This is a genomic window from Pseudomonas sp. CC11G (assembly GCF_056174845.1).
On the sequence record NZ_JBWBZC010000022.1, the window covers coordinates 57,672 to 101,783 of the forward strand.

A 44,112-nucleotide genomic window follows, 5' to 3' on the forward strand; every position below is an offset into this window, starting at 1 on the left:
CCACAGGTCCCCAGGCAGGGTGCGGTGCAGGTAATGGCATTGCGGTGGAGCTCACGTTCTTGAAGCTATCTGTCGACAATGTGCCGGCCGGGTAGGCCGCTTAGCTGACAGGTTGTTTCTCGCTGTTTTCATCGGCCACGGCGCAACCGGGTTTGCCGGCGGCGTATTTGAGGCTGGGGTCAACCAGGGCGTCGAAGCGTTTCAGCGCTTCGGAACCAATCAAAAGTGGGTATTGGAAGGCGCTGCGATCGGTGAGGTTCACTTCGATGGTGCGCAGGGCTTTGCCCATGCACACCTGAAGCTCGATGACCGGGCGGGCGGTGTAGGTTTTCTCTTCGTCCGGGTCGTAATCACCGGCACGCCGTTTGATTTTGCTGATGCGCGCCAGCGGGCGCTCGATCGGGTGGGCGTGGGCATCGTCGATGGCCAGGTAGAAGCGCACCCAGGTTTCGCCATCGCGTTTGAAACGTTTGATATCGCGCGCACTCAACGACGCTGTCTTGGCGCCGGTGTCGAGCTTGGCGGCTACCTGCAGGTCGATGTCGGTGAGTTGGGCGTATTCATTAAGACCGTACACGCCCTTGTCCGCCGCCTGGCCAAGGGCCGGCAACAGAAAAAGAGATAACAGCAGGGCTAAGGGCTTGAGTGTCATAAGTCCTAAAACGGATCGTGGTAATTGCAGCGGGTCTCGTAGGTAGAGTCCCCGTATCAAGTCACTTAGTGTTAACAGCAAGGGCTTAGTTTCACCTAACGCCTGGCGAGTGAGTCTAGCAGCCCGCGCGGTGTGCTCCGCGGGCCCAGGCGCGGCGCATTCTATCATGCAGATTTTCTGCGGCGACAGGCGGTTACGTTGCTTTCTATGCTCGGGAAAGATCAACAGCATCGAGGCTAACCGGAGCGCCGGACCGGCCTCTCCCACAAGGGGCTGTTCTGTTGTAGGAGAGGCTTCGGCCTCGATTCCTGCAAAAGACGATCTAAAAATACTGTCGACAATGTCTACAGATTGTTTGACGAAAAGGTCTTTGAGGGGTAGTTTCCGTCGAAATATTTAGCGATGTGTCGACACTATGCAAGACGCCCTCGAATCCCCGGTTGATTCTCCTCTCGACTCAGAGACGCTCTCCGAGCACGTGTTCCGCCGTATCCAGGCGGCTATCGTGCAGGGCGATATCGCTCCGGGCAGCAAGATCTCCGAGCCGGAGCTGGCGCGCACCTACGGCATCAGCCGCGGCCCGCTGCGTGAGGCGATCCACCGTCTGGAAGGGCAGAAGCTGCTGGTGCGGGTTCCCCATGTGGGGGCGAGGGTGGTGTCGCTCAGCCATGCCGAGCTGATCGAACTCTACGAAATTCGCGAATCGCTGGAAGGCATGGCCTGTCGCCTGGCTGCCGAGCGCATGAGCCAGACCGAGATCGACGAGCTGCGCAACGTGCTCGAACTGCACGAGCGCGATGCGGCATTCCAGGCCGGCGTCGGCTACTACCAGCAGGAAGGCGACTTCGACTTCCACTACCGCATCATTCAAGGCAGCGGCAACAAAACCCTGGCGCAGATGCTCTGCGGCGAGCTGTACCAACTGGTGCGCATGTATCGCCTGCAGTTCTCCGCTACGCCGAACCGCCCACGGCATGCCTTTGCCGAACACCACCGCATTCTTGACGCGATTTCCGAACGGGATGGCGAACTGGCTGAGCTTTTGATGCGCCGCCATATCGCTGCCTCTAAACGCAACATTGAACGCCATTACACCGGCCAAGCCGGGCAGGCGGTTTCCAAATCCCCAACGAGAGGTGAAGCATGAGTTCGAACACCCCAGGCCAACGTTTCCGCGCTGCCATCGCTGCCGAGTCGCCGTTGCAGGTTATCGGCGCTATCAACGCCAACCACGCGCTGCTGGCCAAGCGTGCTGGCTACAAAGCTATTTATCTCTCGGGTGGCGGGGTGGCTGCCGGCTCCCTGGGCTTGCCGGACCTGGGCATCAACACCCTGGACGACGTGCTCACCGATGTGCGCCGCATCACCGACGTCTGCGACCTGCCGCTGCTGGTCGACATCGACACCGGTTTTGGTCCGAGCGCGTTCAACATTGAGCGCACCATCAAAAACCTGATCAAGGCCGGCGCTGCTGCCGCGCATATTGAAGACCAGGTAGGCGCCAAGCGTTGTGGCCACCGTCCGGGCAAAGAAATCGTCTCCACCGAAGAAATGGCCGACCGCGTAAAAGCCGCAGCAGACGCCAAGACGGACGCCGACTTCTTCCTCATCGCCCGCACCGATGCCATCCAGGCCGAAGGCGTAGACGCTGCAATTGAACGTTGCCTGCGTTACGTCGAGGCCGGCGCCGACGGCATCTTCGCCGAAGCCGCCTACGACCTGCCGACCTACAAGCGTTTTGTCGACGCCCTGGGCGTACCGGTACTGGCCAACATCACCGAGTTCGGCGCTACGCCGCTGTTTACCCGCGACGAGCTGGCTTCGGTCGGTGTCGCCATTCAGCTCTATCCGCTCTCGGCCTTCCGCGCGTCCAACAAGGCGGCGGAAAGTGTCTACACCTCGATTCGTCAGAACGGCCATCAGAAGGACGTCATCGAACTGATGCAAACCCGTGCTGAACTGTATGACCGCATCAACTATCACGCTTTCGAGCAGAAGCTCGACGCGTTGTTTGCTGCCAAGAAGTGATCGACCTCACGCCGCACGACTGAAGGTGCGGCGTGTAGCAACAGAACAAGAAATCCAACCGGATCAGATGAGGAGATACCCGCGATGAGCGCAACCCCAGAGACGACCACGCCGGGCTTCAAACCCAAAAAATCGGTAGCCCTGAGCGGCACCGCTGCTGGCAACACCGCCCTGTGCACCGTCGGCCGTACCGGTAACGACCTGCACTACCGTGGCTACGACGTACTCGACTTCGCCAACCGCTGCGACTTCGAAGAAATCGCCCACCTGCTGGTGCACGGCAAGCTGCCGAACGTGTCGGAGCTCGCCGCGTACAAGGCCAAGCTCAAAGCCCTGCGCGGGATTCCTGCCGCACTGAAAACCTCGCTGGAACAACTGCCGCCGTCGGCTCACCCGATGGATGTGATGCGTACCGCTGTGTCGGTATTGGGCTGCGTGTCGCCGGAAAAAGACGACCACAACCACCCCGGCGCCCGCGATATTGCCGACAAGCTGATGGCCTCCCTGGGCTCGGCCTTGCTGTACTGGTACCACTTCAGCCACAACGGCAAACGCATCGACGTGGAAACCGACGATGACTCCATCGGCGGCCATTTCCTGCACCTGCTGCACGGCGAAAAACCCCGTGAGTCGTGGGTGCGTGCCATGCACACCTCGCTCAATCTGTACGCCGAGCACGAGTTCAACGCCTCTACCTTTACCTCGCGCGTTATCGCCGGTACCGGTTCCGATATGCACTCGTGCATCGCCGGCGCCATTGGTGCGCTGCGCGGCCCGAAACACGGCGGCGCCAACGAAGTGGCCTTCGAGATCCAGAAGCGCTACGACAACCCGGACGAAGCCGAGGCTGACATCCGCGCCCGCGTCGAGAAGAAAGAAGTGGTGATTGGTTTCGGCCACCCGGTGTACACCGTGGCCGACCCGCGCAACAAGGTGATCAAGGACGTCGCTCGTGAGCTGTCTGCCGAGCAGAGCAACACCAAGATGTACGACATTGCCGAGCGCCTGGAAACCATCATGTGGGACATCAAGAAAATGTTCCCGAACCTCGATTGGTTCAGCGCCGTCAGCTACCACATGATGGGTGTGCCGACTGCCATGTTCACTCCGCTGTTCGTGATTGCCCGTACCTCTGGCTGGTCGTCCCACGTGATCGAACAACGTATCGACGGCAAAATCATTCGTCCGAGCGCCAACTACACAGGCCCTGAAGACCTGAAGTTCGTGCCGCTCAAGGATCGCCCATAACATGAGCATCCAGATGAACAGCCAATACCGTAAAAACCTGCCAGGCAGCGTGCTCGACTACTTCGACACCCGCGAAGCGGTCGATGCCATCGAGCCCGGCGCCTACGCCAAGCTGCCGTACACCTCCCGTGTGCTGGCCGAGCAACTGGTGCGCCGCTGCGACCCAGCGGTGCTTACCGATTCGCTCAAGCAGCTGATCGAGCGCAAGCGCGACCTGGACTTCCCTTGGTACCCGGCGCGCGTGGTGTGCCACGACATTCTCGGCCAGACCGCACTGGTGGACCTCGCCGGCCTGCGTGATGCCATTGCCGATATGGGCGGCGACCCGGCCAAGGTCAACCCGGTAGTGCCGACGCAATTGATCGTCGACCACTCGCTGGCCGTGGAATTCGCCGGCTTCGACCCGGACGCGTTCGAGAAGAACCGCGCCATCGAAGACCGTCGTAACGAAGACCGCTTCCACTTTATTGAGTGGACCAAGACCGCGTTCAAGAACGTCGACGTGATCCCGGCCGGCAACGGCATCATGCATCAGATCAACCTGGAGAAAATGAGCCCGGTGATCATGGCGCGTGACGGCGTGGCCTACCCGGACACCTGCGTCGGCACTGACAGCCACACCCCGCACGTGGATGCCCTGGGCGTCATCGCCATCGGCGTTGGCGGCCTGGAAGCGGAAACCGTGATGCTCGGCCGCGCTTCGATGATGCGTCTGCCGGATATCGTCGGCGTGGAGCTGACCGGTAAGCGTCAGCCCGGCATTACCGCGACCGATATCGTGTTGGCAATCACCGAGTTTCTGCGCAAGGAGCGCGTGGTGGGCGCTTACGTCGAGTTCTTCGGCGCAGGCGCAGACAGCCTGTCCATCGGCGACCGCGCAACCATCTCCAACATGTGCCCGGAATACGGCGCCACCGCTTCGATGTTCTACATCGACCAGCAAACCATCGACTACCTCAAGCTCACCGGCCGCGAGCCGGAGCAAGTGGCGTTGGTGGAGCAGTACGCCAAGCTCACCGGTCTGTGGGCCGATGCGTTGGTCACCGCCGAATACGAGCGCGTGCTGAGCTTTGATCTGTCGACCGTCGTGCGCAACATGGCCGGCCCGAGCAACCCGCATAAACGCCTGCCGACCTCGGCACTGCAAGAGCGCGGGATTGCCGGTGAAGCGATGTTGGCGGCGAGCAAGGTTGAAGAAGCCGACGGCCTGCTGCCCGATGGTGCGGTGATCATCGCGGCCATCACCAGTTGCACCAACACCTCCAACCCGCGCAACGTGGTTGCCGCTGGCTTGGTGGCGAAAAAGGCCAACGCCTTGGGCCTGGTACGCAAACCGTGGGTGAAAACCTCGTTTGCTCCGGGTTCGAAAGTGGCGAAGTTGTATCTGGAAGAGGCCGGCTTGCTGACCGAACTGGAACAGCTTGGTTTCGGCATCGTGGCGTATGCGTGCACCACCTGTAACGGGATGTCCGGCGCGCTGGACCCGGTGATTCAGCAAGAAATCATCGACCGCGATCTGTACGCCACCGCTGTGTTGTCGGGCAACCGCAACTTCGACGGCCGTATCCACCCCTACGCCAAGCAGGCCTTTCTGGCCTCGCCGCCGCTGGTGGTCGCCTACGCCATTGCCGGTACCGTGCGTTTCGATATCGAGCAGGACGTGCTGGGCCATGACCAGGCCGGCAATCCGATTACCCTCAAAGACCTGTGGCCGAGCGACGAAGAAATCGACGCCTTGGTAGCTACGTCGGTGAAGCCGGAGCAGTTCAAGCAGATCTACATTCCGATGTTCGACCTGGGCACCTTCGCCGAAGCGGAAAGCCCGCTGTACGACTGGCGCCCGCAGTCCACCTATATTCGCCGTCCGCCGTACTGGGAAGGTGCATTGGCCGGTGAACGTACCCTGACCGGCATGCGCCCGTTGGCGGTGCTGCCGGACAACATCACCACCGATCACCTGTCGCCCTCCAATGCCATTCTGTTGGACAGCGCCGCCGGTGAGTACCTGGCGAAAATGGGCCTGCCGGAAGAAGACTTCAACTCCTACGCCACCCACCGCGGCGACCACCTGACCGCGCAGCGCGCCACCTTCGCCAACCCGCAGCTGGTGAACGAAATGGCCGTGGTCGATGGCCAGGTGAAAAAGGGATCGCTGACGCGCCTGGAGCCGGAAGGCAAGGTGACGCGGATGTGGGAAGCCATCGAAACCTATATGGAGCGCAAGCAGCCGCTGATTATCGTGGCCGGCGCCGACTACGGTCAGGGCTCGTCCCGCGACTGGGCGGCCAAAGGTGTGCGCTTGGCGGGTGTGGAAGCGATTGCGGCTGAAGGCTTCGAGCGTATTCACCGCACCAACCTGGTGGGCATGGGCGTGTTGCCGCTGGAGTTCAAAGCCGGCACCAACCGCCTGACCCTGGGCCTGGACGGTACCGAGTTGTACGACGTGGTCGGCGAGCGTACCCCGCGCGCCACCCTGACGCTGGTGATCACCCGCAAGAACGGTGAACGCCTGGAAGTGCCGATGACCTGCCGGTTGGACACGGCCGAGGAAGTGTCGGTGTATGAGGCCGGCGGTGTGCTGCAGCGCTTTGCCAAGGACTTCCTGGAAGCGACGGTGGCGTGAGGTAAACGCAAGCTCCCTCTCCCTCTGGGAGAGGGTTGGGGTGAGGGTAGGGCAGACGCCGCCCCTCATCCGCCCTTCGGGCACCTTCTCCCTGAGAGAAGGGAGGCTCCAACGAATTCGAGACGCGACCCATGGCTAACGCACCGCAAATCAAAATCCCCGCCACCTACCTGCGTGGCGGCACCAGTAAAGGCGTGTTCTTCCGCCTGCACGACTTGCCGGAAAGCTGCCAGGTACCGGGCGCGGCCCGTGACCGCCTGTTTATGCGGGTAATCGGCAGCCCCGATCCGTACTCGGCACAAATCGACGGCATGGGCGGCGCGACGTCCAGTACCAGCAAATGCGTGATTCTGAGCAAGAGCACGCAGCCGGACCACGACGTCGACTATCTATATGGCCAGGTTTCCATCGACAAAGCGTTTGTCGACTGGAGCGGCAACTGCGGCAACCTTTCGACCGGCGCGGGCGCGTTTGCGCTGCATGCCGGGTTGGTCGACCCGGCGCGGATTCCCGATAACGGTGTCTGTGTAGTGCGCATCTGGCAGGCCAATATCCAGAAAACCATCATTGCCCATGTGCCGGTCACCAATGGCCAGGTGCAGGAAACCGGTGACTTCGAGCTGGACGGCGTGACCTTCCCGGCGGCCGAGATCGTGCTGGAGTTTCTCGACCCGTCGGATGACGGTGAAGAGGGCGGCTCGATGTTCCCCACCGGCAATCTGGTGGATGACCTGGAAGTGCCCGGCGTCGGCACCTTCAAGGCCACGATGATTACGGCGGGCATTCCCACGGTATTCGTCAATGCCGAAGACATCGGCTACCAAGGCACCGAACTGCGTGAAGACATCAACAGCGATGCCAAGGCATTGGCCCGTTTCGAGGCCATTCGCGTGGCCGGCGCGTTGCGCATGGGGCTGATCAAAACCGCCGATGAAGCGCTGACCCGCCAGCACACGCCGAAGGTCGCGTTTGTGGCCAAGGCCAAGGACTACAAAGCCTCGAGTGGCAAAACCGTGCAGGCCGGCGATGTGGATTTGCTGGTGCGCGCCTTGTCGATGGGCAAGCTGCACCACGCCATGATGGGCACGGCGGCGGTGGCGATTGGTACGGCGGCGGCTATTCCCGGCACCTTGGTGAACATCGCAGCGGGCGGCGGTGAGCGCACGGCGGTGCGGTTCGGGCATCCGTCCGGCAGTTTGCGGGTGGGGGCTGAGGCGGTGCAGGTGGACGGCGAGTGGGTCGTTAAAAAGGCGATTATGAGCCGCAGTGCGCGGATTTTGATGGAAGGCGTGGTGCGGGTGCCTGGGGATAGTTTTTAAGGTGGGGCTGAGAACGCTGCCCTCTCCCCCAGCCCCTCTCCCGTGAACGGGCGAGGGGAGCTCTAACGCGGTTTGCTTTTAGTCCCCTCGCCCCTCGGGGAGAGGGTTAGGGAGAGGGGGCGCTGCAAGCACGACTTAATGGTGGGTGGTACTGAGCAAAACCCCACCGGCGCCGATGAAAAACGCGCCCGTGGTCTTGTTCAACCGCCGCGCCCCGGTAGGCGTCTTGATCAATCGACGAATCTGCCGGCCGAACAGGCCGTAGACCATCGAGGCGAAGAATTCTGCCAAGAGGTACGTGCCGCCCAGGTACACAAACTGTTCGGTGGTGGGCAATTCGGGTTTGATGAACTGCGGGAAAATGGCCGCAAACAGCAAAATGGCTTTCGGGTTGCTGATGCCCACAAGGAACTCTTGAAGCATCAGTTTGGTCACACTCGTGATCGCGGGCGCAGCGTCTGCTACGCTGCTTTCAGCCAGATCGAGGCCGCTGAATTGGTGGCTGCGCCAGGTGCGAATACCGAGGTAGAGCAGGTAAGCAGCACCGATCCATTTCAATGCGGTAAACGCGGTTTCTGAAGCCAGCAGCATGGCGCCCAAACCGACGGCCGAAATGGTCAGGAAGATGGCGTAGGAAATAGCTCGACCCACGGTGGCGGCAACGGCTGTGCCGACACCATGACGGATGCCGTTGTTCAGCGCACAAAAGTTGTTTGGTCCTGGCGTCAGGGCAATAAACACAGCAATTGGTGTGAACAACAAGCAGTCCATCAGGGTCATGTAGGCGTACCTGGTAAGGGCGGGGTTATTTCAGGCGCCGCTCAACGCCTTTTTCCACCAGGATCTTGGCGGAGATTTCTTCCACCGAGAAATGCGTGGAATTGATGTACGGAATGTTTTCCCGACGCAGCAGTTGTTCGACTTCACGCACTTCGAACTCGCACTGGGCAAAACTGGCGTAACGGCTGTTGGGCTTGCGTTCGTTGCGAATGGCAGTCAAACGGTCGGGGTCGATGGTCAGGCCGAACAGTTTGTCTTTGTATGGCTTGAGCGCGTTGGGCAGTTGCAGGCGCTCCATGTCTTCTTCGGTCAACGGGTAGTTGGCCGCACGAATGCCATATTGCAGTGCCATATAGAGGCAGGTGGGGGTTTTACCGCACCGCGATACACCGACCAGAATCAGGTCGGCCTTGTCGTAGTAGTGGGTGCGGGCGCCATCGTCGTTGTCGAGGGCGAAGTTAACGGCCTCGATACGCTCCATGTAGTTGGAGTTGTGACTGATGGAATGGGACTTGCCTACTGAATAGGAGGAGTGCGATGTCAGCTCCTGTTCGAGTGGTGCAAGAAAGGTCGAGAAGATGTCGATCATGAAGCCATCGGACTTGGCCAGAATGTCACGGATATCCTGGTTGACGATGGTGTCGAAAATGATCGGCCGCACACCGTCTTTCTCGGCCGCATTGTTGATTTGCTGTACCATCGCCCGCGCTTTTTCCACGGTGTCGATGTACGGGCGCGTGAGCTTGTGGAACGTGATGTTCTCGAACTGCGCCAGCAGGCTTTGGCCAAGCGTTTCGGCCGTGATGCCGGTGCCGTCGGAGATGAAGAAAGCGGTTCGTTTCATTTGCACCGAGGGCCTTAAGCTAAGGATGATTCTTGGCTATGATAGGCCCCCTTTTGATCGAAGCCATGCCGGTTGGCATTGTTACTTATTTTCCAGGGCCAGGCCACCGTCACACTTGAGCGGCAACGTGTGAGAGTAAATAGGGTCTGAGCTAGTCCAACACCGTTAGTGGAGAGATCACCTTGGCTGAATACGTAGTTTCCCTCGATAAGCTCGGCGTCCATGATGTGGAGCACGTGGGGGGCAAGAACGCATCCCTCGGCGAAATGATCAGTAACCTCGCAGGCGCTGGCGTCTCGGTCCCCGGTGGTTTTGCAACCACCGCCCAAGCCTACCGTGACTTTCTTGAACTGAGCGGCCTCAACGCGCAGATCCACGCCGCACTCGATGCGCTGGATGTCGATGACGTCAATGCTCTGGCCAAGACCGGTGCGCAGATCCGTCAATGGATCATGGAAGCCGAGTTCCCTGAACGCCTCAACACTGAAATCCGCACCGCCTTCGCCGCCATGGCCAATGGCAACGAGAACATGGCCGTTGCGGTCCGTTCCTCGGCGACCGCCGAAGACCTTCCAGACGCCTCCTTCGCTGGCCAGCAAGAAACCTTCCTGAACATCCGCGGCGTGGAAAACGTCATTCGTGCGGCCAAGGAAGTATTCGCCTCGCTGTTCAACGATCGCGCCATTTCCTACCGCGTGCACCAGGGTTTCGACCACAAACTGGTTGCTCTGTCGGCTGGCGTGCAGCGCATGGTGCGTTCGGAAACCGGCACCGCCGGCGTGCTGTTCACCCTGGACACCGAATCGGGCTTCCGTGATGTGGTGTTTATCACCGGCGCGTACGGCCTGGGCGAAACCGTGGTGCAAGGCGCGGTCAACCCGGACGAATTCTACGTTCACAAGAAAACCCTGGAAGAAGGCCGCCCGGCGATTCTGCGTCGCAACCTGGGCAGCAAAGCCATCAAGATGATCTACGGCGACGAAGCCAAGGCCGGCAAATCGGTGAAAACCGTAGACGTCGACCGCGCCGATCGCGCCCGTTTCTGCCTGAGCGATGCCGAAGTAACCGAGCTCGCCAAGCAAGCGCTGATCATTGAAAAACACTACGGCCGCCCGATGGACATCGAGTGGGCCAAAGACGGTGACGACGGCCAGCTGTACATCGTGCAGGCCCGTCCGGAAACCGTTAAGAGCCGCGTCAGCGCCAACGTGATGGAACGCTACCTGTTGAAAGAAACCAGCAAAGTGCTGGTGGAAGGTCGCGCCATTGGCCAGAAGATCGGCGCCGGTAAAGTGCGCGTGATCAACGACGTGTCCGAGATGGACAAGGTTCAGCCAGGCGACGTGTTGGTTTCCGACATGACCGACCCGGACTGGGAGCCGGTGATGAAGCGCGCCAGCGCCATTGTCACCAACCGCGGCGGCCGTACCTGCCACGCGGCGATCATCGCCCGTGAACTGGGTATTCCCGCTGTTGTGGGTTGCGGCGACGCGACTCAGGTGCTGGTCGATGGCCAGGGTGTGACTGTTTCCTGCGCCGAAGGCGACACCGGTTTTATCTTCGAAGGCGAGCTGGGCTTTGATGTTCGCACCAACTCCGTTGATGCCATGCCCGAGCTGCCGTTCAAGATCATGATGAACGTCGGCAATCCTGATCGTGCGTTCGACTTCGCCCAGCTGCCCAACGCCGGTATCGGCCTGGCGCGTCTGGAGTTCATCATCAACCGTATGATCGGCGTGCACCCCAAGGCGCTGCTGAACTACGCCGGGCTGCCGCCTGAGATCAAAGACAGCGTCGACAAGCGCATCGCCGGTTACGACGATCCGGTTGGCTTCTATGTCGAGAAGCTGGTTGAAGGTATCAGCACCCTGGCCGCGGCGTTCTGGCCGAAGAAGGTCATCGTGCGTCTGTCGGACTTCAAGTCCAACGAATACGCCAACCTCATCGGCGGCAAGCTGTACGAGCCGGAAGAAGAGAACCCGATGCTGGGCTTCCGTGGCGCTTCGCGTTACATCAGCGAGTCGTTCCGTGACTGCTTCGAACTTGAATGCCGTGCACTGAAGAAAGTGCGCAACGAAATGGGCCTGACCAACGTTGAAATCATGGTGCCGTTCGTACGCACCCTGGGCGAAGCCAGCCAGGTGATTGACCTGTTGGCGGCCAACGGCCTGTCGCGTGGCAAAGACGGTCTGCGCATCATCATGATGTGCGAGCTGCCGTCCAACGCCATTCTGGCGGACGAGTTCCTTGAGTTCTTCGACGGCTTCTCCATCGGCTCCAACGACCTGACTCAGCTCACCCTGGGCCTGGACCGTGACTCCGGGATCATCGCGCATCTGTTCGATGAGCGTAATCCGGCAGTCAAGAAGCTGCTGTCCAATGCCATTCAGGCCTGTAACAAGGCCGGCAAGTACATCGGCATCTGTGGTCAGGGTCCTTCGGACCACCCGGACCTGGCTAAATGGCTGATGGAACAGGGCATCGAAAGCGTGTCGTTGAACCCGGACTCCGTATTGGAAACCTGGTTGTTCCTGGCTGAAGGCCAGCAGGCCTGAGGTCCGTTGGGCTTCGCGTTGCTCAACCCAACCTACGGTCAATGTAGGTTGGGTTGAGCGCAGCGAAGCCCAACAAAAACACCAAAGAAGGGCGGGTCCATTCCCGCCCTTTTTTCTGCAAGTTTTTTCTGCCAGTCGATCCGCATGCAAAGTAGCAGTGAACTGTTTCCCGTAGCCTTGATGAGTGCCGAGTTTCGTGGCGACCTCAGCGAGGACGTTTATCGCCTCAAACCCTCCAACAGCCCCGACTTCAGCGTGGAGTTGGCCCTGACCCGTTTGGGCATGGCTAACCATGGTGAGGACCGCGGCGTGCCGGTGATTTTGATCCCTGGCAGTTTTTCCAACCGGCGCTTCTGGTATTCGCCCAAGTGCATTGGCCTGGGGCCGTACCTGGCGCGCGCCGGTTTCGATGTGTGGATCGCGGAAATGCGCGGCCACGGCTTGTCGCCACGCAACCTCGAATACCGCAACAACACCGTGGCCGATTACGCCCGCTATGACTTGCCGGCAATTGCCGCCTTTGTTCGCGAGCAGAGTGGGCAGGCGCCGCACTGGATTGGCCATTCGCTGGGCGGCATTACGCTGGCCGGCGCACTCGGTGGCCATTACCTCAACGAGGACGACGTGGCCTCGGTCGCGCTGTTCGGTAGTCAGATCAGTCGCGTGTACTGGCCGCTGAAAATGCCGCCGGTGGAGTGGGGCGCACGCCTGTTGCTCAAGGGCGTTTCCGTGATTTCCGGCTCGCGCCTCAAGCGTGGTCCGGAAGATGAGCCGATTGGCCTGATGCGCGAAAGCCTGCGTTGGCACGGCTTGTTCGGCAGGTTTGGCGAGGGCAAGAAGAACAATTGGTGGAAAGGCCTGGCCGAAGTGAACGTGCCGGTGCTGGCGGTGGGCGCCGATGGTGACCTGCAAGACCCGGCCTGGGGCTGTCGCAAGCTGCTCGAGCAGTTTGGCTCGGAGCACCGTCGTTTTCTTTGCCTGGGCAAGAAGCAGGGTTTTAGCGATGACTTCGGCCATGTCGAGATGCTGGTCAGCAAACAAGCGCAAGAAGAAGTCTGGCCGCTGGCCGAGCACTGGTTGCGCCACCTGAGCCTGCCGGCCGGGTTGGAACCGGCGGCGCAGACCGTGGCGGACGTTTCATCAGCGCAGTGACACGGCTAAGATGTCGCCGTATCGAGCTTTGAACGAGCGGTTTCCATAACCTTTCAAGGAGATTTGCCATGCAATACGTCACTCCCGATTTGTGCGACGCCTACCCGGAACTGGTGCAGGTAGTGGAGCCGATGTTCAGCAACTTCGGCGGCCGCGATTCGTTTGGCGGTGAAATCGTCACCATCAAATGCTTCGAAGACAACTCTCTGGTCAAAGACCAAGTCGACCTGCCGGGCAAAGGCAAAGTGCTGGTAGTCGACGCCGGCGGTTCACTGCGCCGCGCCGTACTCGGGGACATGCTCGCCGAGAAAGCCGCGAAGAATGGTTGGGAAGGCTTGGTGATCTACGGCTGCATTCGTGACGTTGACGTCATCGCGCAAACCGAGCTGGGCGTACAGGCCCTGGCCAGCCACCCGATGAAGACCGAAAAACGCGGCATCGGCGACCTCAACGTCGCCGTGACTTTCGGCGGCGTAACCTTCCGCCCGGGCGAGTTCGTGTATGCCGACAACAACGGCATCATCATCTCGCCGCAAGCGCTGAAGATGCCGGCGTAAACTGAAAACCCGGTGAACCAGGCCGCGTGAAAACGTAACGAGCGAAGGTTAAGCAAGGCAAAAACAGGCGAAAAAGCGGAGTTGACACGTAGTCAACGAGCATTTTTCGCCTGTTTTTAACGCGGCTAAACCGAGCGCAGTAGTTTTCACGGGGCCTGGAAGCCGGGCTTTTGTATTAAGGGTAGGGAATGCACGAAGAAGACAACGCGCAATGGGGGCTGGTGCATGCCTATGTGCTGGACGGCGAGGGCGGTGCCCGCTCCATTGCCCGTCAGCAAATCGATGGGTTAGCGCTGCAACCGCAGGAAAGCCTGTGGCTGCATTGGGATCGTGGTCATCCGCAAACCCACGCCTGGTTGCGCGATGGCAGCGGCCTGAATGAATTCAGCTGCGACCTGCTGCTGGAAGAGAACACCCGTCCGCGCTTGTTGCCGCTACCCAATGAAGAGCTGCTGTTGTTTCTGCGTGGCGTAAACCTCAACCCGGGCGCCGAGCCGGAAGACATGGTGTCGGTGCGCATCTTTGCGGCGGCGCAACGGGTGATTTCTCTGCGCTTGCGGCCGTTGCACGCGACCGAGGACCTTATTGCCGAGCTCGAGGCGGGGAAGGGGCCGAAAACCTCGTCTGAACTGATGCTGTATCTGGCTCAGCATATGACCGGCAAAGTCGACGCGCTGGTGAGCGACTTGTCCGACCTGGTCGATAGCCAGGAAGAGCAGGCCGACGCCGATGAGCGTTTTACCCCGGAACATGGGCAGATGCTGCATATCCGCCGCCGCGCGGCCGGTTTGCGCCGGTTTCTGGCGCCGCAGCGGGATATTTTTGGTCAGCTCACGCGCAGCAGGCTGTCGTGGTTTGCCGACGATGATGCGGACTACTGGAACGAACTGAATAACCGTCTGACCCGTTATCTGGAAGAACTCGAGCTGATTCGCGAGCGGGTCGGGCTGGTACTGGAAACTGAAAGCCGGCGCATGAGTGAACGGATGAACCGGACCATGTATCGCTTCGGTATCGTCACTGGAATTTTCCTGCCGATGAGCTTTTTGACCGGGCTGCTGGGCATCAATGTCGGCGGTATTCCGGGCTCTGAAAGCCCGTATGGGTTCTTGGTGGCGTGTCTGCTTATGGCCGGCGTCGCGCTGGGACAATGGTGGCTTTTTCGTCGATTGCGTTGGGTTTGATGTGACTTGGCAAAAATAGCCCGCGTCTAGCCCTGAGATATCCTGAGGTGCGCATGCACGATCCATTCGAACAATCCTTGCGAGACTTGCTCAAGTCGTCGGCCTCCAGCCACGACGATGACGCAACGCTCGGCCGCGTACTGAAAACCGCCAACCGCCAAGTCGGTGCCGGCGATCTCTTCGGTCTGATGGGCCGGTGCCTTGAAGCGCTACTGATCGCTATCAGCAAAGGCTCCGACCACATCGCGCCGGTATCGCGCCGCACTTCCTCCGCTCGTACTCCCAATAAGGCTGACTGAACATGGAACTCGATCTCTGGACCCAAAGCCTGAAAGAGGCAATGGCTGCGCTGTGGACCAAAGTTGCAGTGTTCATTCCCAACCTGTTCGTTGCCCTGATTCTGGTTCTGCTCGGTTTTGTCGTGGCCAAGCTGCTCGACACCCTGCTGTCGAAGCTGCTCGGCAAGGTGGGCCTGGATCGCCTGATGGCGGGCACTGGCCTGACCAAACTGATTGCTCGTGCTGGCATTCAGGTGCCGGTTTCGGCGCTGATCGGCAAGATCGTCTATTGGTTCGTGCTGCTGGTGTTTCTGGTCTCGGCGGCTGAGTCGCTCGGCCTGCAGCGTGTTTCTGCGACCTTGGATGTGCTGGCCCTGTACCTGCCGAAAGTATTCGGTGCGGCACTGGTGCTGGTGATCGGCATTCTGCTGGCGCAATTGGTTAGCGGTCTGGTGCGCAGCGCTGCCGATGGCGTAGGTCTGGATTATGCCAATGGCCTGGGCCGTATCGCGCAAGGCCTGGTGATTATTCTGAGTATCTCGGTTGCCATCGGCCAGTTGGAAGTCAAAACCGACTTGCTTAATAACGTGATCGCCATCGTGCTGATCTCCGTTGGCCTGGCGGTTGCGTTGGCGCTGGGCTTGGGCAGCCGTGATATCGCTGCGCAGATTCTCGCCGGCATCTACGTGCGCGAGCTGTATGAGGTGGGCCAGCAGCTGAAAGTGGGTGACGTGGAAGGGCAGATTGAGGAGATCGGCACCGTGAAAACTACCTTGCTGACCGATGACGGCGAGCTGGTTTCGCTGTCCAATCGCGAGATCCTCGAGCAACGGGTGAGCAGCCGCTAATTCGCCAATCCCTGCTAATGTATGCCGCCATCTTGGACTGCCTGAGGTTCAGGGCTGTGGCGGCTATTCACCAGACTGCCGGCCCGACTCGTTTTGAATAAAGCTCAATCACTATCTTCCCGTTATGATCCCCGCGAGCTCTCGGATGAAGAGCTGGTGGCGCGTGCGCATGTGGAGTTGTTCCACATAACGCGGGCATATGAAGAGCTAATGCGCCGTTACCAGCGAACCTTATTTAACGTATGTGCGCGTTATTTGGGAAACGACAGGGACGCCGACGACGTCTGTCAAGAAGTAATGTTGAAAGTTTTATATGGGCTGAAGAATTTTGAAGGCAAGTCAAAGTTCAAGACTTGGCTTTACAGCATTACCTACAACGAGTGCATTACCCAATACCGCAAAGAGCGTCGAAAAAGACGCCTCTTGGATGCGCTTAGTTTGGATCCTTTGGAGGAGGCTTCCGAAGAGAAGACCCCTGTAGCCCAAGAGCCTGGCGGTCTTGACCTTTGGCTTGTGCATGTGAATCCGATTGATCGGGAGATTCTGGTGCTGCGATTTGTCGCAGAACTGGAGTTTCAGGAGATCGCCGACATCATGCATATGGGGTTGAGCGCAACCAAGATGCGATATAAACGGGCCTTGGATCGTTTGCGGGAAAAATTTTCGGGAGTTACCGAAACTTAGTTGGGTGAAATACCTCTAACCGACCAGGTGATTCCTGATAGAATCGCCGCCTGAGTTGTCTTGCGTTTGTCAGACAACTTACTGACCACCAAGATAGGGATTTACGGATGAAATTTAAAAACACCTTAGGCGTTGTTATCGGCTCGCTGATCGCTGCTTCCTCTCTTCAGGCGTTGGCCCAAGGCCAAGGTGCAGTAGAAGTTGAAGGCTTCGCCAAGAAAGAAATGTTCGACAGCGCTCGTGACTTCAAAAACAACGGCAACCTCTTCGGCGGTTCGGTTGGTTACTTCCTGACCGACGACGTTGAACTGCGCCTGGGTTACGACGAAGTCCACAACGCTCGTAGCGACGACGGCCGTAACATCAAAGGCTCGAACACCGCTCTGGACGCGCTGTACCACTTCAACGCTCCAGGCGACGTAGTTCGTCCGTACGTTTCTGCCGGTTTCTCGGATCAGAGCATTGGCCAGAATGGCAGCGGCGGCCGTAACGGCTCCACTTTCGCCAACGTTGGCGGCGGTGCCAAGGTTTACTTCACCGAGAACTTCTACGCCCGTGCCGGCGTTGAAGCTCAGTACAACATCGACCAAGGCGACACCGAGTGGGCGCCAAGCGTTGGTATCGGCGTTAACTTCGGCGGCGGCAAAAAAGCTGCTGAGCCAGTAGCTGCAGCTGCTGCTCCAGAAGTTTGCTCCGACAGCGACAACGACGGCGTGTGCGACAACGTCGACAAGTGCCCAGGCACCGCTGCCAACGTAACTGTTGACGCTGATGGCTGCCCGGCTGTTGCTGAAGTTGTTCGCGTTGAGCTGGACGTGAAATTCGACTTCGACAAAGCGAAAGTCAAAGAAGAAAGCTATGGCGATATCAAAAACCTGGCTGACTTCATGAAGCAATACCCAGCAACCTCCACCACTGTTGAAGGTCACACCGACTCCGTTGGTACTGACGCTTACAACCAAAAACTGTCCGAGCGTCGTGCTAACGCCGTTCGTGAAGTTCTGGTTAACCAGTACGGTGTAGGTGGCGCTCGTGTTAACGCTGTTGGCTACGGCGAGTCCAAGCCGGTTGCGGATAACGCTACCGAAGCTGGCCGCGCTGTAAACCGTCGCGTAGAAGCTGAAGTAGAAGCCCAAGCTAAGTAATTAGCGCGGTGTTTCAGAAGAGCCCGGCTTAGGTCGGGCTTTTCTTTGCCTGGAATAAAGTTTGGCTCGAGTTGCCCATGTATGATTCGGGCCTTTCTTGGACTAATCGGGAGCATGCGCAGGTGTCGAAACTTCGATCGTTACTGCTGGTTGGCGGTGTGTTTCTGCTTGTGGCTGCTTGTTCCTCGCAGGTAGTCGTGGCGCCAGAAGTGCGCGCGCTTCCAGAGCGTGTTGAGTTGAACGGCGTACCTTTCTTTGCCGAGACAGCTTTCGAGGGGGCCCCGGGAGCGGTGGCCGTAATGTTGTCTCAGCAAGATGTAGTGACGACTCCTGGGCTGGTAGCCAAAAAAATGCGCCTGCCGGGCCAGGAAACTGTGATTGAGAAAAACCTAACTCGCGTGGTTAACGAGCATGGTTTGCTGGTATACCCGTTGCCCGCGCGTTTGGCTGACGTTTTAGAGCAGGTGTCCGCGGGCTATCCGGTGTTGGTGCGTCTGGACGATGGCAGACTGGTTTCGTCACCGCATTACGCGATAGTTGTGGGTTACGATCGGGTGAAGCAGCGTTTGCTGCTGCGTTCCGGGATGAGCCGTCGCCTGGTGGTGACCTTCAAAGACTTCCAGTCGGCCTGGGATAAGCTTGGCAATTGGGCTGTTCTGATTCAGGCCCCGGCGCAGTTGCCGGTGAATGTTGAGCGCCAGCGCTGGCTGATTGCTGCTACGCAACTTGAGCAGGCCGGCCAGAAATTGGCTGCCGGCAATGCCCGTGAAGCGCTAGAGCACGGTGCGCATTAATAGCTACAAATAAAAACGGCGCCTCCAGGGCGCCGTTTTTATTTGTGATAGGAGTTAAAAACCAAGCTTGTCGCGCAGGCTGTAATACCAGGCGCCCATGGCGGTGAACGGTACGCGCATCAGATGGCCACCCGGGAACGGGTAGTGCGGCAGGCCGGCAAAGGCGTCGAAGCGTTCTGCCTGCCCGCGCAGGGATTCGGCGAGAATCTTGCCTGCCAAGTGGGTATAGGTAACGCCGTGGCCACTGCAACCTTGGGAGTAATAGATGTTGTCGCCGAGGCGACCCACCTGCGGCAAGCGCGATAGAGTGAGCAGGAAGTTGCCTGTCCACGCGTAGTCGATCTTCACGTTTTTCAGCTGCGGGAAAGTTTGCACCAGCTTGGGACGAATGATGGCCTCGATGTTGGCCGGATCGCGAGCGCCGTAAACCACGCCGCCGCCGAAGATCAGGCGCTTGTCGCCACTGAGACGGTAGTAATCAAGCAGGTAGTTGCAGTCTTCTACGCAGTAATCCTGCGGCAGTAAGCTGGCGGCAACTTCGTCGCTCAGGGGTTCGGTGGTGATCACTTGCGTGCCGCAAGGCATCGATTTGGCGGCCAGTTCAGGGATCAGGTTACCCAGATAGGCGTTGCCAGCAACCACCACGAACTTGGCTTTTACGCGGCCCTGTGGCGTGTGTACCACTGGGTTGGCGCCGCGCTCGATGCGAGTGGCTGGGGTCTGTTCGTAAATAACACCACCCAACGATTCAACGGCGGCAGCTTCGCCCAATGCCAAGTTCAAGGGATGAATATGGCCGCCGCTCATGTCGAGCATGCCGCCAATGTAGTTCTCGGTATTGACCACTTCACGGATACGCTTGCTATCCATCAGCTCAAGCTGGGTGTGGCCGTAGCGCTCCCACAGCTTCTTTTGCGATTCCAGGTGGCCCATCTGCTTTTTGGTGATGGCTGCGAAAACACCGCCGTCTTTCAGGTCGCACTGAATGTTATAGGTGGCGATGCGCTCACGAATGATGCGGCCGCCCTCAAACGCCATCTGACCAAGGAGTTGCGCCTGCCTTGGGCCGACGGTGCGCTCAATGACGTCGATATCGCGACTGTAGCTGTTCACGATCTGGCCACCATTGCGGCCTGAGGCGCCGAAACCTACTTTTGCCGCTTCCACGATGGTGACCTTGAAGCCGTTTTCCAGCAGGAAGAGGGCGGTGGAAAGACCGGTGTAACCAGCACCCACCACACAGACATCGGTTTCTACGTCGCCGACCAATTCGGGTCTGGCGGGAACGGCATTGGCCGACGCGGCGTAGTAAGACTGCGGATAAGGAGTGTGTGCCATCTTGCAACCTCTGTTTTATATTTTTTACGAATTGGCCGATGCTACCTGAGTTAAAAATGCCCGGCTAGCCTCCGTGCAAAATATAAAACGCCTCGCTGAACAGTAAAAAATACGTTTATTCAGGTAGTTAGCGAGAAAAGGGTTGACTCTTTTAGCTGCCTCCGTAGAATGCGCCTCCATTGCAGGCACGTAGCTCAGTTGGTTAGAGCACCACCTTGACATGGTGGGGGTCGTTGGTTCGAGTCCAATCGTGCCTACCAAATTTAAAGGGTCACTTCGGTGACCCTTTTTTATTGGGCGCTTGTCAGGGCTTCGGCTTTCTGAAAGCATCCAAAGTCCTAAAAAATCCCCAGTGACTGCGGTTCGGTTCAGGTTGGCCCTCGGGCTCCTGCCACTGTGAGGCGGGTACACCGCCGAATCGCGTACTGGCTCATCCCAACCCATGTGACCTTTGGTAGGGGTCACCACTAGGAGAGGAAGCGCCATGCCTGTTATTACTCTTCCCGACGGCAGTCAGCGTTCGTTCGATCATCCGGTTTCCGTAGCCGAGGTGGCTCAATCCATTGGCGCCGGTTTGGCGAAAGCCACCGTGGCCGGCAAGGTCAACGGCACGTTGGTAGATGCCTGCGATCTCATCAGCAGCGACGCGACTCTGCAGATCATTACGCCTAAGGACCAAGAGGGGCTGGAGATCATTCGTCACTCCTGCGCTCATCTCGTGGGTCATGCGGTCAAGCAGCTGTACCCGACTGCGCGCATGGTGATTGGTCCGGTCATCGAAGAAGGCTTCTATTACGACATCGCCTACGAGCGCCCCTTCACGCTGGACGACTTGTCGGCGATTGAAGCGCGCATGCATCAGCTGATCGAAACTGAGTACGACGTGGTCAAGAAGATGACTCCGCGTGCCGAAGTCATCGCTGAGTTTTCCGCTCGTGGCGAGGAGTACAAGCTGCGTCTGGTCGAGGACATGCCTGATACCCAAGAGATGGGTCTCTACTATCACCAGGAATACCTCGACATGTGCCGCGGTCCCCACGTGCCGAATACTCGTTTCCTCAAAGCCTTCAAGCTGACCAAGCTTTCCGGTGCCTACTGGCGTGGCGATGCCAAGAACGAGCAATTGCAGCGTGTGTACGGCACTGCATGGGCAGATAAAAAGCAACTGGCCGCTTATGTGCAACGCATCGAAGAAGCCGAGAAGCGCGATCACCGTAAAATCGGCAAGCGCCTGAACTTGTTCCATACCCAGGAAGAAGCTCCGGGTATGGTGTTCTGGCATCCGAATGGTTGGACTTTGTACCAAGTGCTCGAGCAGTACATGCGTAAGGTTCAGCGTGAGAACGGCTACCTTGAAATCAAGACGCCGCAAGTGGTTGACCGTAGCCTGTGGGAGAAATCCGGGCACTGGGCCAACTACGCCGAAAATATGTTTACCACTGAGTCGGAAAGTCGCGATTACGCGATCAAGCCGATGAACTGCCCATGCCATGTTCAGGTGTTCAACCAGGGGCTGAAGAGCTACCGCGAGCTGCCGATGCGTCTGGCTGAGTTCGGTGCTTGCCACCGTAACGAGCCGTCGGGCGCGCTGCACGGCATCATGCGGGTCCGCGCGTTCACTCAGGACGACGCCCACATTTTCTGCACCGAAGAGCAAATGCAGGCGGAGTCGGCGGCGTTTATCAAACTGACGCTGGATGTGTACTCGGATTTCGGCTTCACCGATATTCAGCTCAAACTGTCGACTCGTCCTGAAAAGCGCGTGGGATCTGATGAATTGTGGGATCGCGCCGAGGCTGCCTTGGCTTCCGCTCTCGATAGTGCTGGGCTGCCGTACGACCTGCAGCCGGGTGAAGGTGCTTTCTATGGTCCGAAGATCGAGTTCTCGTTGAAGGATTGCCTGGGTCGTGTGTGGCAGTGTGGTACCCTGCAGCTCGATTTCAACCTGCCAGTGCGTCTGGGGGCTGAATTCGTCAGTGAAGATAACAGCCGCAAACACCCCGTTATGTTGCATCGCGCAATCCTGGGGTCGTTTGAGCGCTTTATCGGCATGCTGATCGAGCACTACGAAGGTGCATTCCCGGCTTGGCTGTCGCCTACTCAGGCGGTGATTTTGAATATCACCGACAAACAGGCTGATTTTGCGCTTGAGGTTGAAAAAAGCCTCAATCAAAGCGGGTTCCGTGCCAAGTCTGACTTGAGAAACGAAAAAATCGGCTTTAAAATCCGCGAGCATACTTTGCTCAAGGTTCCGTATCTCTTGGTTATCGGGGATCGGGAAGTTGAAACGCAAACTGTCGCTGTGCGTACGCGAGAAGGTGCTGACCTTGGCTCCATGCCTGTCGCCCAATTCGCAGAATTCCTTACGCAAGCGGTTTCCCGGCGTGGTCGCCAAGATTCGGAGTAATTATTATTAAGCGTGAAATGAGACAAGATAAACGAGCTGCACCGAAAGCCCCGATCAACGAGAATATCTCGGCACGCGAGGTTCGGTTAATTGGCGCTGACGGCGAGCAAATTGGCATCGTCTCGATTGATGAAGCGCTTAGAATCGCTGAAGAATCCAAGCTGGACCTGGTAGAGATTTCCGCTGATGCGGTTCCACCGGTCTGCCGCGTAATGGATTATGGCAAGTCGATCTTCGAAAAGAAGAAACAGGTTGCCGCAGCGAAAAAGAACCAAAAACAGGTTCAGGTTAAAGAAATCAAGTTTCGTCCAGGGACGGAGGAAGGGGATTACCAGGTAAAACTACGCAACCTGGTACGTTTCCTTAGTGATGGGGACAGGGCCAAGGTTTCCTTGCGATTCCGCGGCCGTGAGATGGCGCATCAGGAGCTGGGCATGGAGTTGTTGAAGCGGGTTGAAGGTGACCTTGCTGATACGGCACCGTTGAGCAGCACCCGAAGATGGAAGGACGCCAACTTATCATGGTCATCGCCCCCAAAAAGAAGAAATAACCACCAGGGCACGGCAGGCCTTGCGGTTATGTTTATCAACTGAATGCGGAGTATCCGAACATGCCAAAAATGAAAACCAAAAGCGGTGCAGCTAAACGTTTCTTGAAAACCGCTAATGGTTTCAAGCACAAGCACGCTTTCAAGAGCCACATCCTGACCAAAATGTCGACCAAGCGTAAGCGTCATCTGCGCGGCAGCACCATGGTGCATCCGTCTGACGTGGCAAAGGTCGCGCGCATGCTGCGCGTTCGTTAATTTCGGTCAAGAATTAGAGGAAGTTACTCATGGCTCGTGTAAAGCGTGGCGTTGTTGCTCGCCGTCGTCACAAAAAAATTCTGAAACTCGCTAAAGGCTACTATGGTGCACGTTCACGCGTGTTCCGCGTTGCCAAACAAGCGGTAATCAAGGCAGGCCAATACGCCTACCGCGACCGTCGTCAGAAAAAACGTCAATTCCGTGCTCTGTGGATCGCCGTATCAACGCTGGCGCCCGCATCAACGGTTTGTCCTACAGCCGTTTCATCGCTGGCTTGAAAAAGGCAGCGATCGAGATCGACCGTAAGGTTCTGGCTGATCTGGCAGTGAACGAAAAAGCGGCGTTTGCTGCGATTGTCGAGAAAGCGAAAGCCGTTCTGGCTTAAGTCCCCGACAATCACCGGGCTCGCCCGGTGCTAAACGTCACCAATAGGGGAAGAGCCTTCGAGCTCTTCCCCTATTTCGTATCTGGAGTCTGTAAATGGAAAACCTGGATGCGCTGGTCTCTCAAGCACTAGAGGCCGTTCAGCGCGCAGAAGACGTCAATGCCCTGGAGCAAATCCGGGTTCTGTATCTCGGCAAGAAAGGCGAACTGACTCAGGTAATGAAGAGCCTGGGCAACATGTCTGCTGAAGATCGTCCCAAGGTCGGTGCGCTGATCAATGCAGCCAAGGACCGTGTGCAAGACTCGCTCAACAGCCGTAAGGAGTTGCTCGAGCAAGCAGCTTTGAGCACCAAGCTCGCTGCCGAATTTATCGACGTCACCCTGCCAGGCCGTGGTCAATCTTCCGGTGGTCTGCACCCGGTTACTCGTACGCTAGAACGTATCGAGCAGTTCTTCACTCATATCGGGTTCGGCATCGCCGAAGGTCCTGAAGTCGAAGACGACTATCACAACTTTGAGGCGCTCAACATTCCTGGCCACCACCCGGCGCGGGCAATGCATGACACCTTCTATTTCAATGCCAACATGTTGCTACGTACCCATACTTCGCCGGTACAGGTCCGTACCATGGAGTCCCAGCAGCCTCCGATTCGTATCGTCTGCCCGGGCCGAGTCTACCGCTGCGACTCTGATATCACTCACTCGCCGATGTTCCATCAGGTTGAAGGCCTGCTGGTCGATCAGGACATCAGCTTCGCTGACCTGAAAGGCACCATCGAAGAGTTCTTGCGTGTGTTCTTCGAGAAAGATCTGGGCGTGCGTTTCCGTCCTTCTTTCTTCCCGTTCACCGAGCCGTCTGCTGAAGTCGATATGCAATGCGTGATGTGCAGCGGTAAAGGCTGCCGGGTTTGCAAACAAACCGGCTGGCTCGAAGTTATGGCTGCGGCATGGTGCATCCGAATGTGTTGCGGATGTCCGGTATCGATCCTGAAAAGTACCAGGGGTTTGCCTTCGGTATGGGGGTAGAGCGTCTGGCCATGCTGCGTTATGGCGTTAATGACTTGCGTCTGTTCTTCGACAACGACCTGCGATTCCTTGCGCAATTTCGCTAGATCGCTCGTCCGTTAACGTTTTCTAGGAGAAGAACAGAATGAAATTCAGCGAACAGTGGCTGCGTAGTTGGGTAAACCCACAGGTTTCCCGTGATGAATTGGTAGCTCGTTTGTCCATGGCCGGGCTTGAGGTCGACAGCGTTGCGTTGGTCGCCGGCGTGTTCAGCGGTGTGGTAGTTGGTGAGGTGCTGAGCACCGAGCAGCATCCGGATGCAGACAAGCTCCGCGTTTGCCAAGTCAGCAATGGCGCTGAAACATTTCAGGTCGTATGTGGTGCGCCGAATGTACGTCCAGGCCTGAAAGTGCCGTTTGCCATGATTGGCGCCGAGCTATCGGACGATTTCAAAATCAAGAAAGCCAAGCTTCGTGGCGTTGAGTCCAATGGCATGCTGTGCTCGGCTTCCGAGCTGCAGATCAGTGACGAGAATAGCGGTTTGATGGAGTTGGCCGGCGACGCGCCGGTCGGCCAAGACCTGCGCACCTATCTTGGTCTGGATGACGCCAGCATTGAAGTCGACCTCACGCCTAACCGTGGTGACTGTCTGTCTTTAGCTGGTTTGGCGCGTGAGGTCGGAGCGCTTTATGCGGCGCCGGTCAGCCGTCCGTCAGTTGCCGTGGTTCCTGCTGTTCATGATCAGGTTATTTCCGTTGAAGTACCTGCTTCGAAGGCCTGCCCTCGCTACTTGGGCCGCATTGTTCGCAACGTCGACCTGAGCAAGCCAACACCTCTATGGATGGTCGAGCGTTTGCGTCGTTCCGACGTGCGCAGCATCGATGCTGCAGTAGACATTACAAACTACGTGATGCTGGAACTTGGTCAGCCGATGCACGCATTTGATCTCAATGAGATCAATGGCGGTATTCGTGTGCGTATGGCGGAAGAGGGCGAGAAGCTCGTTCTGCTAGATGGTCAGGAAGTATCGCTGCGTGCGGACACATTGGTGATCGCAGACCATCAGCGCGCTCTGGCTATTGCAGGTGTGATGGGGGGCGAACACAGCGGCGTTGCAGTTGGTACTCGGGACTTGTTCCTGGAAAGTGCTTTTTTCGACACCATCGCCGTCGCCGGTAAGGCACGCTCTTATGGTCTGCATACAGACGCGTCTCACCGTTTCGAGCGGGGCGTGGATTGGAATCTCGCCCGTGAAGCGATGGAGCGGGCAACGGGTTTGCTGCTGGAAATCGTTGGCGGTGAGGCTGGTCCGATTATTGAGGTCGCCAGCGCTGCGGACTTACCCGCGACACCTACCGTCACCTTGCGTGCTGAGCGCATCAATCAAATGCTCGGCATGGAAATGGAGGCGAGCGAGATTGAGCGCTTGCTTACCGCTCTCGGTTTGCAGGTGAGTGCTGCCGCCCAGGGGCAATGGCAGATCGTGGTGCCGAGTCACCGGTTCGATATAAGTCTTGAAGTCGACCTGATTGAAGAGCTTGGTCGTCTTTACGGTTACAACCGCCTGCCGGTTCGCTATCCGCAAGCGCGCCTTGCGCCGCAGGCTAAAGCCGAGGCTCGTGCTGAGTTGCCGGCCTTGCGCCGCCTGTTGGTGGCTCGTGGTTACCAGGAAGCGATCACCTACAGCTTCATCGATCCTCAGCTGTTCGCCCTGTTCACTCCAGGCGTTGAACCGCTGATGTTAGCCAATCCTATTTCTTCCGATATGGCTGCCATGCGTTCGTCATTGTGGCCTGGCTTGGTCAAAGCGGTTCAACATAACTTGAACCGTCAGCAAACTCGTGTGCGACTGTTTGAAAGTGCCTGCGTTTTGTTGGCCAGCTTGAAGGCTTGAAGCAGGAGGCGATGCTCGCAGGCGTAATGTGCGGCTCGCGGATGGCCGAAGGTTGGGCGCATGGTCGTGAAACTGTCGATTTCTACGATATGAAAGCCGACGTCGAAGCGCTGTTGGGTTTCTCTGGTGCACAGAGCGCGTTCAGCTTTGTGCCTGGCGAGCATCCGGCGCTGCACCCTGGTCAGACTGCACGGGTTGAGCGTGCGGGTCTGTTAGTGGGTTATGTTGGTGCGATCCATCCGGAGTTGGCCAAAAACCTCGGAATTGATCAGCCGCTTTTCCTTTTCGAACTCGTGCTGGCGGAAGTGGCTCTTGGGCTTTTGCCGAAGTTCCACGAGCTTTCGCGCTTCCCGGAAGTGCGTCGAGACTTGGCTTTACTCGTGGATCAGGGCATTGCCGCTGATGCAGTGTTGGGAGCTATTCGCGAGGCGGCAGGCGAGTATCTGACGGACCTCAAGCTATTTGATGTGTATCACGGTAAAGGTATTGATCCGCATAGAAAAAGCTTGGCCGTTGGCTTGACCTGGCAACATCCATCGCGCACTCTTAATGACGAAGAGGTGAGCACTACAACGCAGAATATCCTCGCCTCGCTTGAAGAAAGGTTCAACGCCACGTTAAGGAAGTAGCGTATGGGGGCTCTGACGAAAGCTGAAATGGCCGAACGTCTGTACGAAGAGCTAGGCCTGAATAAACGGGAAGCCAAGGAATTGGTGGAGCTGTTCTTTGAGGAAATCCGTCAGGCGCTGGAGCTTAACGAGCAGGTAAAGTTGTCCGGTTTCGGCAATTTTGATTTGCGCGACAAGCGTCAGCGTCCTGGTAGAAATCCCAAGACAGGGGAAGAAATTCCAATCACGGCAAGACGCGTGGTCACCTTTCGCCCAGGGCAAAAATTGAAAGCCAGAGTTGAGGCTTATGCTGGAACCAAGTCATAACGACGAGTTACCGCCCATACCTGGTAAGCGTTACTTCACCATCGGTGAGGTTAGCGAGCTGTGTGCGGTGAAGCCGCATGTGCTGCGTTATTGGGAGCAGGAATTCACTCAACTGAATCCTGTGAAGCGACGCGGCAATCGGCGGTACTACCAGCGCCAGGATGTGCTGATGATTCGGCAGATCCGAGCCCTTCTTTACGATCAAGGCTTCACCATTGGCGGAGCGCGTCAGCGACTGTCCGGCGATGAGGCCAAAGACGACACCACGCAGTACAAGCAGCTCATTCGGCAAATGATTGCTGAGCTTGAAGAGGTTTTGCTGGTATTGCGTAAGTAATAACGTGCTTTCGAAAACCTTCCACTTTTCAAAAGCTTAATGTATAGTCCGATCCGCTTTCGGGTTGTTGGAAAGCGGATTAGATGTACAGTCGGGGCGTAGCGCAGTCCGGTAGCGCACTAGCATGGGGTGCTAGGGGTCGAGTGTTCGAATCACTCCGTCCCGACCATATTTTAAAAAAGCCAATCACTGCTGTGGTTGGTTTTTTTTTGCCTTCTGTTTTTAGGCGGTAGCCGAGCGAGTGGCTTGTGCGGCCTCAAGTTCAACACCGCCAACCGCTTAAGCGTTGGCGGTGTTGGCTGGCGCGAATTACTCGTTTTTCTTGGCCGCATCTATAAAGGGAAGGGTGCTGTTAGGAAGCATGGTGGTTGGCAGCGTTCCATCCCAGCGCTCAGCCTTGGTCAGCTCCACAAGATTTTGGTTGCTGGCGAGTGCTTGTGCGCGGGCTTTGATCGCGTCGGCTTCGGCTTCACCGCGTAGGCGGGTCGCTTCCGCGTCTGCCTTGGCTTCTGCCAATTTGGAGTCGGCTTCGGCCTGGGCCTGGGTGACTCGAATCTGAGCTTGGACTTGTTCTGTCGCCAGCATTTGCTCGCGGGTTTTCACTTCTACCTCGGCTTTCATGCGCAAGGCGATAGAGCGCTCATAGTCGTCGCTGAAATCGATGTTCTCAACTTGCACGCCATCGATTACAACGGGGCCGTTGATCGACTCCTTGATGGCTTTAGCGACATCTGCCACGAACTTGCCGCGTTGCTGCACGGCGGTGACCGCGTTGTATTGACCAAACACGTTTTCCACCTGCGTGGGCACCTGGCGGCTGATCAGGCGGGAGACGAGGCCGTCGAGGTCCTGGTACTGGGTATAAACCTTCGAAACTTCTCCTGGAACCACGTGCCAAGAAACTGAAACTTGCAGGGTCGCGGTCTGTTGATCCTTGCTGTACGCCTGCAGCTCGCGGTAGGACGTCGCCTGGCTTTGCACTGAAATGAACTTTACCTTCTCGATAAAGGGGGTCTTGAATGACAGGCCTGGTTCTATCACGCCCACTAAGGCGCCGTTGCGCAGTAATACGCCGCGCTCGGTTTCATCGACGGTGTACCAGGATGTGGAAATTACTAGCAGTGCAACGGCTGCGGCTATGGCGGCTCCAACGCCCTTACTGTTGAGTCCTTGCATGTTGCTTCCTTATATAGTTGTACTGGATGTTGGGCTGGCCGGGGGTAGCCAAGCTGGGGCTAGCTTATAGATGGTTAATCACGAGGTCTGCTAAGTGAGTCACCTCGCATTTGCTTCGTGGTAGGTGGCCGGGATTGTGGGCGCGCGCGATTTGCCATTTGTGCTCCCTTATTTCAGAATCATTTCAATAATGGCTTGACGGGTTTTCGTGGGTGCTTATAATGCGCACCACTTCCGGCGCGGAAGGCTCTTAAAACTTCAAGTTAATCAATGAGTTAGCTGAAAATTAAGGGTTGCAAAGCAGAGAGATCTGCGTAGAATGCGCCGGGCTGACAAGATTGAGTTTTAGTCTTGTTGGCCGATCGTTAAGTTGATCGAAAGCGGTTTAAAGAGGGTGTTGACAGCGGTTTGAAACGCTGTAGAATTCGCCTCCCGCTGACGAGAGACTGAAGTTGATCGGAGGCGCAAGCGGTTGAGTTTGAAAAGAAATTTTCGAAATCGCTTGACGGAATAAGAGGCTGCTGTAGAATGCGCGCCTCGGTTGAGACGAAAGAATCAACCAACTGTTCTTTAACAACTGAATCAAGCAATTCGTGTGGGTGCTTGTGAGGTAAGACTGATAGTCACTAGATTGTCAGCATCACAAGTAACACTCGTTAATTTGAGAGTTTTTTGCGATTGCTGAGCCAAGTTTAGGATTTTTACAAAATCCGATTATGTTTGAACTGAAGAGTTTGATCATGGCTCAGATTGAACGCTGGCGGCAGGCCTAACACATGCAAGTCGAGCGGATGAGAGGAGCTTGCTCCTTGATTCAGCGGCGGACGGGTGAGTAATGCCTAGGAATCTGCCTATTAGTGGGGGACAACGTTTCGAAAGGAACGCTAATACCGCATACGTCCTACGGGAGAAAGCAGGGGACCTTCGGGCCTTGCGCTAATAGATGAGCCTAGGTCGGATTAGCTAGTTGGTGAGGTAATGGCTCACCAAGGCGACGATCCGTAACTGGTCTGAGAGGATGATCAGTCACACTGGAACTGAGACACGGTCCAGACTCCTACGGGAGGCAGCAGTGGGGAATATTGGACAATGGGCGAAAGCCTGATCCAGCCATGCCGCGTGTGTGAAGAAGGTCTTCGGATTGTAAAGCACTTTAAGTTGGGAGGAAGGGCAGTAAGCGAATACCTTGCTGTTTTGACGTTACCGACAGAATAAGCACCGGCTAACTCTGTGCCAGCAGCCGCGGTAATACAGAGGGTGCAAGCGTTAATCGGAATTACTGGGCGTAAAGCGCGCGTAGGTGGTTCGTTAAGTTGGATGTGAAATCCCCGGGCTCAACCTGGGAACTGCATTCAAAACTGTCGAGCTAGAGTATGGTAGAGGGTGGTGGAATTTCCTGTGTAGCGGTGAAATGCGTAGATATAGGAAGGAACACCAGTGGCGAAGGCGACCACCTGGACTGATACTGACACTGAGGTGCGAAAGCGTGGGGAGCAAACAGGATTAGATACCCTGGTAGTCCACGCCGTAAACGATGTCGACTAGCCGTTGGGAGCCTTGAGCTCTTAGTGGCGCAGCTAACGCATTAAGTCGACCGCCTGGGGAGTACGGCCGCAAGGTTAAAACTCAAATGAATTGACGGGGGCCCGCACAAGCGGTGGAGCATGTGGTTTAATTCGAAGCAACGCGAAGAACCTTACCTGGCCTTGACATGCTGAGAACTTTCCAGAGATGGATTGGTGCCTTCGGGAACTCAGACACAGGTGCTGCATGGCTGTCGTCAGCTCGTGTCGTGAGATGTTGGGTTAAGTCCCGTAACGAGCGCAACCCTTGTCCTTAGTTACCAGCACGTTATGGTGGGCACTCTAAGGAGACTGCCGGTGACAAACCGGAGGAAGGTGGGGATGACGTCAAGTCATCATGGCCCTTACGGCCAGGGCTACACACGTGCTACAATGGTCGGTACAAAGGGTTGCCAAGCCGCGAGGTGGAGCTAATCCCATAAAACCGATCGTAGTCCGGATCGCAGTCTGCAACTCGACTGCGTGAAGTCGGAATCGCTAGTAATCGTGAATCAGAATGTCACGGTGAATACGTTCCCGGGCCTTGTACACACCGCCCGTCACACCATGGGAGTGGGTTGCACCAGAAGTAGCTAGTCTAACCTTCGGGAGGACGGTTACCACGGTGTGATTCATGACTGGGGTGAAGTCGTAACAAGGTAGCCGTAGGGGAACCTGCGGCTGGATCACCTCCTTAATCGACGACATCAGCTTCCTTATAAGCTCCCACACGAATTGCTTGATTCATTGCGAAAGACGATTGGGTCGTCCTTGAAGTTTAAGGAGGATCAGTTACGAGTTGTCAGCCTAGTAGCCCGAACAATTGGGTCTGTAGCTCAGTTGGTTAGAGCGCACCCCTGATAAGGGTGAGGTCGGCAGTTCGAATCTGCCCAGACCCACCAATTGTTGTGGAAGAAGCCTCAGTTAGGGGCCATAGCTCAGCTGGGAGAGCGCCTGCCTTGCACGCAGGAGGTCAACGGTTCGATCCCGTTTGGCTCCACCACGACGACAAGTAAGAGTTCAGAATTGAGTATTCACCGATTGGTTGAATATTGAATTCTGGTCTTTGACTAGAAAGTATTAATCGTTCTTTAAAAATTTGGGTATGTGATAGAAAGATAGACTGGATAGCACTTTCACTGGTGTTTATTCAGGCTAAGGTAAAATTTGTGAGTTCTCTTGAGAGATCAAGAGTATTTCGAATTTTCGGCGAATGTCGTCTTCATAGTATAACCAGATTGCTTGGGGTTATATGGTCAAGTGAAGAAGCGCATACGGTGGATGCCTTGGCAGTCAGAGGCGATGAAAGACGTGGTAGCCTGCGAAAAGCTTCGGGGAGTCGGCAAACAGACTTTGATCCGGAGATGTCTGAATGGGGGAACCCACTTAACATAAGTTAAGTATCTTGCACTGAATACATAGGTGTAAGAAGCGAACCAGGGGAACTGAAACATCTAAGTACCCTGAGGAAAAGAAATCAACCGAGATTCCCTTAGTAGTGGCGAGCGAACGGGGACTAGCCCTTAAGTTGATTTGAGATTAGCGGAACGCTCTGGAAAGTGCGGCCATAGTGGGTGATAGCCCTGTACGCGAAAATCTCTTATCAATGAAATCGAGTAGGACGGAGCACGAGAAACTTTGTCTGAATATGGGGGGACCATCCTCCAAGGCTAAATACTACTGACTGACCGATAGTGAACTAGTACCGTGAGGGAAAGGCGAAAAGAACCCCGGAGAGGGGAGTGAAATAGATCCTGAAACCGTATGCGTACAAGCAGTGGGAGCCCACTTTGTTGGGTGACTGCGTACCTTTTGTATAATGGGTCAGCGACTTATATTCAGTGGCGAGCTTAACCGAATAGGGGAGGCGTAGCGAAAGCGAGTCTTAATAGGGCGTTTAGTCGCTGGGTATAGACCCGAAACCGGGCGATCTATCCATGGGCAGGTTGAAGGTTGGGTAACACTAACTGGAGGACCGAACCGACTACCGTTGAAAAGTTAGCGGATGACCTGTGGATCGGAGTGAAAGGCTAATCAAGCTCGGAGATAGCTGGTTCTCCTCGAAAGCTATTTAGGTAGCGCCTCGTGTATCACTGTTGGGGGTAGAGCACTGTTTCGGCTAGGGGGTCATCCCGACTTACCAAACCGATGCAAACTCCGAATACCAACAAGTGCGAGCACGGGAGACACACGGCGGGTGCTAACGTCCGTCGTGAAAAGGGAAACAACCCAGACCGTCAGCTAAGGTCCCAAAGTCATGGTTAAGTGGGAAACGATGTGGGAAGGCTTAGACAGCTAGGAGGTTGGCTTAGAAGCAGCCACCCTTTAAAGAAAGCGTAATAGCTCACTAGTCGAGTCGGCCTGCGCGGAAGATGTAACGGGGCTCAAACCATGCACCGAAGCTACGGGTATCACTTAGGTGATGCGGTAGAGGAGCGTTCTGTAAGCCTGTGAAGGTGAGTTGAGAAGCTTGCTGGAGGTATCAGAAGTGCGAATGCTGACATGAGTAACGACAATGGGTGTGAAAAACACCCACGCCGAAAGACCAAGGTTTCCTGCGCAACGTTAATCGACGCAGGGTTAGTCGGTCCCTAAGGCGAGGCTGAAAAGCGTAGTCGATGGAAAACAGGTTAATATTCCTGTACTTCTAGTTATTGCGATGGGGGGACGGAGAAGGCTAGGCCAGCTTGGCGTTGGTTGTCCAAGTTTAAGGTTGTAGGCTGACTGCTTAGGTAAATCCGGGCGGTTAAGGCTGAGAACTGATGACGAGTGCTCATTAGAGCGCGAAGTGGTTGATGCCATGCTTCCAAGAAAAGCCTCTAAGCTTCAGATAACTAGGAACCGTACCCCAAACCGACACAGGTGGTTGGGTAGAGAATACCAAGGCGCTTGAGAGAACTCGGGTGAAGGAACTAGGCAAAATGGCACCGTAACTTCGGGAGAAGGTGCGCCGGTGAGGGTGAAGCATTTACTGCGTAAGCCCATGCCGGTCGAAGATACCAGGCCGCTGCGACTGTTTATTAAAAACACAGCACTCTGCAAACACGAAAGTGGACGTATAGGGTGTGACGCCTGCCCGGTGCCGGAAGGTTAATTGATGGGGTTAGCTAACGCGAAGCTCTTGATCGAAGCCCCGGTAAACGGCGGCCGTAACTATAACGGTCCTAAGGTAGCGAAATTCCTTGTCGGGTAAGTTCCGACCTGCACGAATGGCGTAACGATGGCGGCGCTGTCTCCACCCGAGACTCAGTGAAATTGAAATCGCTGTGAAGATGCAGTGTATCCGCGGCTAGACGGAAAGACCCCGTGAACCTTTACTATAGCTTTGCACTGGACTTTGAATTTGCTTGTGTAGGATAGGTGGGAGGCTTTGAAGCGAGGACGCCAGTTCTTGTGGAGCCAATCTTGAAATACCACCCTGGCAACTTTGAGGTTCTAACTCTGGTCCGTTATCCGGATCGAGGACAGTGTATGGTGGGTAGTTTGACTGGGGCGGTCTCCTCCTAAAGAGTAACGGAGGAGTACGAAGGTGCGCTCAGACCGGTCGGAAATCGGTCGTAGAGTATAAAGGCAAAAGCGCGCTTGACTGCGAGACAGACACGTCGAGCAGGTACGAAAGTAGGTCTTAGTGATCCGGTGGTTCTGTATGGAAGGGCCATCGCTCAACGGATAAAAGGTACTCCGGGGATAACAGGCTGATACCGCCCAAGAGTTCATATCGACGGCGGTGTTTGGCACCTCGATGTCGGCTCATCACATCCTGGGGCTGAAGCCGGTCCCAAGGGTATGGCTGTTCGCCATTTAAAGTGGTACGCGAGCTGGGTTTAGAACGTCGTGAGACAGTTCGGTCCCTATCTGCCGTGGACGTTTGAGATTTGAGAGGGGCTGCTCCTAGTACGAGAGGACCGGAGTGGACGAACCTCTGGTGTTCCGGTTGTCACGCCAGTGGCATCGCCGGGTAGCTATGTTCGGAATAGATAACCGCTGAAAGCATCTAAGCGGGAAACTAGCCTCAAGATGAGATCTCACTGGGACCTTGAGTCCCCTGAAGGGCCGTCGAAGACTACGACGTTGATAGGTGGGGTGTGTAAGCGTTGTGAGGCGTTGAGCTAACCCATACTAATTGCCCGTGAGGCTTGACCATATAACACCCAAGCAATTTGCTTAATCGCAGATTGACGGTGTGAAGACGAAAGAACCGAAAATTCGCAACACACAAATTACCGAATCCGAAAAACACATACCCAATTTGGAGTAACGCGAAAGCGAGACTCCACCCGAATTGCTTGACGACCATAGAGCATTGGAACCACCTGATCCCATCCCGAACTCAGTAGTGAAACGATGCATCGCCGATGGTAGTGTGGAGTTTCTCCATGTGAGAGTAGGTCATCGTCAAGCTTAAATTCCAAACCCCTCATTCGCGCAAGCGAGTGGGGGGTTTGTTTTTGCGCCGAGAAAAGTTAGCGCGCGTTTGCACCAGGCGCACGCGGCGCTTGGTGCGGAACGGAACGGCTTAGTTCAGCCAGTTAACCTTGCTGAATTTACCGAAGAACTCTTCCGGCATTGGCACAACCTTCGACACGCTGTAGTCGAAGAACACGAAACCCGATTTGGCCATCGCAATCAGGCTGTTATCGGCAGGGCGTGTGATGCGAAAGGTGATATCGCCGCCATATTTGTTGAAGTCCATAACGCCAACCTCAAACAGCAGTTGATCCCGCGCATGCGCTTCGGCCTTATAGGTTGTGGCCAGGTCCGTGACGATAATGCCGAGGCCCGTTCCGTTGGTTTCCTGAATGCCAAAATCAAACAGAAAGCGTGCACGTGCCTCGGAGATCATGGAAATCATCGAGTCATTGCCCAAGTGATTGCCTGCATTGATATCGGTAACCCGAACGGTCAGGTGGGTGCTGTAGCAAAATTGATCTTCAGGGAATTGCAGCTGCAGGCGGGCCATTTCAGTCTCTATAGCGTGGGCGGAAGTGAGCGCATTTTACCCGGCTAAAGGCGCCTGTACTTCACGCTATTGCGCCTTTAACGATGAACGCTATTCAGCCAGTAAAACGTCACGCGGCCTCCCTCATTGGTCGGGCCATAATTGTCCTGAATATACGCGCCAGCCTTGAAGTAAAAGCGCTGGTTGCCCCAGTAACCACTTAACTGCCGATAGTACGAACCGCCGTCTCCGTCGGTACTCTGCACTTGGATACCTAATTTGCCTGTCGGCGTAAGGCGAACGTCATAGCTAAAGCGCTCATTGAGCTGCACATTCTCGGCGAGCAGAATGTTTTCCACCTCGCTGTCGCCTGGGCGCTTGCGTACCAGCGCTTCTAGCCGGCCAACTCCTCGCAGGTAGTGATATTGCAGCTTAAGCAGAGGATCATTCTGGCTCCCCGGTTGATCGTCACTGTGAATCTGACCAATGATGATCTTGCCTTTACTAGGCACCTGATCCACCGATAAAACAGCACTCAAATAGCTATCGGCGAGCTGGTACGGCCAATAGCTGAGCGTGCCATCGGTTTGGGTTTCGCGTAACTCTGTGCGCGGGTAATGGCTGTCTTCGGTGGTGCTGCCGGTAACCGGCACCCAGAAGGTGATGCTGTGATCGGTATGGCGGCGAAAGTACTGGCTCTGGTAGCCGTTATTAAGGCGGGCGGTGTCGATAGAAGTGGCGGAACCGTGAGCGGGGACCGTCAGGTTCCAAGTCGTGAGATCAAGCATCAGAAGGGCCTTGTCCGGGAAAGAAAAAGTACCCGTTCGGTAACCCTCGGCACGACAAGTTCAGCGGTAATGGATGAGCGGGGGCCACCGTTAATCCAACAGTGGCTCCGCTAGAGCATATGTTCCGTCGTTAAACGGTGTCGCCCTTACCTTTAGCCAGCAGGCCGTCCGTACGGAACATGGCCTTTATGCCGCGAACCGCCTGGCGAATACGGTCCTGGTTTTCGATCAAGGCGAAGCGCACATGATCATCGCCGTAATCCCCGAATCCGAGGCCCGGCGAAACGCAGACCTTAGCTTCAGCCAGCAATTTCTTGGCAAACTCCAGCGAACCCAGCTTCGCATACGGCTCCGGAATCTTGGCCCACACGTACATTGATGCTTTCGGGTTCTCCACCATCCAGCCCGCCTCATGCAGTCCGCGCACCAGCACATCGCGGCGCTGTTGGTAGTTGGCGGTAATCTCATGCACGCACGTCTGATCGCCTTCCAGAGCCGCAATCGCGGCTACCTGCAACGGCGTGAAGGTGCCGTAGTCGTGATAGCTCTTGATCCGCGCCAGTGCGTTTACCAGCTCCGGGTTGCCGACCATGAAACCGATGCGCCAGCCCGCCATGTTGTAGCTCTTGGACAGGGTGAAGAACTCCACCGCGATATCCTTGGCGCCCGGCACCTGCATGATCGACGGAGCTTTCCAGCCGTCATAGACGATATCGGCATACGCCAGGTCATGAACCACCAGCACGTTGTACTGCTTGGCCAGGGCGATGATGCGCTCGAAGAAATCCAGCTCCACGCATTGTGCGGTGGGGTTGGACGGGAAGCCGATAATCAGCATCTTCGGCTTCGGAATGCTTTCGCGAATGGCGCGCTCTACTTCAGCGAAGAAGTCGACACCGGGCACCAATGGCACCGAGCGCACCTGAGCGCCGGCGATCACGGCGCCATAGATATGAATGGGATAGCTGGGGTTAGGTACCAGTACCGTGTCGCCCTGGTCCAGGGTGGCCAGCATCAGGTGCGCCAGGCCTTCCTTCGAACCGATGGTGACGATCGCTTCATTTTCCGGATCGATCTCTACTTGATAGCGATCCTTATACCAACGCGAAATCGCCCGACGCAGGCGTGGAATGCCGCGTGAAGTCGAGTAGCCGTGGGTATCTTCACGTTGCGCAACCTGCACCAGCTTTTCCACGATATGGGGCGGCGTGGCGCCATCGGGGTTGCCCATGCTCAGGTCGATGATGTCTTCGCCGCGCCGACGCGCAGCCATCTTCAGCTCAGCCGTGATATTGAAAACGTAAGGGGGGAGACGATCGATGCGCGCAAAGCGGCGCGGAGCTTGTTCAGCCATGTGTTCCTCGAAGACGTAAGCGCCCGGAACCGTCCGAGCGACGTTGGCCAGTGCACTGGCCAGTGGCGAAGATAAGTGGGGCCGTTACGCTTGTCGAGAGGGCAGCAGAAATTTCAACTGTCTGTACTGCATAAAAGATCCCGTAACTGCAGGACCTTTCGTCGCATCGATTACTCAGCGCTCCAGCATTTGCTTCACGGAGGACTGCGGGATTTGCTGCGTACGACCTTCGCTATCTTCGAACTCCAGCATGCCGGTTTTTTTGTCCAGCTCAGGTTTGCCATCGCTGGTGAGCATCTGGCCGTCGGTGGTCGTGATGATGTATTCGCTTGAGCAGCCGGCGAGGGCGGTAAGGCAAAGAACAGCAAGAACCCAGTGCTTCATGATGAACTCCCGGTTGGCAAACAAGGGCGTCGCAAGAGGGCGCGCCACGCCTTTACCCTAGCAGGGCTCTGCCTTCCTGCCAGCGCGCCCATAAAAAAGCCCCGCACTAGGCGGGGCTCTTTTTGAGGCGGTGTAACGTTACGCTTGAACGACCGGAATCTGGGCGTTCGCGGCAGCGTCGCGGAATTCCGCGATCTGGTCGAAGCTCAGGTAGCGGTAAACGTCGGCAGCCATGCTGTCGATGCTCGCCGCGTATTCCATGTATTCGGCAACGGTAGGCAGCTTGCCGAGGATGGACGCTACAGCGGCCAGTTCAGCAGATGCCAGGTACACGTTGGCGCCATCGCCCAGACGGTTCGGGAAGTTACGGGTCGACGTCGACACAACGGTCGAGTTCGCCGCTACACGTGCTTGGTTACCCATGCACAGCGAGCAGCCCGGCATTTCCATGCGCGCGCCGGCTTTGCCGTAGATGCCGTAATAGCCTTCTTCGGTGAGCTGGTGTGCGTCCATCTTGGTCGGCGGCGACAGCCACAGACGCGTTGGGATCGAACCTTTGACCTTTTCGAGCAGCTTGCCGGCAGCGCGGAAGTGGCCGATGTTGGTCATGCACGAACCGATGAACACTTCGTCGATCTTCTCGCCCTGAACGGTCGAGAGCAGACGAGCGTCGTCCGGGTCGTTCGGCGCGCAGAGCACGGGCTCTTTGATGTCGGCCAGGTCGATTTCAACGATTTCGGCGTATTCGGCATCGGCGTCAGCCGACAGCAGTTCCGGATTGGCCAGCCAGGCTTCCATCGCTTGAGCGCGACGTTCCATGGTGCGTGCATCGCCGTAACCTTCGCTGATCATCCAGCGCAGCAGGGTGATGTTCGACGTCAGGTATTCAGCAATGGCTTTTTCCGGCAGCTTGATGGTGCAACCTGCAGCGGAACGTTCGGCCGAGGCGTCGGACAGTTCGAAAGCCTGTTCAACGGTCAGCTCGTCCAGACCTTCGATTTCCAGAATGCGGCCGGAGAAGGCGTTGATCTTGCCCTTCTTCTCAACGGTCAGCAGGCCGTTCTTGATGCCGTAGTAAGGGATGGCATGTACCAGGTCACGCAGGGTGATGCCGGGTTGCAGTTTGCCCTTGAAGCGCACCAGAACCGACTCAGGCATGTCCAGCGGCATAACGCCGGTGGCAGCGGCGAAGGCAACCAGGCCGGAACCGGCTGGGAACGAGATGCCGATCGGGAAGCGGGTGTGCGAGTCACCACCGGTACCGACGGTATCCGGCAGCAGCATGCGGTTCAGCCAGCTGTGGATGATGCCGTCGCCAGGACGCAGGGACACGCCGCCACGGGTGCGGATGAAATCCGGCAGGGTGTGGTGGGTGGTTACGTCGATGGGTTTCGGGTAGGCCGCGGTGTGGCAGAAGGACTGCATTACCAGGTCAGCCGAGAAGCCCAGGCACGCCAGGTCTTTCAGTTCGTCACGGGTCATTGGACCGGTGGTGTCCTGAGAGCCGACGGTGGTCATTTTCGGTTCGCAGTAGGTGCCAGGACGGATGCCCTTGCCAACTGGCAGACCGCACGCCTTGCCGACCATTTTCTGCGCCAGGGTGTAGCCCTTGCCGGTATCGACAGGTGCTTCCGGCAGCTTGAACAGATCGGTTGGGCCCAGGCCCAGCTCGGCGCGTGCTTTCTCGGTCAGGCCACGGCCGACGATCAGCGGAATACGGCCACCAGCGCGAACTTCGTCCAGCAGAACCGGGGTTTTCAGTTCGAAGGTGGTGAGGACTTCATCGGTACCGTGCTTGCAGACTTTGCCAGCGTGCGGGTACAGGTCGATCACGTCGCCCATGTTCATGTTCGACACGTCGAACTCGATCGGCAGTGCGCCGGCATCTTCCATGGTGTTGTAGAAGATTGGAGCGATTTTCGAGCCGAAGCAGAAACCGCCAGCGCGCTTGTTCGGCACGTACGGAATGTCGTCGCCGAAGAACCACAGCACCGAGTTGGTGGCGGATTTACGCGAAGAGCCGGTACCGACCACGTCACCGACGTAAGCGATAGGGAAGCCTTCGCCGCGCATGGTTTCGATCTGCTTCATCGGGCCGATGGCGCCTTGAACGTCAGGAACGATGCCCTCACGCGCCATTTTCAGCATGGCCAGGGCGTGCAACGGGATATCCGGACGGGACCAGGCGTCTGGCGCCGGGGACAGGTCGTCGGTGTTGGTTTCGCCGGTTACTTTGAAGACGCGCAGGCTGATCTTGTCGGCCAGGGTAGGGCGCTTCTTGAACCACTCGCCGTCAGCCCAGGACTGCAGCACGCCTTTGGCGTGTTCGTTACCGTTCTTGGCTTTTTCGGCTACGTCGTGGAACGCATCGAACATCAGCAGCGTGTGCTTGAGTTGTTCGGCTGCGGTAGCGGCCAGCTCAGCGCTGTCCAGCAGCTCAACCATAGTGGCGATGTTGTAACCGCCTTGCATGGTGCCCAGCAGTTCAACAGCGCGTTGCTTGCTGATCAGCGGGGAGCTGGCTTCGCCTTTGGCGACAGCGGAAAGGAAACCGGCTTTAACGTAGGCAGCTTCGTCTACGCCTGGCGGTACGCGGTTGGTGATCAGATCAACGAGGAATTCTTCCTCGCCTGCAGGCGGGTTTTTCAGCAGATCAACCAGGCCGGCAGTTTGTTCGGCGTTTAGCGGCTGGGGCACGATACCCTGAGCTGCACGCTCTGCAATGTGTTTGCGATAGGCTTCAAGCACAGTTATTACCCTCATCAGTGGTCCCATAGGGTTGTCCGGGACGCATCCAGAAGCTGCTTTCAAAGTTTTACGCCTGCAGGACGTTTTGATGAGGGCTGGCTGGACTGTCGGTGATTCGTGACAACCCAGCCAACTGCGTTCCTGCGGGATTAACTGTGCTCGTGACGCTTTGAAAACAGCTTCTAACGGACATCACGCCTAAGAATGGCCCGACGATTCTACTGGAAAAGCGCAGTAAAGGTAAGACAAACCCCTACATACACCGGGGTGACCCTCCTTAGACAAAGGGCTAAGATGCCGGCCTGTTCTTCCTGCCCTGTAATCGTCTGCCTATGTCCAATCACCGTATCAAAACGCCCTGCGTCGGCCTCTGCTCTACCGTTTACGGGGATCTGGTCTGTCGCGGCTGCAAGCGTTTTCATCATGAGGTGGTGAATTGGAACCTTTATAGCGACGAAGAAAAGCGCGCCGTCTGGCTTCGGCTGGAAATTCTCCTCGTTCAGGTAATGGCGGCAAAAGTCGATGTATTCGACCCTCCGCGCCTGCGCCAGCAGCTTGAACAGCGGCAAATCCGCTTCGTACCTGAACAATCGGAATATTGCTGGGCCTATCAGTTGATTGCCCGTGGCGCGCGGGTGATCAATCAGTTGGAGGCCTATGGCATGGTGCTGCTGCCGGAGTTTCGTGACTGGACGCTGCCCGAACTACGCGATGCCATCGACCGCGAGTTCTTCCTTTTATCGGAAGCGCACTACGACCGCTACATCGCCCCGCGCTTTCTGCGTGACGGGATGGAAAGCCGGGTTTGACCCCATAAAAAAACCGCCAGACAGGGCGGTTTTTTCAAACGGTAAAGATCAACGTTGCTCGACCAATTCCTCAAGGTGGGCAATTACGGTGTCCGGCTTGAGCACCAGCACATCGCTTTCCAGCATATCCAGCACCACTTCGGCGGTATTGCCGATCAGCGCACCGGAAAGACCGGTGCGGGCCACAGTGCCCATTACGGTTACCGCGGCGCCGAGCTTCTTGGCCATAAAGGGAATCAGCACATCGGCAGGCCCTTCAAGGATATGCAGCTGCTCATCGCTAAACCCGTACTCCTCCTGAAAACTTCGGCATTGGTCGCGGTAGCGCGCTTCGATGGTTTCCCGCAGCTGGAATACCGGATCGGCAGACGCCAGCATCGGCGAGGGGTGAGCATTGATTACATGCAAACTGCCTTTGGCCAGCCCGGCAATTTCGTACGCATGATTAATGATGCTGGAATGCAGGGTGCGGTGTTCGCCGTCGGAGTTGCCGACGTCTACCGCCGCCAGAATTACGCTTTCAGCCCACGGCCGTTCGGTTTTTACCATCAGTACGGGGCAAGGCGAGTAGCGCAGCAGCTTCCAGTCTTCCGGGGTGAGCAGGGCTTTTTTCAGCGGGTTGTCGGGGCGGTGGTCTTTGATGATCAGGCCGCAACCTTCGGCTTGCTGAACGGTAATGATGGTGTGGTGCAGGTTGTCGTGCCAGGTCTGCTGGCTCGAGACGCTGTAGCCATCCTGGCGCAACGCATTGCTCAGCACATCGAGCATGCCGGAGTGGTCATGCTTTTTGTCGCATACGAGCAGGTGCAGGTGCGACTGGGTAACCCCAGCGATCAGCTTGGCGCGTTTTAGCGCGAAGCCTTCGGGGTGTTCGGGTTCGATGATCACCAGGATGCTGCGAACGGCTTGCATGGTCGTGTCCTCACTGTGCAGACGGCTTATGCGCGCGGCCGTCACTATAGGTTTAGCCCACCGCCGCGCTTGCTGATGCAGATCAAGCCTTTCCCACGCGCGTAAGACCGCGCAGCCCCGTATAATCCCGCGCCTGCCCCATAGCCCAGCCGTGATTTATGCCCGTACTTCCTGAAATCGATGCCTTTCTGTTGTGCCCCACACCCGCCAGTTGGGTGGCTGCGGCGTTGAATAACCTCGATATCCTGCTTATCGACCATGCCAATAATGAAAAGAAAGCCGCCGGCTCGGCCTTTCAGTTCATGTTCCAGTACAGCAACAAGCTCGACCTGCAGAACAAGATGTCGCGGCTGGCCCGTGAAGAACTGCGCCATTTCGAGCAAGTGCTGGGGTTGATGAAAAAACGCGGCATGCCTTGGTTCAACGTGGGCTCGGCGCGTTATGCAGGCGCCTTGCGCAAGCTGATCCGCACCCACGAACCCTATCGCCTCACCGACTCGCTGCTAGTCGGCGCGATCGTTGAAGCCCGTTCCTGCGAGCGCTTCGCGGCGATCGCCCCGCATCTGGATGAAGAACTGGGCAAGTTTTACAGCAGCCTGCTGAAGTCCGAAGCGCGGCACTTTCAGGACTACCTCAAGCTCGCCTACCAATACGGCGACGAGGCGGATATCCAGGCCAAGATCGCGGAAATCGCCGAGAAAGAGCGCGAATTGATCGAGTCGCCCGACGCCGATTTCCGCTTCCACAGCGGCGTTCCTGCCGTTAGCTAAACCTCTTCCCCTACGCAAAAATACGAAACCGTCCGAGATCTATCGGACGGTTCGATCGTACCTATCCGAAATAAACCGCTAGCAAGCTAACTAATTCGTTGACTTTAACTGCCTAGGCAGTAAAATTGGACGCCCTACCTGCCTAGGCAGCTATCGGTGATTCCATGACCCATTACACCCCTGAAAATTTCGAGTTCGTGCGTATCGGCATTCTGGTCGGGCGCGCGTCGTTGCTCAAAGACCGTCTCCTCGACGGGTACCTGGTGCCCCACGGCATCACGTCCGCGCAGTTCAAAGTACTGATGATCATCCTGCAGGGCTTCAACACCCCGGCCGACCTGTGTCGGCATCTGTCGCTCGACAGCGGTTCCATGACCCGCATGCTCGATCGCCTGGAGCAGAAAACGCCTGATCAGCCGCACCCGCAGCGAAAAGCGACCGCCGCCAGATCCGCTTGTCGCTCACCGAAGAGGGGCGGGCGCTCAAGCCTTGCTGCCGACCATCGGCCGCAGCGGCCATGAATGATTTCACCGAGGTGCTTACGCCAGCGGAACTGCAAACCTTGGAAAGCCTTCTGAAAAAGATGCTGCTCGCAGCCGGCGACTCTCTGATATCCGAACGTTTTGGTGACGTGTGAACCGATCCTTGAAAACCAGCCTGAGCCTGACGTTCGCTGCCATGCTGCTCGCCGGCTGCGCTAACTACAGTGGCCTCGACACCCAGGGCGTCAGCCTTGACGCGCAAAGCCTGAAAGCCGGGCAAAGCCTCAATGGCATCACACTCTGTCGCCGGCCGCCTGGCCGCAGCGCGACTGGTGGAAGGGCCTGGGCGATAACCAGCTCGAGGCCTGATCAGCGAAGCGTTGCGCGACAGC

32 protein-coding genes, 4 tRNA genes, 3 rRNA genes and 5 pseudogenes are annotated in these 44,112 nt (G+C 56.9%); 33 read left to right on the forward strand and 11 right to left on the reverse strand.

The genetic code is table 11. From position 1 onward, the window contains the following. Positions 1 to 100 precede the first annotated feature (100 nt). Complete coding sequence (gene rloA, locus AC0V2S_RS21795) at positions 101 to 652, reverse strand: retropepsin-like aspartic peptidase RloA (RefSeq protein ID WP_475511547.1); 552 nt, start codon at positions 650 to 652, stop codon at positions 101 to 103. Between the two features lie 415 nt (positions 653 to 1,067). On the opposite strand from rloA, the gene AC0V2S_RS21800 reads away from it, so the two are divergent. The 5 genes from AC0V2S_RS21800 (at position 1,068) to prpF (ending at position 7,870) form a co-directional block, all read left to right on the forward strand. Then, a complete protein-coding gene (locus AC0V2S_RS21800; RefSeq protein WP_475511548.1) occupies positions 1,068 to 1,799 on the forward strand; it encodes a GntR family transcriptional regulator in 732 nt (243 codons plus the stop codon). Beyond that, a complete protein-coding gene (gene prpB, locus AC0V2S_RS21805; protein ID WP_108096703.1) occupies positions 1,796 to 2,680 on the forward strand; it encodes a methylisocitrate lyase in 885 nt (294 codons plus the stop codon). Before AC0V2S_RS21800 ends, prpB begins: the two co-directional genes overlap by 4 nt. An 84-nt stretch (positions 2,681 to 2,764) precedes the next feature. Further along, entirely contained in the window at positions 2,765 to 3,928 is a 1,164-nt protein-coding gene (gene prpC, locus AC0V2S_RS21810; protein ID WP_475511549.1) for a bifunctional 2-methylcitrate synthase/citrate synthase, read from the forward strand. A gap of 13 nt (positions 3,929 to 3,941) precedes the next feature. Then, positions 3,942 to 6,551, forward strand: a complete 2,610-nt coding sequence (gene acnD / locus AC0V2S_RS21815; RefSeq protein ID WP_475511573.1) for a Fe/S-dependent 2-methylisocitrate dehydratase AcnD — start codon at positions 3,942 to 3,944, stop codon at positions 6,549 to 6,551. Positions 6,552 to 6,682: 131 nt separating this feature from the next. Continuing rightward, positions 6,683 to 7,870, forward strand: coding sequence for a 2-methylaconitate cis-trans isomerase PrpF (gene prpF / locus AC0V2S_RS21820; RefSeq protein WP_475511550.1), 1,188 nt, complete (start codon positions 6,683 to 6,685; stop codon positions 7,868 to 7,870). Positions 7,871 to 8,005: 135 nt separating this feature from the next. Here the strand turns inward: prpF and AC0V2S_RS21825 are convergent, their stop codons facing one another. Together AC0V2S_RS21825 and ppsR are read right to left on the reverse strand one after the other, a co-directional pair. Further along, entirely contained in the window at positions 8,006 to 8,650 is a 645-nt protein-coding gene (locus AC0V2S_RS21825) for a LysE family translocator (protein WP_475511551.1), read from the reverse strand. 25 nt (positions 8,651 to 8,675) lie between these two features. After that, positions 8,676 to 9,494, reverse strand: coding sequence for a posphoenolpyruvate synthetase regulatory kinase/phosphorylase PpsR (gene ppsR / locus AC0V2S_RS21830; RefSeq protein ID WP_475511552.1), 819 nt, complete (start codon positions 9,492 to 9,494; stop codon positions 8,676 to 8,678). 182 nt (positions 9,495 to 9,676) lie between these two features. Between ppsR and ppsA the strand changes: the two genes are divergently transcribed. The 9 genes from ppsA to AC0V2S_RS21875 all read left to right on the forward strand — a co-directional run bounded on the left by ppsA (position 9,677) and on the right by AC0V2S_RS21875 (position 18,691). Then, positions 9,677 to 12,049, forward strand: a complete 2,373-nt coding sequence (gene ppsA, locus AC0V2S_RS21835) for a phosphoenolpyruvate synthase (RefSeq protein ID WP_475511553.1) — start codon at positions 9,677 to 9,679, stop codon at positions 12,047 to 12,049. 144 nt (positions 12,050 to 12,193) lie between these two features. After that, positions 12,194 to 13,201, forward strand: coding sequence for an alpha/beta fold hydrolase (locus AC0V2S_RS21840; protein ID WP_475511554.1), 1,008 nt, complete (start codon positions 12,194 to 12,196; stop codon positions 13,199 to 13,201). A gap of 68 nt (positions 13,202 to 13,269) precedes the next feature. Then, a complete protein-coding gene (rraA, locus tag AC0V2S_RS21845; RefSeq protein WP_108096697.1) occupies positions 13,270 to 13,758 on the forward strand; it encodes a ribonuclease E activity regulator RraA in 489 nt (162 codons plus the stop codon). Between the two features lie 188 nt (positions 13,759 to 13,946). Next, a complete protein-coding gene (locus AC0V2S_RS21850; protein WP_475511555.1) occupies positions 13,947 to 14,942 on the forward strand; it encodes a zinc transporter ZntB in 996 nt (331 codons plus the stop codon). Positions 14,943 to 14,995: 53 nt separating this feature from the next. Continuing rightward, on the forward strand, positions 14,996 to 15,241 hold the full coding sequence (locus AC0V2S_RS21855; protein WP_475511556.1) for a CrfX protein: 246 nt from the start codon (positions 14,996 to 14,998) through the stop codon (positions 15,239 to 15,241). A gap of 2 nt (positions 15,242 to 15,243) precedes the next feature. Further along, positions 15,244 to 16,068, forward strand: a complete 825-nt coding sequence (locus AC0V2S_RS21860; protein WP_475511557.1) for a mechanosensitive ion channel family protein — start codon at positions 15,244 to 15,246, stop codon at positions 16,066 to 16,068. A gap of 93 nt (positions 16,069 to 16,161) precedes the next feature. Then, on the forward strand, positions 16,162 to 16,752 hold the full coding sequence (sigX, locus tag AC0V2S_RS21865) for an RNA polymerase sigma factor SigX (protein WP_475511558.1): 591 nt from the start codon (positions 16,162 to 16,164) through the stop codon (positions 16,750 to 16,752). 107 nt (positions 16,753 to 16,859) lie between these two features. Continuing rightward, positions 16,860 to 17,897 carry an OmpA family protein gene (locus tag AC0V2S_RS21870; RefSeq protein WP_475511559.1) on the forward strand — a complete coding sequence of 346 codons (1,038 nt, stop codon included), beginning with the start codon at positions 16,860 to 16,862 and terminating at the stop codon, positions 17,895 to 17,897. A 77-nt stretch (positions 17,898 to 17,974) separates the two neighbouring features. Beyond that, positions 17,975 to 18,691 (forward strand): peptidase C39 family protein, encoded by a 717-nt coding sequence (locus AC0V2S_RS21875; RefSeq protein WP_475511560.1) that lies wholly within the window; start codon positions 17,975 to 17,977, stop codon positions 18,689 to 18,691. Between the two features lie 54 nt (positions 18,692 to 18,745). Here AC0V2S_RS21875 and AC0V2S_RS21880 read toward each other — a convergent pair whose 3' ends face one another. Next, positions 18,746 to 20,029 (reverse strand): NAD(P)/FAD-dependent oxidoreductase, encoded by a 1,284-nt coding sequence (locus AC0V2S_RS21880; RefSeq protein ID WP_475511561.1) that lies wholly within the window; start codon positions 20,027 to 20,029, stop codon positions 18,746 to 18,748. Between the two features lie 183 nt (positions 20,030 to 20,212). Between AC0V2S_RS21880 and AC0V2S_RS21885 the strand changes: the two genes are divergently transcribed. The 10 genes and pseudogenes from AC0V2S_RS21885 (at position 20,213) to AC0V2S_RS21930 (ending at position 27,965) form a co-directional block, all read left to right on the forward strand. After that, positions 20,213 to 20,289 (forward strand) — tRNA-Val (locus AC0V2S_RS21885). Between the two features lie 224 nt (positions 20,290 to 20,513). Further along, complete coding sequence (gene thrS, locus AC0V2S_RS21890; protein ID WP_475511562.1) at positions 20,514 to 22,436, forward strand: threonine--tRNA ligase; 1,923 nt, start codon at positions 20,514 to 20,516, stop codon at positions 22,434 to 22,436. 17 nt (positions 22,437 to 22,453) lie between these two features. Further along, positions 22,454 to 23,029 carry a translation initiation factor IF-3 gene (gene infC / locus AC0V2S_RS21895; RefSeq protein WP_475511563.1) on the forward strand — a complete coding sequence of 192 codons (576 nt, stop codon included), beginning with the start codon at positions 22,454 to 22,456 and terminating at the stop codon, positions 23,027 to 23,029. Positions 23,030 to 23,046: 17 nt separating this feature from the next. Then, a complete protein-coding gene (rpmI, locus tag AC0V2S_RS21900; RefSeq protein WP_090241698.1) occupies positions 23,047 to 23,241 on the forward strand; it encodes a 50S ribosomal protein L35 in 195 nt (64 codons plus the stop codon). A 29-nt stretch (positions 23,242 to 23,270) separates the two neighbouring features. Next, positions 23,271 to 23,626, forward strand: a pseudogene (rplT, locus tag AC0V2S_RS21905) (50S ribosomal protein L20). 95 nt (positions 23,627 to 23,721) lie between these two features. Continuing rightward, a pseudogene (pheS, locus tag AC0V2S_RS21910) lies at positions 23,722 to 24,737 on the forward strand (phenylalanine--tRNA ligase subunit alpha). 38 nt (positions 24,738 to 24,775) lie between these two features. Continuing rightward, a pseudogene (pheT, locus tag AC0V2S_RS21915) lies at positions 24,776 to 27,153 on the forward strand (phenylalanine--tRNA ligase subunit beta). A gap of 3 nt (positions 27,154 to 27,156) precedes the next feature. Continuing rightward, positions 27,157 to 27,459, forward strand: coding sequence for an integration host factor subunit alpha (ihfA, locus tag AC0V2S_RS21920; protein ID WP_003243414.1), 303 nt, complete (start codon positions 27,157 to 27,159; stop codon positions 27,457 to 27,459). After that, entirely contained in the window at positions 27,440 to 27,796 is a 357-nt protein-coding gene (locus AC0V2S_RS21925) for a MerR family transcriptional regulator (RefSeq protein WP_108096684.1), read from the forward strand. The genes ihfA and AC0V2S_RS21925 overlap by 20 nt, the downstream gene beginning before the upstream one ends. 92 nt (positions 27,797 to 27,888) lie before the next feature. After that, positions 27,889 to 27,965: transfer RNA gene (locus AC0V2S_RS21930), tRNA-Pro, on the forward strand. Between the two features lie 140 nt (positions 27,966 to 28,105). Here AC0V2S_RS21930 and AC0V2S_RS21935 read toward each other — a convergent pair. Next, positions 28,106 to 28,972: a prohibitin family protein gene (locus AC0V2S_RS21935; RefSeq protein ID WP_475511564.1), complete on the reverse strand. Its 867-nt coding sequence runs from the start codon at positions 28,970 to 28,972 to the stop codon at positions 28,106 to 28,108. A 722-nt stretch (positions 28,973 to 29,694) separates the two neighbouring features. Here AC0V2S_RS21935 and AC0V2S_RS21940 point away from each other — a divergent pair. From AC0V2S_RS21940 to rrf, 5 genes are all read left to right on the forward strand, one after another. Continuing rightward, a 16S ribosomal RNA gene (locus tag AC0V2S_RS21940) occupies positions 29,695 to 31,231 on the forward strand. 128 nt (positions 31,232 to 31,359) lie between these two features. After that, a tRNA-Ile gene (locus AC0V2S_RS21945) sits at positions 31,360 to 31,436 on the forward strand. 25 nt (positions 31,437 to 31,461) lie between these two features. Further along, positions 31,462 to 31,537: transfer RNA gene (locus AC0V2S_RS21950), tRNA-Ala, on the forward strand. A gap of 251 nt (positions 31,538 to 31,788) precedes the next feature. Next, positions 31,789 to 34,678 (forward strand): 23S ribosomal RNA (locus AC0V2S_RS21955). 141 nt (positions 34,679 to 34,819) lie between these two features. After that, positions 34,820 to 34,935 (forward strand): 5S ribosomal RNA (gene rrf / locus AC0V2S_RS21960). Together the 16S, 23S and 5S rRNA genes with 2 tRNA genes alongside form the textbook arrangement of a ribosomal RNA operon. A gap of 115 nt (positions 34,936 to 35,050) precedes the next feature. Here rrf and AC0V2S_RS21965 read toward each other — a convergent pair. The 5 genes from AC0V2S_RS21965 to acnB all read right to left on the reverse strand — a co-directional run bounded on the left by AC0V2S_RS21965 (position 35,051) and on the right by acnB (position 40,747). Then, positions 35,051 to 35,494: a thioesterase family protein gene (locus tag AC0V2S_RS21965; RefSeq protein WP_475511565.1), complete on the reverse strand. Its 444-nt coding sequence runs from the start codon at positions 35,492 to 35,494 to the stop codon at positions 35,051 to 35,053. A gap of 77 nt (positions 35,495 to 35,571) precedes the next feature. Further along, positions 35,572 to 36,261 carry a polysaccharide lyase family 7 protein gene (locus AC0V2S_RS21970; RefSeq protein WP_475511566.1) on the reverse strand — a complete coding sequence of 230 codons (690 nt, stop codon included), beginning with the start codon at positions 36,259 to 36,261 and terminating at the stop codon, positions 35,572 to 35,574. A 130-nt stretch (positions 36,262 to 36,391) separates the two neighbouring features. Then, the gene (gene alaC, locus AC0V2S_RS21975) at positions 36,392 to 37,615 is read right to left on the reverse strand and encodes an alanine transaminase (protein ID WP_475511567.1); all 1,224 of its coding nucleotides are present in this window, start codon (positions 37,613 to 37,615) and stop codon (positions 36,392 to 36,394) included. A gap of 174 nt (positions 37,616 to 37,789) precedes the next feature. Continuing rightward, entirely contained in the window at positions 37,790 to 37,999 is a 210-nt protein-coding gene (locus AC0V2S_RS21980) for a YgdI/YgdR family lipoprotein (RefSeq protein WP_475511568.1), read from the reverse strand. Positions 38,000 to 38,137: 138 nt separating this feature from the next. Continuing rightward, positions 38,138 to 40,747: a bifunctional aconitate hydratase 2/2-methylisocitrate dehydratase gene (acnB, locus tag AC0V2S_RS21985; RefSeq protein ID WP_475511574.1), complete on the reverse strand. Its 2,610-nt coding sequence runs from the start codon at positions 40,745 to 40,747 to the stop codon at positions 38,138 to 38,140. Between the two features lie 332 nt (positions 40,748 to 41,079). Between acnB and AC0V2S_RS21990 the strand changes: the two genes are divergently transcribed. Further along, complete coding sequence (locus AC0V2S_RS21990; RefSeq protein ID WP_475511569.1) at positions 41,080 to 41,556, forward strand: DUF1289 domain-containing protein; 477 nt, start codon at positions 41,080 to 41,082, stop codon at positions 41,554 to 41,556. A 48-nt stretch (positions 41,557 to 41,604) separates the two neighbouring features. Here AC0V2S_RS21990 and AC0V2S_RS21995 read toward each other — a convergent pair whose 3' ends face one another. Further along, on the reverse strand, positions 41,605 to 42,468 hold the full coding sequence (locus AC0V2S_RS21995) for a universal stress protein (protein WP_475511570.1): 864 nt from the start codon (positions 42,466 to 42,468) through the stop codon (positions 41,605 to 41,607). 158 nt (positions 42,469 to 42,626) lie between these two features. On the opposite strand from AC0V2S_RS21995, the gene AC0V2S_RS22000 reads away from it, so the two are divergent. The 3 genes and pseudogenes from AC0V2S_RS22000 to AC0V2S_RS22010 all read left to right on the forward strand — a co-directional run. Next, a complete protein-coding gene (locus AC0V2S_RS22000) occupies positions 42,627 to 43,238 on the forward strand; it encodes a MiaE family protein (protein ID WP_475511571.1) in 612 nt (203 codons plus the stop codon). 164 nt (positions 43,239 to 43,402) lie between these two features. Then, a pseudogene (locus tag AC0V2S_RS22005) lies at positions 43,403 to 43,875 on the forward strand (MarR family winged helix-turn-helix transcriptional regulator). Between the two features lie 41 nt (positions 43,876 to 43,916). After that, positions 43,917 to 44,112 (forward strand): annotated as a pseudogene (locus AC0V2S_RS22010) (multidrug RND transporter); the annotation flags it as partial.

Excerpts from the sequence above, each read along its gene's own strand:
- rloA (WP_475511547.1), bottom strand. The coding sequence starts at position 652 with ATGACACTCAAGCCCTTAGCCCTGCTGTTATCTCTTTTTCTGTTGCCG.
- AC0V2S_RS21800 (WP_475511548.1), top strand. The coding sequence starts at position 1,068 with ATGCAAGACGCCCTCGAATCCCCGGTTGATTCTCCTCTCGACTCAGAG.
- prpB (WP_108096703.1), top strand. The coding sequence starts at position 1,796 with ATGAGTTCGAACACCCCAGGCCAACGTTTCCGCGCTGCCATCGCTGCC.
- prpC (WP_475511549.1), top strand. The coding sequence starts at position 2,765 with ATGAGCGCAACCCCAGAGACGACCACGCCGGGCTTCAAACCCAAAAAA.
- acnD (WP_475511573.1), top strand. The coding sequence starts at position 3,942 with ATGAACAGCCAATACCGTAAAAACCTGCCAGGCAGCGTGCTCGACTAC.
- prpF (WP_475511550.1), top strand. The coding sequence starts at position 6,683 with ATGGCTAACGCACCGCAAATCAAAATCCCCGCCACCTACCTGCGTGGC.
- AC0V2S_RS21825 (WP_475511551.1), bottom strand. The coding sequence starts at position 8,650 with ATGACCCTGATGGACTGCTTGTTGTTCACACCAATTGCTGTGTTTATT.
- ppsR (WP_475511552.1), bottom strand. The coding sequence starts at position 9,494 with ATGAAACGAACCGCTTTCTTCATCTCCGACGGCACCGGCATCACGGCC.
- AC0V2S_RS21840 (WP_475511554.1), top strand. The coding sequence starts at position 12,194 with ATGCAAAGTAGCAGTGAACTGTTTCCCGTAGCCTTGATGAGTGCCGAG.
- rraA (WP_108096697.1), top strand. The coding sequence starts at position 13,270 with ATGCAATACGTCACTCCCGATTTGTGCGACGCCTACCCGGAACTGGTG.
- AC0V2S_RS21850 (WP_475511555.1), top strand. The coding sequence starts at position 13,947 with ATGCACGAAGAAGACAACGCGCAATGGGGGCTGGTGCATGCCTATGTG.
- AC0V2S_RS21855 (WP_475511556.1), top strand. The coding sequence starts at position 14,996 with ATGCACGATCCATTCGAACAATCCTTGCGAGACTTGCTCAAGTCGTCG.
- AC0V2S_RS21860 (WP_475511557.1), top strand. The coding sequence starts at position 15,244 with ATGGAACTCGATCTCTGGACCCAAAGCCTGAAAGAGGCAATGGCTGCG.
- AC0V2S_RS21870 (WP_475511559.1), top strand. The coding sequence starts at position 16,860 with ATGAAATTTAAAAACACCTTAGGCGTTGTTATCGGCTCGCTGATCGCT.
- AC0V2S_RS21875 (WP_475511560.1), top strand. The coding sequence starts at position 17,975 with ATGTATGATTCGGGCCTTTCTTGGACTAATCGGGAGCATGCGCAGGTG.
- AC0V2S_RS21880 (WP_475511561.1), bottom strand. The coding sequence starts at position 20,029 with ATGGCACACACTCCTTATCCGCAGTCTTACTACGCCGCGTCGGCCAAT.
- thrS (WP_475511562.1), top strand. The coding sequence starts at position 20,514 with ATGCCTGTTATTACTCTTCCCGACGGCAGTCAGCGTTCGTTCGATCAT.
- infC (WP_475511563.1), top strand. The coding sequence starts at position 22,454 with ATGAGACAAGATAAACGAGCTGCACCGAAAGCCCCGATCAACGAGAAT.
- rpmI (WP_090241698.1), top strand. The coding sequence starts at position 23,047 with ATGCCAAAAATGAAAACCAAAAGCGGTGCAGCTAAACGTTTCTTGAAA.
- ihfA (WP_003243414.1), top strand. The coding sequence starts at position 27,157 with ATGGGGGCTCTGACGAAAGCTGAAATGGCCGAACGTCTGTACGAAGAG.
- AC0V2S_RS21925 (WP_108096684.1), top strand. The coding sequence starts at position 27,440 with ATGCTGGAACCAAGTCATAACGACGAGTTACCGCCCATACCTGGTAAG.
- AC0V2S_RS21935 (WP_475511564.1), bottom strand. The coding sequence starts at position 28,972 with ATGCAAGGACTCAACAGTAAGGGCGTTGGAGCCGCCATAGCCGCAGCC.
- AC0V2S_RS21965 (WP_475511565.1), bottom strand. The coding sequence starts at position 35,494 with ATGGCCCGCCTGCAGCTGCAATTCCCTGAAGATCAATTTTGCTACAGC.
- AC0V2S_RS21970 (WP_475511566.1), bottom strand. The coding sequence starts at position 36,261 with ATGCTTGATCTCACGACTTGGAACCTGACGGTCCCCGCTCACGGTTCC.
- alaC (WP_475511567.1), bottom strand. The coding sequence starts at position 37,615 with ATGGCTGAACAAGCTCCGCGCCGCTTTGCGCGCATCGATCGTCTCCCC.
- AC0V2S_RS21980 (WP_475511568.1), bottom strand. The coding sequence starts at position 37,999 with ATGAAGCACTGGGTTCTTGCTGTTCTTTGCCTTACCGCCCTCGCCGGC.
- AC0V2S_RS21990 (WP_475511569.1), top strand. The coding sequence starts at position 41,080 with ATGTCCAATCACCGTATCAAAACGCCCTGCGTCGGCCTCTGCTCTACC.
- AC0V2S_RS21995 (WP_475511570.1), bottom strand. The coding sequence starts at position 42,468 with ATGCAAGCCGTTCGCAGCATCCTGGTGATCATCGAACCCGAACACCCC.
- AC0V2S_RS22000 (WP_475511571.1), top strand. The coding sequence starts at position 42,627 with ATGCCCGTACTTCCTGAAATCGATGCCTTTCTGTTGTGCCCCACACCC.